Source organism: Nonomuraea rubra, assembly GCF_014207985.1.
Lineage (GTDB): Bacteria > Actinomycetota > Actinomycetes > Streptosporangiales > Streptosporangiaceae > Nonomuraea > Nonomuraea rubra.
Genome location: NZ_JACHMI010000001.1, coordinates 6,371,456 through 6,429,126, shown reverse-complemented (window position 1 = coordinate 6,429,126; position 57,671 = coordinate 6,371,456). Strand labels below are relative to the sequence as shown.

The 57,671-nt window shown below is 73.2% G+C and carries 45 protein-coding genes and 3 pseudogenes (2 of these 48 running past the window's edge); 19 read left to right on the top strand and 29 right to left on the bottom strand.

Features of this window, described 5'->3' with window-relative positions; genetic code table 11:
* The 4 genes in view from HD593_RS29285 to HD593_RS29270 are tightly spaced (at most 41 nt apart) and all read right to left on the bottom strand, a layout consistent with a single transcriptional unit that may run on beyond the window.
* Positions 1–963: the 5' portion of a glycine betaine ABC transporter substrate-binding protein gene (locus tag HD593_RS29285; protein WP_185105241.1), read on the bottom strand. 6 nt of this gene lie to the left of the window's left edge; 963 of the gene's 969 nt are visible here — the first part of the coding sequence; it begins with the start codon at positions 961–963; its stop codon lies beyond the left edge, outside the window.
* 41 nt (positions 964–1,004) lie between these two features.
* Entirely contained in the window at positions 1,005–1,775 is a 771-nt protein-coding gene (locus tag HD593_RS29280) for an ABC transporter permease (protein ID WP_185105240.1), read from the bottom strand.
* Positions 1,765–2,751 carry an ABC transporter ATP-binding protein gene (locus HD593_RS29275; protein ID WP_185105239.1) on the bottom strand — a complete coding sequence of 329 codons (987 nt, stop codon included), beginning with the start codon at positions 2,749–2,751 and terminating at the stop codon, positions 1,765–1,767. The genes HD593_RS29280 and HD593_RS29275 overlap by 11 nt, the downstream gene beginning before the upstream one ends.
* Complete coding sequence (locus HD593_RS29270; RefSeq protein ID WP_185105238.1) at positions 2,738–3,391, bottom strand: ABC transporter permease; 654 nt, start codon at positions 3,389–3,391, stop codon at positions 2,738–2,740. The genes HD593_RS29275 and HD593_RS29270 overlap by 14 nt, the downstream gene beginning before the upstream one ends.
* A 171-nt stretch (positions 3,392–3,562) precedes the next feature.
* Between HD593_RS29270 and HD593_RS29265 the strand changes: the two genes are divergently transcribed.
* The 5 genes from HD593_RS29265 (at position 3,563) to HD593_RS29245 (ending at position 10,151) form a co-directional block, all read left to right on the top strand.
* Positions 3,563–4,339, top strand: a complete 777-nt coding sequence (locus HD593_RS29265; RefSeq protein WP_185105237.1) for an IclR family transcriptional regulator — start codon at positions 3,563–3,565, stop codon at positions 4,337–4,339.
* A gap of 98 nt (positions 4,340–4,437) precedes the next feature.
* On the top strand, positions 4,438–5,916 hold the full coding sequence (gene boxB / locus HD593_RS29260) for a benzoyl-CoA 2,3-epoxidase subunit BoxB (protein ID WP_185105236.1): 1,479 nt from the start codon (positions 4,438–4,440) through the stop codon (positions 5,914–5,916).
* 72 nt (positions 5,917–5,988) lie between these two features.
* Positions 5,989–7,659 carry a 2,3-epoxybenzoyl-CoA dihydrolase gene (gene boxC, locus HD593_RS29255; RefSeq protein WP_221525036.1) on the top strand — a complete coding sequence of 557 codons (1,671 nt, stop codon included), beginning with the start codon at positions 5,989–5,991 and terminating at the stop codon, positions 7,657–7,659.
* Positions 7,660–7,661: 2 nt separating this feature from the next.
* Entirely contained in the window at positions 7,662–9,227 is a 1,566-nt protein-coding gene (locus tag HD593_RS29250; protein ID WP_185105235.1) for a benzoate-CoA ligase family protein, read from the top strand.
* 48 nt (positions 9,228–9,275) lie between these two features.
* Complete coding sequence (locus HD593_RS29245; protein ID WP_185105234.1) at positions 9,276–10,151, top strand: amidohydrolase family protein; 876 nt, start codon at positions 9,276–9,278, stop codon at positions 10,149–10,151.
* A gap of 54 nt (positions 10,152–10,205) precedes the next feature.
* Here the strand turns inward: HD593_RS29245 and HD593_RS29240 are convergent, their stop codons facing one another.
* The 5 genes from HD593_RS29240 to HD593_RS29220 all read right to left on the bottom strand — a co-directional run bounded on the left by HD593_RS29240 (position 10,206) and on the right by HD593_RS29220 (position 13,367).
* Positions 10,206–11,408, bottom strand: coding sequence for an RNA polymerase sigma factor (locus tag HD593_RS29240; RefSeq protein WP_185105233.1), 1,203 nt, complete (start codon positions 11,406–11,408; stop codon positions 10,206–10,208).
* Positions 11,405–11,743 (bottom strand): YciI family protein, encoded by a 339-nt coding sequence (locus tag HD593_RS29235; protein ID WP_185105232.1) that lies wholly within the window; start codon positions 11,741–11,743, stop codon positions 11,405–11,407. Before HD593_RS29235 ends, HD593_RS29240 begins: the two co-directional genes overlap by 4 nt.
* 20 nt (positions 11,744–11,763) lie before the next feature.
* Positions 11,764–12,162 carry a VOC family protein gene (locus tag HD593_RS29230; protein WP_185105231.1) on the bottom strand — a complete coding sequence of 133 codons (399 nt, stop codon included), beginning with the start codon at positions 12,160–12,162 and terminating at the stop codon, positions 11,764–11,766.
* A 144-nt stretch (positions 12,163–12,306) separates the two neighbouring features.
* Positions 12,307–12,987: a cation efflux transmembrane domain-containing protein gene (locus tag HD593_RS29225; RefSeq protein WP_185105230.1), complete on the bottom strand. Its 681-nt coding sequence runs from the start codon at positions 12,985–12,987 to the stop codon at positions 12,307–12,309.
* Positions 12,984–13,367 carry an ArsR/SmtB family transcription factor gene (locus HD593_RS29220; protein WP_185105229.1) on the bottom strand — a complete coding sequence of 128 codons (384 nt, stop codon included), beginning with the start codon at positions 13,365–13,367 and terminating at the stop codon, positions 12,984–12,986. The genes HD593_RS29225 and HD593_RS29220 overlap by 4 nt, the downstream gene beginning before the upstream one ends.
* Positions 13,368–13,590: 223 nt before the next feature.
* Between HD593_RS29220 and HD593_RS29215 the strand changes: the two genes are divergently transcribed.
* A complete protein-coding gene (locus HD593_RS29215) occupies positions 13,591–16,320 on the top strand; it encodes a helix-turn-helix transcriptional regulator (protein WP_221525035.1) in 2,730 nt (909 codons plus the stop codon).
* A gap of 57 nt (positions 16,321–16,377) precedes the next feature.
* Positions 16,378–17,292, top strand: a complete 915-nt coding sequence (locus HD593_RS29210) for a polysaccharide deacetylase family protein (RefSeq protein WP_185105227.1) — start codon at positions 16,378–16,380, stop codon at positions 17,290–17,292.
* Here HD593_RS29210 and HD593_RS29205 read toward each other — a convergent pair.
* The 4 genes and pseudogenes from HD593_RS29205 to HD593_RS65205 form a co-directional block, all read right to left on the bottom strand.
* On the bottom strand, positions 17,252–18,019 hold the full coding sequence (locus tag HD593_RS29205) for a class I SAM-dependent methyltransferase (RefSeq protein WP_185105226.1): 768 nt from the start codon (positions 18,017–18,019) through the stop codon (positions 17,252–17,254). The two genes, HD593_RS29210 and HD593_RS29205, sit on opposite strands and share 41 nt — an antisense overlap.
* Positions 18,020–18,061: 42 nt before the next feature.
* Complete coding sequence (locus HD593_RS29200) at positions 18,062–18,628, bottom strand: dihydrofolate reductase family protein (protein WP_185105225.1); 567 nt, start codon at positions 18,626–18,628, stop codon at positions 18,062–18,064.
* A gap of 134 nt (positions 18,629–18,762) precedes the next feature.
* The gene (locus HD593_RS29195; RefSeq protein ID WP_185105224.1) at positions 18,763–19,875 is read right to left on the bottom strand and encodes a serine hydrolase domain-containing protein; all 1,113 of its coding nucleotides are present in this window, start codon (positions 19,873–19,875) and stop codon (positions 18,763–18,765) included.
* A pseudogene (locus HD593_RS65205) lies at positions 19,872–20,099 on the bottom strand (hypothetical protein); the annotation flags it as partial. The pseudogene HD593_RS65205 and the gene HD593_RS29195, both read right to left, overlap by 4 nt.
* 159 nt (positions 20,100–20,258) lie before the next feature.
* Between HD593_RS65205 and HD593_RS29185 the strand changes: the two are divergent.
* Both HD593_RS29185 and HD593_RS29180 read left to right on the top strand, forming a co-directional pair.
* Positions 20,259–21,098: a DsbA family protein gene (locus tag HD593_RS29185; protein ID WP_185105223.1), complete on the top strand. Its 840-nt coding sequence runs from the start codon at positions 20,259–20,261 to the stop codon at positions 21,096–21,098.
* Positions 21,091–21,903, top strand: coding sequence for a cytochrome c biogenesis CcdA family protein (locus HD593_RS29180; protein WP_185105222.1), 813 nt, complete (start codon positions 21,091–21,093; stop codon positions 21,901–21,903). The genes HD593_RS29185 and HD593_RS29180 overlap by 8 nt, the downstream gene beginning before the upstream one ends.
* Before the next feature lie 68 nt (positions 21,904–21,971).
* On the opposite strand, the gene HD593_RS29175 is transcribed toward HD593_RS29180, so the two are convergent.
* Positions 21,972–22,421: a hypothetical protein gene (locus tag HD593_RS29175; RefSeq protein WP_185105221.1), complete on the bottom strand. Its 450-nt coding sequence runs from the start codon at positions 22,419–22,421 to the stop codon at positions 21,972–21,974.
* A gap of 223 nt (positions 22,422–22,644) precedes the next feature.
* Between HD593_RS29175 and HD593_RS29170 the strand changes: the two genes are divergently transcribed.
* On the top strand, positions 22,645–23,364 hold the full coding sequence (locus HD593_RS29170; RefSeq protein ID WP_221525034.1) for a transglutaminase-like domain-containing protein: 720 nt from the start codon (positions 22,645–22,647) through the stop codon (positions 23,362–23,364).
* 15 nt (positions 23,365–23,379) lie between these two features.
* Here HD593_RS29170 and HD593_RS29165 read toward each other — a convergent pair whose 3' ends face one another.
* The 7 genes and pseudogenes from HD593_RS29165 to HD593_RS29145 all read right to left on the bottom strand — a co-directional run bounded on the left by HD593_RS29165 (position 23,380) and on the right by HD593_RS29145 (position 39,354).
* A complete protein-coding gene (locus tag HD593_RS29165) occupies positions 23,380–23,682 on the bottom strand; it encodes an ArsR/SmtB family transcription factor (RefSeq protein WP_185105220.1) in 303 nt (100 codons plus the stop codon).
* Between the two features lie 35 nt (positions 23,683–23,717).
* The gene (locus HD593_RS29160; RefSeq protein ID WP_185105219.1) at positions 23,718–24,230 is read right to left on the bottom strand and encodes an SRPBCC domain-containing protein; all 513 of its coding nucleotides are present in this window, start codon (positions 24,228–24,230) and stop codon (positions 23,718–23,720) included.
* An 86-nt stretch (positions 24,231–24,316) separates the two neighbouring features.
* Positions 24,317–25,204 (bottom strand): annotated as a pseudogene (locus tag HD593_RS61945) (threonine ammonia-lyase); the annotation flags it as partial.
* A 155-nt stretch (positions 25,205–25,359) separates the two neighbouring features.
* A complete protein-coding gene (locus tag HD593_RS61940) occupies positions 25,360–27,768 on the bottom strand; it encodes an MFS transporter (protein WP_341850713.1) in 2,409 nt (802 codons plus the stop codon).
* A 139-nt stretch (positions 27,769–27,907) separates the two neighbouring features.
* Positions 27,908–33,376 (bottom strand): annotated as a pseudogene (locus HD593_RS61935) (amino acid adenylation domain-containing protein); the annotation flags it as partial.
* A gap of 113 nt (positions 33,377–33,489) precedes the next feature.
* Positions 33,490–38,223 (bottom strand): non-ribosomal peptide synthetase, encoded by a 4,734-nt coding sequence (locus HD593_RS29150; RefSeq protein ID WP_185105217.1) that lies wholly within the window; start codon positions 38,221–38,223, stop codon positions 33,490–33,492.
* A gap of 426 nt (positions 38,224–38,649) precedes the next feature.
* Positions 38,650–39,354, bottom strand: a complete 705-nt coding sequence (locus tag HD593_RS29145) for a DUF4097 family beta strand repeat-containing protein (protein ID WP_185105216.1) — start codon at positions 39,352–39,354, stop codon at positions 38,650–38,652.
* A gap of 172 nt (positions 39,355–39,526) precedes the next feature.
* On the opposite strand from HD593_RS29145, the gene HD593_RS29140 reads away from it, so the two are divergent.
* Positions 39,527–40,702 carry an acyl-CoA dehydrogenase family protein gene (locus tag HD593_RS29140; RefSeq protein WP_185105215.1) on the top strand — a complete coding sequence of 392 codons (1,176 nt, stop codon included), beginning with the start codon at positions 39,527–39,529 and terminating at the stop codon, positions 40,700–40,702.
* Between the two features lie 109 nt (positions 40,703–40,811).
* On the opposite strand, the gene HD593_RS29135 is transcribed toward HD593_RS29140, so the two are convergent.
* Positions 40,812–42,044: a serine hydrolase domain-containing protein gene (locus HD593_RS29135; RefSeq protein ID WP_246546774.1), complete on the bottom strand. Its 1,233-nt coding sequence runs from the start codon at positions 42,042–42,044 to the stop codon at positions 40,812–40,814.
* 233 nt (positions 42,045–42,277) lie between these two features.
* Between HD593_RS29135 and HD593_RS29130 the strand changes: the two genes are divergently transcribed.
* Positions 42,278–43,426: a hypothetical protein gene (locus tag HD593_RS29130; protein ID WP_185105214.1), complete on the top strand. Its 1,149-nt coding sequence runs from the start codon at positions 42,278–42,280 to the stop codon at positions 43,424–43,426.
* 1 nt (position 43,427) lies between these two features.
* Here the strand turns inward: HD593_RS29130 and HD593_RS29125 are convergent, their stop codons facing one another.
* Positions 43,428–44,462 (bottom strand): methyltransferase, encoded by a 1,035-nt coding sequence (locus HD593_RS29125; protein WP_185105213.1) that lies wholly within the window; start codon positions 44,460–44,462, stop codon positions 43,428–43,430.
* Positions 44,463–44,631: 169 nt separating this feature from the next.
* On the opposite strand from HD593_RS29125, the gene HD593_RS29120 reads away from it, so the two are divergent.
* A complete protein-coding gene (locus HD593_RS29120; protein ID WP_185105212.1) occupies positions 44,632–45,132 on the top strand; it encodes a hypothetical protein in 501 nt (166 codons plus the stop codon).
* 38 nt (positions 45,133–45,170) lie between these two features.
* Here the strand turns inward: HD593_RS29120 and HD593_RS29115 are convergent, their stop codons facing one another.
* The gene (locus HD593_RS29115; RefSeq protein ID WP_312903784.1) at positions 45,171–45,986 is read right to left on the bottom strand and encodes an SAM-dependent methyltransferase; all 816 of its coding nucleotides are present in this window, start codon (positions 45,984–45,986) and stop codon (positions 45,171–45,173) included.
* An 85-nt stretch (positions 45,987–46,071) separates the two neighbouring features.
* Complete coding sequence (locus HD593_RS29110) at positions 46,072–47,013, bottom strand: LysR family transcriptional regulator (RefSeq protein WP_221525033.1); 942 nt, start codon at positions 47,011–47,013, stop codon at positions 46,072–46,074.
* A gap of 111 nt (positions 47,014–47,124) precedes the next feature.
* On the opposite strand from HD593_RS29110, the gene dnaE reads away from it, so the two are divergent.
* From dnaE to HD593_RS29090, 4 genes are all read left to right on the top strand, one after another.
* Positions 47,125–50,667, top strand: coding sequence for a DNA polymerase III subunit alpha (gene dnaE, locus HD593_RS29105; protein WP_185105210.1), 3,543 nt, complete (start codon positions 47,125–47,127; stop codon positions 50,665–50,667).
* 61 nt (positions 50,668–50,728) lie between these two features.
* Positions 50,729–51,034 (top strand): DUF6300 family protein, encoded by a 306-nt coding sequence (locus HD593_RS29100; RefSeq protein ID WP_185105209.1) that lies wholly within the window; start codon positions 50,729–50,731, stop codon positions 51,032–51,034.
* A gap of 33 nt (positions 51,035–51,067) precedes the next feature.
* Complete coding sequence (locus tag HD593_RS29095) at positions 51,068–51,640, top strand: TetR/AcrR family transcriptional regulator (RefSeq protein ID WP_185105208.1); 573 nt, start codon at positions 51,068–51,070, stop codon at positions 51,638–51,640.
* Between the two features lies 1 nt (position 51,641).
* Positions 51,642–52,052: a tautomerase family protein gene (locus tag HD593_RS29090; protein WP_185105207.1), complete on the top strand. Its 411-nt coding sequence runs from the start codon at positions 51,642–51,644 to the stop codon at positions 52,050–52,052.
* Positions 52,053–52,113: 61 nt separating this feature from the next.
* On the opposite strand, the gene HD593_RS29085 is transcribed toward HD593_RS29090, so the two are convergent.
* The gene (locus tag HD593_RS29085; protein WP_185105206.1) at positions 52,114–52,623 is read right to left on the bottom strand and encodes a P-loop nucleotide/nucleoside kinase family protein; all 510 of its coding nucleotides are present in this window, start codon (positions 52,621–52,623) and stop codon (positions 52,114–52,116) included.
* A 160-nt stretch (positions 52,624–52,783) separates the two neighbouring features.
* Entirely contained in the window at positions 52,784–54,016 is a 1,233-nt protein-coding gene (locus tag HD593_RS29080) for an MFS transporter (RefSeq protein WP_185105205.1), read from the bottom strand.
* 418 nt (positions 54,017–54,434) lie between these two features.
* Here HD593_RS29080 and HD593_RS29075 point away from each other — a divergent pair, with 418 nt between their 5' ends.
* Positions 54,435–54,632: a hypothetical protein gene (locus HD593_RS29075; RefSeq protein ID WP_185105204.1), complete on the top strand. Its 198-nt coding sequence runs from the start codon at positions 54,435–54,437 to the stop codon at positions 54,630–54,632.
* A 20-nt stretch (positions 54,633–54,652) separates the two neighbouring features.
* Here HD593_RS29075 and HD593_RS29070 read toward each other — a convergent pair whose 3' ends face one another.
* Both HD593_RS29070 and HD593_RS29065 read right to left on the bottom strand, forming a co-directional pair.
* Entirely contained in the window at positions 54,653–55,090 is a 438-nt protein-coding gene (locus HD593_RS29070; RefSeq protein WP_185105203.1) for a DUF6010 family protein, read from the bottom strand.
* 198 nt (positions 55,091–55,288) lie between these two features.
* Positions 55,289–55,699, bottom strand: coding sequence for a hypothetical protein (locus HD593_RS29065; protein ID WP_185105202.1), 411 nt, complete (start codon positions 55,697–55,699; stop codon positions 55,289–55,291).
* A gap of 207 nt (positions 55,700–55,906) precedes the next feature.
* Between HD593_RS29065 and HD593_RS29060 the strand changes: the two genes are divergently transcribed.
* Positions 55,907–57,671: the 5' portion of a CBM35 domain-containing protein gene (locus HD593_RS29060; protein WP_185105201.1), read on the top strand. It continues 38 nt past the right edge of the window; the window shows 1,765 of its 1,803 coding nt (coding positions 1–1,765); its start codon is at positions 55,907–55,909; the stop codon falls past the right edge of the window.

The window sequence follows — 57,671 nt, the reverse complement described above, 5'->3', positions numbered from 1 at the left end:
GTCGCCGCCGAGGAAGCCCCGCTCGCCCAGCCAGTCGGCGCTGACCTTGCCCGGTTCCTCGCCCTCGACGTCCACGCGGGCGTTGAGCTGCTGCATGGTGGCGTCGTCCAGCTTGGCGATCACCGGCTGGAGCACCTTCTCCAGCGCGGGATACTTCTCGTACGTCTCCTGCCGCACGGTCACGGCCGCGTTGTAGATGGGGAAGAACTTCCTGTCGTCCTCCAGCACGGTCAGGCCGAGGGCGGCGATGCGGCCGTCCGTGGTGAAGACCTCGCCGAAGTTGCAGGTCTGGCCCTTGTCGGTCTCGGTGTAGACGACCCCGGTGTCGAGCAGGTTCACCTGGTTCTTGGGGATGGCCAGGTCGTAGGCCTTGGACAGCCCGGGCAGCCCGTCGTCGCGGGTGGAGAACTCGGTCTCGATGCAGAGCGTGACCTCCTGGGGCTTGGTCTTGAGAAGCTCCGCCACGTCGGAGACGGTCTTGACGCCCAGTTCCGCGGCCTTCTCGGAGCGGATGGCCAGGGCGTAGGTGTTGTTCAGCGGGGTCGGGCCGATCCAGTGGATCTTGTTCTTGGCCAGGTCGGCCTCCGCGGTGGCCTTGAACTGCTCGGCCGAGTCCTGGATCGGCTTGGTGTTCTTGAGGAACTCGATCCAGCCGGTGCCGGAGTAGTCCCAGTACAGGTCGATCTCGCGGGATTCCAGGGCCTTGCGGTTGGGGACGGTGCCGCCGAGGTTGGTCTTGTCGACGACGTCCGCGCCGTGCGCCTTGAGCACCTGTACGGCGATCTTGCCGAGCATGATGTTCTCGGTGAAGTCCTTGGAGCCGACGATGAACTTGGCTCCGGCCAGCTCGTTTCCGGCGCTGCCGGATTCGACGGCGTCGGCGGTGCCGCAGGCGCTGACGGTCGTCAGGGCCAGCGCCGCGGCGAGCAGGGTGAGGGTCGTCCGGTGGGGACGGTAACGCATGAGGAGAGACGCCTCTCGGTAGGGGACTACAGGGGAGGAGGTCACATGCCGCGCGGCTTGAGCAGGTGCTCGGCCAGGCCGCCCAGCCAGTCGATGAGGAAGGCGATGGCCGCGGTCAGCACGCCGCCGACGATGGTGACGGGCATGCGGTTCAGCTTGAGCCCGTTGATGATCAGCTCGCCGAAGCCGCCGGCGGCGACGAAGGCGCCGAGCGTGGCGACGCCCACGGTGAGCACGAGCGCCGTGCGCAGCCCGGCCAGGATGGCGGGCACGGCCAGCTTGAGCTCGACCCGGCGCAGGATCTGGCCCCTGGTCATGCCCATGCCGCGGGCGGCCTCGATGAGCGCAGGATCGACCTGCTGCACCCCGACCATGGTGTTGCGCAGCACGGGCAGCACGGCGTAGGCGACCAGGCCGACGAGCGCGGTCTGGAAGCCGACGCCCATCAGGAACGTGGCCAGCACCAGCAGGCCGATGCAGGGCACGGCCTGGCCGAGGTTGCCGATGGTGAGGATGACCGGGGCGATGAGCCGGTTGCGGGCGCGCGAGGCGACGACGCCCAGCGGGATGGCGATGGCCACGACGAGGATCGTGGCGGCGATCGTCATCTGGAGGTGCTCGACGGCCTTGGCGACGATGACGGCCCGGTTCAGGCTGCGCTGCTCGATGGAGTCGAGCTCCAGGGTGCCGACCCAGGCGTACAGGGCGATCAGCACGACGGCGACGGCGGCCGGGGTGAACAGGTGGCGCAGGATCGGGAGCCGGCGCCCGGGCGTGCGGGCCTGCCCGGCGTACAGGGTCTCAGCGCTCACCGGCGCTCACCGTCTCGGCCGGGGAACCCACGGCCGCGCACAGGGCGGCGTAGGTGAGCACGCCGGAGGGCGAGCTGCACCGGTCGGTGCCGTGGGCGAGCATGAGGTCCAGCGCCTCGCGGAGGCTGGCGTCGGCGGCCACCTGTGGCAGCCGGGGGTCGGGCGCCGGGTAGGCGACCGGCAGGTCGGCCACCTGCAGCAGCGCGAGCCGCTTGAGCGTGGCGTCCTGGCCGATGAAGCTCGCGACGTAGTCGTCGGCGGGGGCGGCGAGGATGGCGGAGGGGGTGTCGTACTGGGCGATGTGGGAGCGTTCGCGCAGGATCGCGATGCGGTCGCCCAGCTTGATGGCCTCCTCGAAGTCGTGGGTCACGAAGATGATGGTCTTGCGCAGCTGCTTCTGCAGGCGGGCGAACTCGTTCTGCAGGTGCTCGCGGGTGATGGGGTCGGTGGCGCCGAACGGCTCGTCCATGAGCATGACCGGCGGGTCGGCGGCCAGCGCCCGGGCGACGCCCACGCGCTGCTGCTGGCCGCCGGAGAGCTGGCGGGGGTAGCGGTCGCGGAAGAGCGACGGCTCCAGGCTGACCAGGGCCAGCAGCTCCTCCACCCGTTCGGCGATCTTCGCGGCCGGCCAGCCGAGCAGCTTCGGGACCAGGCCGATGTTCTGGGCGACCGTCTGGTGGGGGAACAGGCCGACCTGCTGGATGGCGTAGCCGACGTGGCGGCGCAGCTCGTCCGGATCGAGGCCGAGCACGTCCCGGCCGCCGATGCGGATCTCGCCGGAGGTGGGCTCGACCAGCCGGTTGATCATCTTCATGGTGGTGGTCTTGCCGCAGCCGGACGGGCCTACGAAGACGACGAGCTCGCCGGCCGGGATGTCGAGGGTGACGTTGTCGACCGCTGGGGCGGGCTGCCCCGGGTAGTGCTTGGTCAGCGAGCGCAGCTCGATGCGCACGCCTTCGGTGTCACGGTCGAACACGAAGCCCCCTCGGGGTGGTCAGTTGGCGGACGGCGTAGAAGAACAGGTCGAACAGGATGGCGATGACGACGATGCCGAGCGTCCCGGCGAGCGTGGCGTTGAGCGAGTTGACCGAGCCGAGCCGGGACAGGCCCTCGAAGATCTGGTTGCCGAGGCCGGGGCCGTCGACGAACGCGGCCGTGGCGGCGATCCCGATCAGCATCTGGGCCGAGATCCGCACTCCGGTGAGGATCAGCGGCCAGGCGAGGGGGAGCTGCACCTGCAGCAGCACCCGGGCGCGGCTCAGGCCCATGCCGCGCCCCGCCTCCACGGTGGCGGCGTCGAGGCCGTTGAGCCCGGTCACGGTGTTGCGGATGATCGGCAGGAACGCGTACACGGTGAGGGAGACCAGCGTCGAGCCCCAGCCCAGCCCGGTGATCGGGATGAGCAGGGTGAGCAGCGCCAGCGAGGGGATGGTCAGCACCGCGGCGGACACCGCGACGGAGCTGCCCCGCGCTCTCGGCGAGTCGTGGGACAGCAGCCCGACGGCCACGCCGACCGCGGTGGCGATGGCCAGCGCGACGGCCACGACCAGGGCGTGCTCGGCGGCGGCCAGCGAGAGGGTGTCCCAGCGTGAGACCACGTACTCGCCGAAACTCATGGAGCTACCCCGCCTTCGCCTACGCTTGCATGGATTCGCAAACGTATGCGATCTGTTGCGATGAGCGCAAAATCAGATGCAGCTAGCGCAACACGAGTGCAATGCTTTCGTTACGAACGGACAGGGATGAGCGAGAAGGCGTCGGTGTCCTCGGCAGGTCTACGCCGGGACATGGAAATCCTTGAAGTACTCGCAGGTCACGGCGATGAACGCGACGCCGACGGGTTCGGTGTGAGCTGGATCGCCGAGCGGCTCGGCAGGGAGAAGAGCCAGGTCTCGCGGGCACTGCGCGCGCTGGAGCTCGAAGGCATGGTCGAGCGGGATCCGCTCACCCGCCGCTACCGCCTGGGCTGGCGGCTGTTCGCGCTGGCCGCGCGCACCCAGCACGCGCGGCTGGTCCGGGTGGCCACACCCTACGTACGGCACCTGGCCGCCGCCTTCGACGAGGACGCCTACCTGTGCGTGCTGCGCGGCTCCATGGTGCTGACCCTGCTGTCCGTCCCCTCGTCGCGGGCCTACCACCGCGTCTGGGAGGGCGTCTCCATCCCGGTGATCATGGCCGCCGCCGGCAGGTCGCTGCTGGCCGAATGGGAGGAGGGCCGGGTCCGCGAGCTGCTGCGGGCGAGCCTGCCCTCCGGCCTGGACAGCGCGGTCGGCAGCGAGGACTCGTGGCTGGCCGACCTCGCCCACGTCCGCTCCGCCGGGTACGCGATCTCGGACGTCGAGCTGGAGGACAGCCAGGCCGGGGTCTCGGCGCCCGTACGCGACCACCGGGGGCTGATCGCGGCCGCGATCAGCGTGTCCATCACCCGGCGGACCTCGCAGGAACGCCTGCACGAGATGGGCGCCGTCGTGGCGGGGGAGGCGCGTGAGCTCTCCGCAGCGCTGGGCCTGCCCCCGGCCGGCGCGCCCGTCCCGCTCGCCCGGCAGGCCGGAAGGGCCCTCTGACCTGCCGGTTCCGATTATTTGCTACAAGCAGCTTCTACGTCGTTAGGAAAATGTGGCATTTTGAGGGAGGCGGACACTCTCATCGGCAAGGAGTAGCCATGGCCACCGATCCCCGTACGTGCGCGGCACCCGCGCCCACCGGCCCGCTCAGCCGCGTCGACTACAGCGAGCGCATCCCCAACAACGTCGACCTCGCCGGTGACCGCCGCCTGCAGCGCGCGCTGGAGAGCTGGCAGCCGAAGTTCCTGGACTGGTGGAAGACGCTCGGCCCTGCCCTGCCCACCAAGGACGTCTACCTGCGCACCGCCGTCGCCGTCGGCCGCGACGGCTGGGCGCACTTCGAGCACGTCCCGATGGAGGAGTACCGCTGGGGCATCTTCCTGGCCGAGCGCGACCCCGACCGGAAGGTGAACTTCGGCAAGCACAAGGGCGAGCCCGCCTGGCAGGAGGTGCCCGGCGAGCACCGCGCCGACCTGATGCGGCTGATCGTCGTCCAGGGCGACACCGAGCCCGCCAGCGTCGAGCAGCAGCGCGTCCTCGGCAACACCGCGCCCAGCATCTACGACCTGCGCAACCTCTTCCAGGTCAACGTCGAAGAGGGCCGCCACCTGTGGGCCATGGTCTACCTGCTGCACGCCTACTTCGGCAGGGAGGGGCGGGAGGAGGCCGAGCAGCTGCTCAAGCGCAACTCCGGCGACCTCGACGCGCCGCGCATCCTCGGCGCGTTCAACGAGCAGACCACCGACTGGCTGCAGTTCTTCATGTTCACCTACTTCACCGACCGCGACGGCAAGTACCAGCTCGGCACCCTGAAGGAGTCGGCGTTCGACCCCCTCGCGCGCACCTGCCAGTTCATGCTCAAGGAGGAGGCCCACCACATGTTCGTGGGCACCACCGGCGTGCAGCGCACCCTGGAGCGCACCGCCGCGCTCATGAGGGAGCACGGCACCGCCGACATCCTCCCGTACGGCGGCATCCCGCTGGACATCATCCAGAAGTACCTGAACTTCCAGTACTCCGTCTCCCTGGACCTGTTCGGCTCCGAGCAGTCCACCAACGCCGGCAACTACTACACCTCCGGCCTGAAGGGCCGCTGGATGGAGACCCGCCGCAAGGACGACCACGTCCTGCTGGAGGCCACCCGCGAGCTGCGCCACGTCGAGGACGGCCGGATCGCGACGAGGACCGTGCCCATGCTCAGCGCGCTCAACCTCGACCTGCGCGACGAGTACGCCGCCGACTGCGCCCACGGCGTGCGCCGCTGGAACCAGGCTCTGGAGGACGCCGGCCTGGACGAGCGGCTCCACCTGCCGCACGAGGGCTTCAACCGCAAGGTCGGCGTCTACGCCGGCCACCACGTCACCCCGTACGGCGAAGTCCTCGACGAGGCCGCCTGGCGGGCCCGCGCCGACGAATGGCTCCCCACGGACGAGGACCGCGAGAAGGTCGCCTCCCTGATGATCCCCGAGTACGAGTACGGCAAGTTCGCCGGCTGGATCGCCCCGCCGAAGACCGGCATCAACGACCAGCCGGTCGAGTTCGACTACGTGCACCTGGCCGACGAGGGGCTCCTCTAGCCGTTCTACAAACCCTTGACGCTACTTGTCCAGCGAGTCGAACATGAAGGTCCCGAACCCCCGGAGCCCGCATTGACTGTCACCGCCGGAACCCCGCCGATGGTCCGCTTCGCCACCTCACCCGACCGCTACCGTCACTGGACGCTCGAGGTGGACGGGCCGGTGGCCACCGTCACGCTGCGGGTCGACGAGCAGGGCGGCCTCCTCCCCGGATACGAGCTGAAGCTGAACTCCTACGACCTCGGCGTGGACATCGAGCTGTACGACCTCGTGCAGCGGCTGCGCTTCGAGCATCCCGGGGTCAAGGCGGTCGTGCTCACCGGCGGCCTGGACCGGATGTTCTGCGCCGGGGCCAACATCCGCATGCTCGCCCAGTCCTCGCACGCCTGGAAGGTGAACTTCTGCAAGTTCACCAACGAGACCCGCAACGGCATCGAGGACGCCACCGAGCACTCCGGCCAGACCTGGATCGCCGCGCTCAACGGCACCGCCGCCGGCGGCGGCTACGAGCTGGCGCTGGCCTGCGACCAGATCGTGCTCATCGACGACGGCTCCTCGGCCGTGTCGCTGCCCGAGGTGCCGCTGCTCGGCGTGCTGCCCGGCACCGGCGGGCTGACCCGCGTCGTGGACAAGCGGCACGTGCGCAAGGACCGCGCGGACCTGTTCGCCACCAGGCCCGAGGGCTTCCGCGGGAAGACCGCGCTCGCGTGGGGCCTGGTCGACGCCACCGTCGCGCGCAACGCCTTCGGCGCGGAGATCGCCAGGCGGGCCGGCGAGGCGGTGCGTACGTCCCGGCGCCCCCCGGCCGCGGAAGGCGTGGCGCTGACGCCGCTCGACCGCAAGGACGAGGGCGACAGCATCACCTACCCCTACGTGTCCGCCCTGCTCGACCGGGCGAAGCGCAGGGCCGAGATCACGGTGTCCGGCCCGCACGACGCCCCGCCAGGCGACCCCGTCGCCCAGGGCGCGAGCTACTGGCCGCTGGCGATGACCCGGGCGCTGGACGACCTCGTCCTCCACCTGCGGACCAACGAACCGGACCTCGGCATCTGGGTGCTGCGCACCGCCGGCGACCCCGGACGGGTGCTGGCCTACGACGCCCAGCTCCACACCACGCACGACTGGTTCGTCAACGAGGTGCGCCACTACTACAAGCGCACGCTCAAGCGGCTCGACGTCACCAGCCGCAGCCTCATCGCCGTCATCGAGCCGGGCACCGCCTTCGCCGGGCTGCTGGCCGAGCTGGCGCTGGCCGCCGACCGGCAGTACATGCTGGAGGGCGTCTACGAGGACCGCGACGACGACGCCACCCCGGCCGTCCTCGTGCTGACGGCCGCCAACGACGGCGACCACCCCATGGGCAACGGCCTGTCCCGGCTGCGGTCGCGCTTCTGGGGCGACGACGCCGGCCTGGCAGCCGTGCGGGGCCGGCTGGGCGAGCCGCTGGACGCCGCCGCCGCGCAGGAGCTCGGCCTGGTCACCGTGGCCCTGGACGACCTCGACTTCGAGGAGGAGCTGCGCATCGCGTTCGAGGAACGGGCCTCGCTCTCGCCCGACGCGCTGACCGGCATGGAGGCCAACCACCGCTTCGCCGGCCCCGAGACCCTGGAGACGAAGATCTTCGGCAGGCTCACCGCCTGGCAGAACTGGATCTTCGTCCGGCCGAACGCGTCCGGCCCCGACGGCGCGCTGCGCCGCTACGGCACCGGCCGCAAGGGCGACTTCGACCTCGGGCGGGTGTGATCATGGACGGGTTCAACGCCGGTAGCTGGCTCGTGCACCGCCACGTGGCCGAAGGCCGCGGCGACCGCGTCGCCGTCCGCGCCGGGACGACCACCCTCACCTACGCCGGGCTGTCGGACCAGGTCGCCGTGGCCACCGCGGGGCTGCGCGGGCTGGGCCTGCGGCGCGACGACCGGGTGCTCTTCGTCACCAACGACGACGTGCCCATGTTCACCGGCATCCTGGCGGCCTTCTGCGCCGGGTTCGTCGCCGTGCCGGTGTCCACGATGCTGGGTGCCCGGGAGCTCGGCGCGATCATCGCCGACTCCGGCGCCGTCGCGGTGGTGGCCGGCGCCGAGTACGACCTGCGGCTCCGGGAGGCGCTCGCCCTGGCGCCCGGCGTCCGCCACCTGGTGTGCGACGGCCCGCAACCGCTTCCCGCGCCTCCCGGCGTCACCTCGCTGACCTGGCAGGACCTCCTCGCGGCAGGGGAGAAGGCGCCGGCCGCGCTGCGCGAGCCCGCCGGCACGGTGGACGACTCCTGGGCGCTGTGGCTCTACACCTCCGGCACGACCGGCGCCCCCAAGGGCGCCATGCACCGCCACGCCAACCTCCGGCACGTCTGCGAGACGTACGGCGACCGGGTGCTCGGCATCCGGCCCGGCGACGTCTGCTTCTCCGTCGCCAAGCTCTTCTTCGCCTACGGCATCGGCAACTCGATGTTCTTCCCCCTCTCGGCCGGCGCGGCGACGCTGCTGGAACCGCGCCGCTCCAGCCCCGCCGTGGCCGCCGAGCGCCTGGCCGCCGACCGGCCGACGCTGTTCTTCGGCGTCCCCACCTTCTACGCCGCGCTGCTCGCCGCCGGCCTGCCCGAGGACACCTTCACCTCCGTACGGCTCGCCACCTCGGCGGGAGAGGCGCTGCCCGCGCCGCTGCAGGACCGGTTCACCCGGCGCTTCGGCGTGGAGATCATCGACGGCCTCGGCTCCACCGAGGCCCTGCACATCTTCCTGTCCAACCAGCCCGGCGACGTGCGTCCCGGCACCACCGGCAGGCCCGTCCCCGGCTACGACATCGAGCTGCGCGACGCGTCGGGCGCCCTCGTGCCCGACGGGCGGCCCGGCTCCCTGCACGTGCGCGGCGCGTCCCTCGCCCTGGGCTACTGGCAGCGGGCCGAAGCCAGCGGGGCCGTGTTCGCCGGCGGATGGCTCAGCACCGGCGACACCTACGTGCGCTCGCCCGACGGCTACTACACCTGCCTCGGCCGGAGCAACGACCTGCTCAAGGCGGGCGGCATCTGGGTCTCGCCCGTCGAGGTCGAGAGCCGCCTGCTGGAGCACCCGCAGGTCGAGGAGGCCGCGGTGGTCGGGCTGGCGGACGAGCACGGGCTCGACAAACCCGTCGCCTGCGTCGTCGCCAAGGGCGGGGTCACCGCCGAGGAGCTGATCCAGTGGTGCCGTGACGGACTGGCGGCATTCAAGCGACCCCGGCGGGTGATCTTCCTGGACGGGCTGCCCAAGACCGCGACCGGCAAGATCCAGCGCTTCAAGATCCGCGAGCTGCTCGCGAAGGAGGCGGCCGATGAGTGACCCCGGCGAGCCCGCCCGCCCCGGCACCGCGCCGATCGAGGACGGGCCATGATCGACGGCCTCCCGCTCGTCGACGCGCACGTCCACGTGCCCGTGCTCGGCACCCTCAAGCCCGCCTGGCTCCGATGGGCCCGCGACTTCGGCCCTGACGGTCTCCTGGAGGACATCTGGGACTCCGGCGGCAGGCCCCGCCCGGCCCGCCTGGACGAGCTCTTCGCCGCCCAGGGCGTGGACGTCGCGCTGCTGTTCTGCGAGTACAGCCCCAAGGCCACCGGCACGCAGGCGTTCGAGGACCTGCTGCCGATCGTCGAGCAGAACGCCTCCCGCTTCCGCCCCGTCGCCAACGTCAACCCCCACCTGCACTTCCCGATCGCCACCGAGGTGCGGCGGCAGCTCGACCTGGGCGCCGCCGCGCTCAAGCTGCACCCCGTGCACGGCGGCTTCCGCTGCGACTCCGCGGCCCTCTACCCCGCCTACCACGTGCTGGAGGAACGCGGCGTGCCGCTCGTCGTCCACTGCGGCACCAGCTCCTTCCCCGGCTCGTCCAACGAGAACGCCGACCCGGCCTTCCTCATCCCGGTCATCAGGGACTTCCCCGGGCTCGACGTCGTGCTCGCCCACGGCGGGCGCGGCTGGTGGTACGACGCCGCCGCCTTCCTGGCCCTGTCGAACGAGACCGTCTGGCTGGAACTGTCCGGCCTGCCGCCCAAGCGGCTGCCCGAGTACTACGCCCGCCACGACCTCACCCGCCTCGCCCGTAAGTGGATCTTCGGCACCGACTGGCCCGGCGTGCCCGGCATCGCCGCCAACGCGCGCGCCGTCGCCGGGCTGCTGCCGGACGAGGTGGCCGCCGCCGTTCTCGCCGGCAACGCCGCGAACGTCTACGCCGGCCTGCACGTGGCCGGCGAGCACCGCCGGGCCTGATCGCGCAGGATGGCGGTCTGGTGCGAGCGCGGCGGTGAACCGCGGGTCAGGTCGTCAGTCCCAGCCGAGCCGCTGCTCCAGCAGCGCCTGCTGGGCCGGATTGGCGGTCAGTTCCAGCGCCCGCTCGTCGGCCCGCCGCGCCTGTTCGCGCCGGCCCAGCTCGCGCAGCAACTCGGCCCGGGTGGCATGGAAGAGCGGGTACCGCTCCAGCACCTCGCCCAGATCAGCCAGCTCGGCCAGGGCCGCCTCCGGGCCCTTGACGTGCCGCAGGGCGACCGCCCTGTGCAACCGGGTGACGGGCGAGGGCGCCAGGTGCAGCAGCATGTCGTACAGCACCAGGATCTGCGCCCAGTCGGTCTCCGCGAAGGTCGCCGCCTCGGCGTGGCAGGCCACGATCGCCGCCTGCAGCTGGTACGGCCCCGGCCGGCGGTGGCCGCGGGCGGCCCGCGTGAGCAGCGCCGTGGCCTGTTCGATGGCCTGCCGGTCCCACAGCCCGCGATCCTGGTCGGCCAGCAGCACCAGATGTCCCTGCGCATCGAAGCGGGCCGCGCCCCTGGCCCGGTGCAGCCGGATCAGTGCCAGCAGCCCGGCCACCTCCGGCTCCCTCGGCACCAGGTTCGCCAGCAGCGCGGCCAGCCACTCGGCGTCGTCCACCAGATCCCGCGCCTGGGCCCGCTCCGCCGTGCTCGACAGGTAACCCTCGTTGAACAGCAGGTAGATGACCGCCAGCACCTCGCCGACGCGCCGCGGCAGCTCCTCCCCGGCGGGGATCCGGTACGGGATCCCGGCCTCGCCGATCTTCCGCTTGGCGCGCGTGATGCGCTGCGCCACCGTGGACTCGGGCACGAGGAACGCGGCGGCGATCTGCGCGGTGGACAGCCCGCACACCACGCGCAGCGTGAGCGCGATCTGCGCGGCCCGCGACAGCGCCGGGTGACAGCAGGTGAAGATCAGCCGCAGCCGGTCGTCGGGCGCGGCGGGCGCCGGCCAGGTGAGCCGGGCGAGCTTGGCCCGGTAGTTCGACTCCCGGCGCAGCACGTCCAGCCCGCGCCGCCGGGCCACGGTGAACAGCCACGCGTCCGGCCGCTCCGGCACCCCCTCCGCCGGCCAGCGGCGCAACGCGGTCTCCACCGCGTCCTGCACCAGGTCCTCGGCGGCGGAGAAATCGCCCAGCAACGACACCAGCGACGCGGCCAGCCGGCCCGCGTGCTCGCGCACCACGCGGGCCAGCACCTCCTGACTCACGCCCCCGGTCATGCGACGGGACGGATCTCCACGACGGGGCAGGCCGGCCAGGAGCGGGCGATCCTCAGCGCCTCGTCCAGGTCGGCCACCTCGACCTCGGCGAACCCGCTCACCACCTCCTTGCCCTCGACGAACGGCCCGTCGGTGACGACCGGCTCGCCCTGATCCAGGCGCACCGTGGTCGCGGTGTGCACCGGCGCCAGATGCGTGTGATGGGTGATCTGCCCGGCGTGGTCGGCGAACCACTGCCCGACCGCGGCGTAGGCGGCCTGCTGCTCCAGCTCGCCCATCGCCTCCAACTGCGCGGCGAACTCCTCGGTCTCGACGAACATCAGCACGTACTTCATGCCGGAATCCCTTCTTGCGGTCAGCGTGCCGGGAGCGTGGCGTACAGGTCGATGCCGTTCCCGTCCGGGTCGGCCACCGTCGCGTACCGCATACCCCAGAACGCGTCGAACGGCTCGGCGAGCCCCCGGTACCCGGCCTCCGCCAGCTCGGCGTACTTGGCGTCCACCCCGGCCGGGGACTCGAACTCGAAGCACAGCAGCGTGCGCGGCCCGCCGACCGGCGCGCTCCAGCCGGGCAGGAACGGTGTGCGGAAGCCCTCGGTGTCCAGCATGACGTGCAGCCCGTTCGGCAGGTCGCAGCCGGCGTGCTCCGGGGAGTGCTCGTCGAGCTTGAACGCAAGTCCCAGGCGGGCGTAGAAGGCGATCGAGGCGTCCAGGTCGGACACCACGATGTCGATGGTGTTCAGGATGGGATTCATGCCGTGCTCCTTCGGATTCTGTCGCTGAGGCTTCCCGGGCCGCCCGCGGGTCACGCGAGCTCCCTGCCCGGGCCCTCACCTCACAGACGATCCACCGAGCCCCCGATACGACAGCCGCGCCGGATTGTTTCGGCGCGTGCCACCTCAGTCCCCGGAAGGCGCGCAGCAGGAGCAGCCGGGAGCGCAGGTGGCGCACTCCTGGGCGGCCGGCGGGGTGGCGCAGCAGGCGTCACCCCGCCACGCCTCGCGGCCTTCCTTCACGGCGACGGCCGCGATCACCAGCGCGGCGATCGGGTCGGCCCAGGACCAGCCGAAGGCGCTGTTGAGCGCCAGCCCCACCAGCAGCACGCCGGACAGGTAGGTGCACAGCAGGGTCTGCTTGGAGTCGGCCACCGCGCTGGCCGAGCCCAGCTCGCGGCCGGCGCGGCGCTGGGCGCGGGACAGGAACGGCATGACGACCAGCGACAGCGCGGCCAGGATGAGGCCGGGGGTGGAGTGCTCGGCCTCGCCGGTGCCGAGCAGGGCCCGTACGGCGTCGAAGGTGACGTAGGCGGCGAGCGCGAAGAACGAGATCGCGATGACGCGCAGCGCTGCCCTCTCCCGCCGCTCGTGATCGGCGGCGGAGAACTGCCAGGCCACCGCGGCGGCGGAGGCGACCTCCACCAGGGAGTCGAGCCCGAACCCGATCAGCGCGGCCGAGGAGGCCATGGCGCCGGCGGTGAGGGCCACGGCGGCCTCGATCACGTTGTAGGTGATGGTCGCCGCGACCAGCAGCCGGATCCGGCGCTGCAAGGATGCCCGCCTGTCCGGGTTCAGCGTGATCACGACGCTGCCTCCCCGGCGAGGTCGCCGACGTGCGCCGGGCACAGCGTCACGGCGTGGCCGGTGGCGGCCAGGAGCTGCTCGGCCGAGGCCAGCAGGTCCATCAGCTCGGGCCGGGTCAGGGAGTAGAACGACTGCCTGCCCTCGGCCCGGTAGTCGATCAGCCCGCAGTCGCGCAGGCAGGCCAGGTGCTTGGAGACCGTGGACTGGGCCAGGCCGAGCTGGGTGGTCAGGTCCACCACCCGGGCCTCGCCGCGGGCGAGCCGCTGCACGATGCGCAGCCTGGTCTCGTCGGCCAGGGAGTGGAACAGCGCGGCCGCCGGGGAGAAACCGGCCGCGATGTCCGCGCTGACACAGCTGCCGCCATCAGAATTAATCGCCATATGGGGATGATAGCCCGAATTTGTTATGTTCGGCACGTCAAAGTCGTCGAAAGAGCCATGTGGAAGGGTGCGGATCGCGCCTCCGCCGGCTCTTGATCGAAGCCAGGCGGAAGTGGCATTCTGACGAGCGCGCCCGATGGTTGCTGACGTGGCCGCGCCGGCGGGTGAGCACTGAACGGGGGCGTGAACGGGCATGGGGACGCCACCTGACCTCACGCCGCTGTTGGACCGGCAGCGAGAGCGTGACGAGCTGGACGGCCTGCTGGGCGATGTGCGATCCGGACGCGGGCGCGCCCTGATGCTGCGGGGCGAGGCGGGCGTGGGCAAGTCGGCCCTGCTGCGGCACGCGGTCGAGGCGGCGGCCGACATGCGGGTGGCGCGCGCGGCGGGTATCGAGTCGGAGATGGAGCTGGCGTTCGCCGGCCTGCACCTGCTGGTGGCACCGCTGCTGGACCGGATCGAGGGCTTGCCGGGTCCGCAGCGCGACGCGCTGGCGGTCGCGTTCGGGCTGCGGCAGGGGCCCGCGCCGGACCGGTTCCTGGTCGGGCTGGCGGTGCTGACCCTGCTGGCCGAGGCGGCGGAGGAACGCGCGCTCCTGTGCGTCGTCGATGACGTGCAGTGGCTGGACCAGTCGTCGGCGCAGGTGCTGGCGTTCGTGGCGCGGCGGCTGCTGGCCGAGCCGGTGGGGCTGATCTTCGCGGCGCGCGAGCCGGGCAAGCAGTTCCACGGGCTGGCGGATCTGGAGGTGCGTGGCCTGCCGAAGCCGGAGTCCCTGGCGCTGTTGCGCTCGGTGGTGCCGTTCCGGCTCGACCAGCGCGTCCGAGACCGGATCCTGGCCGAGACGAACGGCAACCCCCTCGCCCTGCTGGAGTTGCCACGCGGGCTGAGCCCCGCTCAGCTGGCGGGCGAGTTCGGGCTGGTGGAGGCGCAGGCGGTGCCGACGCGGATCGAGGACGGCTTCCGGCGCCGGCTGGGAGCGCTCCCGGCGGAGACCCGGACGCTGATGCTGGTCGCGGCGGCCGAGCCGACCGGCGACCCCCTGCTGGTCCTGCGGGCGGCCGGGCGGCTGGGAGTTCCCTCGTCCGCGGCGGAGCCCGCGCGGGCCGAGGGACTGCTGGAGCTCGGGGTACGGGCGCGGTTCCGGCATCCGCTGGTGCGGTCGGCGGTGTACTCGGCGGCCTCGCTGCCGGAGCGGCGGGCGGCGCACGAGGCGCTGGCCGGGGCGACCGATCCCGCATCCGACCCCGATCGCCGGGCCTGGCACCGTGCGCACGCGGCGCTGGAGCCCGACGAGGCCGTGGCCGGCGAGCTGGAGCAGGTGGCCGGCCGGGCCCAGGCCCGCGGCGGCATCGCGGCGGCGGCGGCGTTCCTGAGGCGCGCGGCCGAGCTGACGCCAGATCCGGCCCCGCGCGCAGCCAGGGCGCTGGCCGCGGGACGGGCCGCCTTCGAGGCCGGGGCCCCGGAAGCGGCGCTGGAGCTGCTCGTCTCGGCGGAGATGGGCCCGTTGACCGAACTCCAGAGCGCACAGCTGTCCAGGCTTCGCGCCCAGATCGTCTTCGCGCGAAGGCGCGGCGGTGAGGCCCTGCCGCTGCTGCTCGACGCGGCCGGCCGGCTGGCATCCTTCGACGCGGGACAGGCGCGTGAAGCGTACATCGAGGCCATCGGATCAGCGGTCTTCGCCGGCAGGCTGGGCGAGCCCGGCGTCCTGCGGAAGGTCGCGGAGGCCGCCCGCACCGCGCCCGCGGGACCACGGCCGCCGCGGCCGGTCGACGGCCTGCTCGACGGCCTGGCGACGCGGTTCGCCGAGGGGTACGTCGAGGGCGCGCCGCAGTTGCAGCGTGCGTTGCGGGCGTTCCGGCGGGAGGCGGAACGCGACGAGGACGACAACATGCGCTGGCTGTGGCTGACGTACCTGGTCGCCGCGGACCTGTGGGACGACCGGACGTTGCATGAGCTGACCACGCACGCGGTCCGCACGGCCCGCGAGACCGGTGCGCTCAACTTCCTCCCCCTGGCCCTCACCTACCGCGCCGCCGTGCACATCTTCGCCGGCGAGTTCGACGCGGCGGCCGCGTTGATCGAGGAGTCCGACGCGATCTTGAAGGTGACCGGCAACTCCTACCTCGGTTACGCCTCGGGGCTGCTCCTCAGCTGGCGTGGCCAGGCCGAGGTGCCGGCGCTGCTCGGCGCCCGTGCCGAGTGGGCGAGCACCTGGAACGAGGGGCGATCGATCGGTGGGCGCCACTACGCGAGCGCGGTGGTGTACAACGGTTCTGGCCGGTATCGAGAGGCCCTGACCGAGGCGGAACGGGCGTGCGAGTACGACGATCTGGGATTCGCCGGGTTCTCCCTCCTCGAACTGGTCGAGGCGGCCGCCTGCGGCGACGCCCCCGAGGCGGCCGCGGCCGCGCTGCCGCAGATCGAGGAACGGGCCACCGCCAGCGGCACCGACTGGGCCCTCGGCATGCTGGCCCGGTCCAGGGCGCTGCTGTCCGGCGGACAGGCCGCCGGACCGCTGTACCGCGAGGCCATCCAGCACCTCCAGCGCAGCCGGGCCGCCGCCTATCTCGCCCGCACCCACCTGGTGTACGGCGAGTGGCTGCGCCGCGAGAACCGCCGCGCCGACGCGGGCGAGCAGCTGCGCACCGCCTACGACATGCTGCGGCGCTTCGGCGCCGAGGCCTTCGCCGAACGTGCCCGCCGCGAACTCCTGGCCCTCGGCGAGACCGTTCACCCGAGCACCGGCAGCACGCCCGACCGGCTGACCCCGCGGGAGCTCCAGATCGCCCGCCTGGCGCGGACGGGCCTGTCGAACCCGGAGATCGCCGCCCGGCTGTTCCTCAGCCCGCGAACCGTCGAGTACCACCTGGGCAAGGTGTTCACCAAGCTCGCCCTCACCTCCCGCCACCAGCTCTCGCAGGCGCTGCCAGACGAAGGCCACGACGGTGCGTGAGCCCAGGACCCTCACTCGCACACCGCCCCATGTCCCCCCGCGAAGGGAGCCTCTCGCATGACCGGACAACAGCCCTGGCACTGGGACGAGCAGACGTGGCGCGGCCACGTGAACCGGGTACGCGCCGGCCGCTCCCTGCGCCCCGCCTCCTGGCCGGGCGGCGCCCGCGTCGCGGTCGCGCTGTCCTTCGACTCCGACCACGAGACGATCCCGCTGCGCGGCGGCGAGACCCGCCCGGGCGCGCTCGCCCAGGGCGAGTACGGTTCCCGCGCCGGCGCGCCCCGGGTGCTGCGCCTGCTGGACCGCTTCGGCATCCCGGCCTCGTTCTTCATGCCGGCGGTCTCGGCCCTGCTGCACCCCGAGGAGGTACGCGACTACGCCGCCGCCGGCCACGAGGTCGCCATGCACGGCTGGATCCACGAGAGCAACACGCTGCTCGGCCCGGCCGAGGAGCGCGAGCTGGCCCTGCGCGCCGCCGACACCCTGGAGAAGCTCTCGGGCACCCGCCCGGTCGGCATCCGCACCCCGGCCTGGGACTTCTCCGACCACACCCTGGCCATCACACGCGAGCTGGGGCTGCGCTACGACTCCTCGCTCATGGCCGACGACGATCCGTACGAGCTGCTGGCCGACGGCGAGCCGACCGGCGTCGTGGAGATCCCGGTCGAGTGGATCAGGGACGACGTGCCCTACCTGGCGTTCGACCTGGGGCACGTGCTGCGGCCGTACACGCCGCCCCGGCAGGTGGCCGCGATCTGGCGCGACGAGTTCGACGCGGCCGTGGAGGAGGGCGGGCTGTTCCAGCTCACCATGCACCCCCACGTCATCGGCCACCGCTCCCGCATGGCCGCGCTGCGCGAACTCGTCGAGCACATCGACGCGCACGACGGCGTCTGGTACGCCACGCACGCCCAGGTCGCCGAGTACGTCCTCAGCGACCAGAGGCCGGCACCTCGACGACGAAGCACATGAAGCTGATGCCGGAGAACGGCTCGGGGGCCTCCGGGGCGGTCTTCGGCTCGCTGATGACGGCCAGGCGGAAGCCCGCGGCGGTGAAGGCGTCGGTCATCGCGTGCAACGGCCGGCGCCAGAAGGTCAGCGGGTAGGACTGCCCGTTGAACGTCCACAGGTCGGTGTAGCTGGTGGTATCGCGGTAGACGGGCCGGGGCTCCTCGGTCAGCCAGTCGACGAACGGGTGGTTCACCGACGCGATCAGCCGCCCGCCGGGCCTGAGCACCCGCCGCATCTCGGCCAGCGTCGGCCCCCAGTCCTCCAGGTAGTGCAGGACCAGCGACGCGACCACGTCGTCGAACGTGCCGTCGGCGAACGGCAGCGGATCACGCACGTCGGCCACCTGGAGGTCCGCGTCGTCACCGAGCCGCCGCCTGGCCGCCGCCAGCATCCCGGCGCTGGAGTCGATGCCGGTGACGACGGCGCCACGCTCGCGTAACGCGGCCATCAGGGCGCCCGCGCCGCAGCCGGCGTCCAGGATCCGGTGGCCGGTCACGTCTCCGGACAGGGCGATCATGGCAGGCCGCTCGATGTAGGCGTTGAGGAGGCTGTTCTCGGTCTCCGCCACGTACCCTTCGGCGAAGCTGTCGTAGTCGTTCACCCGGACCGCCGGATCGAGAGGCTCGGTTGCGGTCGAGATCCAGGTGGGGCGCTGTCCGGCGGCGGGACGCTCGGGCGTGTGATCCATCGTCGCATCCTAACGATCGTCCAGCAGGGGCGGACGCGTTACCTATTTATTGATCGCGTAGCGCAGGAGCACCACGCCGTTCTCGAACCCGGCGGCCTCGACCAGCCTCAGGTCCCGCCGATCCTCGAAGACCCGCGTTCCCCTGCCGCGTGACACCGGGCAGACCAGCAGCTGCACCACGTCCACGACACCGGCGTCCAGCAGGGAGCGCATGAGCGTCAAGCTCCCCCACAGCCAGATGTCCTTGCCGCCCTGCTCCTTGAGCTCCCGGATGGTGGCGACCGGGTCGCGCGTCACGGTCGCGGCGGGGAAGCCGCCCCAGGGGGCGTCGTCCAGCTTCGACGAGGCGACGAACTTGGTGAGGTTGTTGAGCTTCTCGCCGTACTCGCCCTGCTCGTCGGCGTACGGCCAGTAGTCCTTGGACTGGGCGTAGGTGTTCGCGCCGAGGATCAGCGTGTCGACCGCGTCGATGAGTCCCATCACCCTGGCCTGGAACGCCTGGTTGGTGGTCTCGGAGAAGGGCTCCCCCGACACGAAGCCGAGCCCGCCGTCCTCCTCGGCGGCGATGTTGTCGACGGTGACCCACTGCTGGACGATGAGGTTTCGCATGACGACCGTGTTCTCCTCCGTGTGGCACGCCCGGTGGTGGGCGCGTTCACGACGGGGACGGAGCCGCTCGCGGGTTCTCGACATCCCTTCACGGCATTTTCCCGCGAATTTCGGCGTGCCGGCGAAGCCGGCGGTCAGCCCCCGGGGCAGAGAACCGCCTCGGCCGCCTTCTTCACCAGCGGATCGACGGCGGGGTCCTGGTTTCTCGTGCCCAGCGTGACGGAGACGATGAACTGCAGGCTGCCGTCCCGGTTCTTGTAGGACAGGGCGGTGAAGCCCGGCGAGCCGCCCTTCATCGGCGCGTACTCGCCGCACGCGCGAGGATCGGTCCCCGGGGGCGGCCCGGTGTCGGGGCGGCCGGCGTTCAGCGCGTCCTGCTCCTCCTTCGTCAGCAGGTCGGTGGCCAGCGCCCGGTGGAAGGCGCTCAGATCGTCGGTGGTGGAGATGACGCCTCCGGCGGCGTAGCCGTAGCTCATGTTGAGGCGGTCGACGTCGCGCAGCTCGCCGTTCTCGTCAGGGAAGTAGCCGTGACCGTGCGGCCCCTTGATCGAGTCGGGGAACTCGGCCGGAAGGTAGGTGTCTTTCATGCGCAGCCGGTCGAAGATGCGCTCCTTGAACTCGGCGGACACGGAGTGGTGCGGGGAGAGCTTCTCGATGATCAGCCCGAGCAGGAAGTAGTTGGTGTTGGAGTAGGAGTAGCCCTCGCCGGGCGGGAACGGGCGCGGGAGGTCCCTGGTCCTGGCGATCAGCTCGATCGGCGGGTGGTAGGTGTCGAAGTCGAAGTAGTCGACCAGGTCCGGGGTGTACCAGTTGGGGATTCCGGAGGTGTGGTGGATGAGCTGCCCGACGGTGATCTGGTCGGCGAGCCGCACCAGACCCTGCTCCGCCACCTCGGGCAGCAGGTCGCCGAGCCTGTCGTCCAGGCTGAGGCGGCCCTCGGTGACCAGCTTCATGATGACGACCTGGGTCATGGACTTGGTCTGCGAGCCGATCCTGAAGCGGGCGCCGGGCGGGATCCTGCCGCCCCCGTCCAGCAGCCTCGTGCCCGCCGAACCCCTGTCGGCCCTTCTGCCGTGGACGTAGACCGCGCCGATCGCGCCGACCACCTCGGAGCTGCTCGCCAGCTCGGCGAGCGCCTGCTGCACGTCTCCGAGCTCGGGGCGGCTCGCGGTGGCGGCGGGCATGACGCTCAACGTGAGCATCGCGCAGCCCAGGCCGGCCAGGCTCACTTTCACCGCTCGATTCATGATCGCTCCTGAGTTCCCATGGGGTTCCCCTCGGTGGATGCCGTGCCTCCATCGAACCGAGCGCGGTGTTTCCCCGGCGTTTCCCCGGCGTTTCGGCAGACCACGGCTCCACCCCGGCGCGTGCCCGGGTGGTCCAGGACGTCCGCGAGGCGCCGGTAGGCGCGGAACAGCCGGGACTTCACGGTGCCGAGCGGCAGCCGCAGGTGGGCGGCGGCGTCCTGCTGGCTGCGGCCCGCGAAAGGTCGGCACCAACGAGGTGTGCTGCGGCACGGGTGTCACCACGCTCAGCGCCGACCTGGGCGGCGGCAATGACCGCTTCAAGCCGCTGCTGGAGCTCGACGGGCTGGGGGGAACCTGCTGGAACATGAGGAAAGATGGGGCTCGTGGGGAACGAGCCTGACAAGCACACCCGCCTCCGCTCGCGCGCCCGCGTGCTCGCGGCTGCGGCAGCGGCGGCGGTGGCGCTGGGAGTACTGGCGGTTGCCGCGCTGGACCGGCCGGGCTCCGGTTCCGGCGCCGGCCCGGTAGCGGTCACCGAGCCGGCGGGCGCGACACAGCCGGACGTCACCGAGCCGGCGGAAGCGACACAGCCGGACATCACCGAGCCGGCGGGCGCCACACAGGCGGCCGAGCCGCCGGAGGAGACCGTGCAGGAGACCTCGGGGGAGACCGCGCGGCCGATTCCGACCTGGGAAGGCCCGACGGTCCCGCCGATCGACACCGCCCTGTCCCGCGGGGCGAGCTCGGCGCCCGTCACGATCGTCGAGTTCGGCGACTTCAAGTGCGTGAACTGCGGACGGTTCGCCCGCGAGATCGAGCCCGAGCTGCGCCGCCGCTACATCGACACCGGCGTGGTCCGGCTGTTCTGGCGCGACTTCCCCGCCCAGGGCCGGGACTCCATGCGGGCCGCGATCGCCGGCCGCGCCGCGGCCAGGCAGGGCAGGTTCTGGGCCTTCCACGACGCGGTGTACGCCGACCAGTCCGGCGGCCTCGGCGAGCAGAGGCTGCGCTCGCTGGCCGCCCGGCTGGGCCTCGACCTGGCCGCCTTCGACGCCGACCGCCGCGACCCGGCGCTGCGCGAGGCCGTGGAGCGGGACTTCGCCTTCGGCGCGCAGCTCGGCATGGCCGGCACCCCGGCGTTCCTGATCAACGGCTCGTACTTCTTCGGCGCCCAGCCGCTGTCCGCGTTCGTCAAGCAGATCGAGCAGGCCCGCCATGGGTGAGGTGGGATACGCCGCCGCCTTCCTGGGCGGCCTGTTCGCCCTCCTCAGCCCGTGCAGCGCGCTGCTGCTGCCCGCCTTCTTCGCCTACGCCTTCCCCGGGCACGCCGCCCTGATCGGCCGCACGGCCCTGTTCTACCTGGGCCTGTGCGCGGTGCTGGTCCCGCTGGGGATGGGCTCCGCGCTGGCCACCGGCTTCTTCTACGGCCACCAGGACCTGCTGATCACCGCGGCGGGAGTGATGCTGATCCTGCTCGGCCTGCTGCAGCTCACCGGGCAGGGCTGGGCGATCGGCCCGCTGGAACGGCTGCGCGGCCACGTCCGCGGCGACTCGCCCGGCTCCGTGCTGGCGCTGGGCGCCGTCTCGGGCCTGGCCGGGTTCTGCGCCGGGCCGGTGCTCGGCGCGGTGCTCACCATCGCCGCCGCGTCCGGCAGCACGCTGCGCGGCGCCGTGCTGCTGGCCCTGTACGCGGCGGGCATGGCCGCGCCCCTGCTGGCCCTGGCCCTGGTGTGGCAGCGCTTCGACCTCGGCCGCCGGCGGTGGCTGCGCGGCCATGGCCTCCGGATCGGCCGGTTGCGCCTGCACACCACCACCCTGGCCTCCGGGCTCACCTTCATCGGCCTCGGCGTGCTGTTCCTAGCCTTCGACGGCACCCGCGCCCTGTCCCTGCCGATCCCCGAGGCGTGGGAGAGCGGCCTGCAGCAGGCGGCGGCGGCCGTACGGGTGCCGGATCTGCTGGTGGTCGCCGGGGCGGCGATCGTGCTGAGCGCGCTCGTCGCGTGGCGGCTGCTCAAGACCGGCAAGTGATCACCAGGTGACCCCTCAGCCCCAGCTGACCGGCCGCGCGCCGGGCCATCAGTAGGTCCAGCTCGACTTCAGCCCGGCCTGTTATTCGTCGTTCGGAAAGTAGTTGTGAATGATGAACGCTGGCCCCAGCCCCTTGGCGAAGATGTTGTCGCGCTGATGCCGCAGCTCCAGGGCCAGGCCCCGCCGACGTCACCGTTGCCCCGGTTGTCGTCCTTCCAGATCTCGAACTGCTTGACGCAGGTCCGGCCTTGGAAACAGGTGTTGGCGCAGTTGGGCGCGGACGGCGGGCACCGCACCTGTTTGTGATGGAAATCCCACGTCGGTGCCGCCGGGAATGAGGATCTTCCCCATGCCTCCAGGCAGTGGGCCTCCGACGGGACGTTCCACTTCACGTGGTGCTGCTTGCCGGGCGGCGACAGCAGCGGCTTCATGTTGGTGCAGTTCACGTCGCCGATCTGCTCCTTGGTGACGCGCCGCCTGAGCATGCCGTCGGCGTTGCCGTAGCCGTCGAGCGGCACCCAGTCGCCGCTGCGCCCGAACTTCTCGTAAGTGGCCGGCGGCCGCGTGGCCGGGTCGCCCCGGTGAATGTGGGAGACGTTGCCGCCCTGCGGCTCCCACGCTCATGGATTACGCCACGACCCATTTCCTGTTTCCCGAGAACATTCGGTCGAGGCCAGCGAGCCGGCCTGACCATGGACGACTCTTCAAGAAGCCGGCAAGAGCCTCAAGTATGATCATCGCGTGAATCCGGCGCGCATGCCATCAAGGTCCGCGGGCGAGCCCGCGCCCCGGCGGACAGCGGGCGCGGGAGGTTCGGCGGCCACGCCGATCCTCGACTGGCGGCATCCTCGGGTGCAGGCGTTGCTGACCGAGCTCCGGAACCTCGCTCCAGGCACGGAGCGAGCGTTCCTGATCGCTGCCCACCGGCTCATCGCGGCCCGGGTGCGCCCCGTGTACGCGATGAACGACCAGCAGCCGGTCTCCACCACCCTGCGGCTGGGCCGCGGTTCGTGCAGCCAGCGACTGGCGCTGCTGGAGGCCGTGGCACGCGGCCGCGGGATCAGCACGCGGGTCAGAGGGCTGCTCCTCGACGGGCGTTTCTGGCGTCCGCGCTTCCCGCGGCTGCGGGTGCTGATCCCCCGGCAGGTGGTGCTGGCGTGGCCGGAATTCCTCCTCGATGGTCGATGGGTGGCCGTGTCCGAGCTCTACGGCGAGCTGAACGCGCTGCGAGCGGGTGGCCGGTTCACCAACACGGGCAGGGAGACGCTCTTCGACGCGATCGCGCGCACCGCCGTGGACTGGGACGGTGCCACCTGCTCGTCGTGTGACCTGTCAGGGCAGGTCCGGGCCGATCTGGGCTATTTCGACTCCCGTGACGACCTGTTCGAGCAGCACGGTCAGACCTTGTGCCTGCCGGTACGGCTCCCCGCGGATCTCATCATGAGCCGCCGGGCGGCTTGAGCGACTGCCCGGTGGTCAGGGGTTCTCTTCCAGGTGCCGTTCGAGGGTGTCGAGGGTCCTCGACCAGAACACGCGGTAGGGCTCCAGCCACTGGTCGACGTCCGCGAGGGGGCCCGGCCGCAGCGCGTACAGCCGCCGCTTGCCGTCCTCCCGCACCGTGACGAGCCCGGCCTCGCGCAGCACCTTGAGGTGCTTGGACACGCCGGGCTGGCTGAGGTCGAGCCGCTCCACCAGCTCTCCGGCGGGCCGCTCGCCATCGCGCAGCAGGTCGAGAATCTGCCTGCGGTGCGGCTCGGCCAGGGCGGCGAAGATGCTCATCCGATCATATTACCAGGCGGCGATATGATCTGGCCTCACTGCCGGCCGGCGCGCAGGCTCTCGGCGAAGCGCCGGCCCGGCGCCGGGTCCACGCCGAAACGCTCGGCGTAACGCTCGTGCGTCTCCGCCCAGCCCTGGTGCGCCTCCTCCTCGGAGAGGTATCCGCCGGCGAGGTGGCGGTCGAGCCGCGAGAGGTAGGCGTGCCACCCGGTGGCCGTCTGCGCCGAGCTCGCACGGTCGTCGAGGACGTGGGTGAAGACCAGCCGGCAGCCGCCTTCCTGGGCGGTCAGTTCGAAGCCGTGGGGCTGGCCGGCGTAGGTCCAGGCCAGGCGGTGAGGTGCGGCGGCCTCCGTCACCTCGAGGGTCGCGCCGTAGGACTCGAAGGTCTCGCCCTTGGCCGGCGTCCAGCCGACCGTCGCGGGCATCCAGCGCTCCAGCTCCGCCGGTACGCTGACCGCCCGCCACACGCGCTCGACCGGGTGGGGAAGCGTGCGTTCGAAGCGCAGTGCCGGGCGGCCATCGATCGTTTCCAGGGTCGCGTCGGTCATGGGTTCTCCTCCAGCTGTCGACCAGAACGCAGTTCATATTTCCCTATGGAAATATGAACTGCAACCGGAGGCCATGGCCGGCGGGGTTACGTGCTGCGCACCAGCTCCTCCCTGGTCTGCGTGCCGGTCGCGACGTTGCCGCCGGAGATGATCGCGACCACGGGCCCCGGCGGCAGCTCCGCGCGGTGCGTGAGGTAGGCGGCCGTGGCCACCGCGCCGCTGGGCTCGGCGCGTTCCCCGAGCTCCCGCCCCAGCAGGCCGGCCGCCGCGCCGATGGCCTCCTCGGTCACGGTCAGCATGTCGTCCACGTACCGGTGGATGTGCTCCCACGCCAGCGCGCCGAGCACCGGCGCCCGGAGGCCGTCGGCCCGCGTGCGGTAGGTCAGCCACACCGGCCACGCCGTGCGCGTGCCCGACCGGAAGCTGGCCGCCCCGTCGGCGGCCAGCTCGGGCTCGACGCCGATCACCCGGATCGCCGGGTCGGCCGCCTTGACGGCGACCGCGATCCCGGCCAGCAGGCCGCCGTTGCAGACGGGCACCAGTACGGCACCCGCGTCCGGCAGGTCCAGGCAGATCTCGGACCCGGCGCTGCCGTGCCCGGCGATGACGTCGAAGGCATCCGAGCCGACCACCGTCGCCCCGAACCTGTCGGCCAGCGCCAGGCAAGCCTCCTCCCGCAGCGCGGGCGGCACGATCACCACCTCGGCGCCGAGCCGGCGCGCGGCGCGAACCTTCAGCTCCGGCGCCGTGTCCGGCAGCACGACCGTCGCCCGCAACCCCAGCTCGGCGGCGGCGTAGGCGATGGCCTGCGCGTGGTTGCCCGACGACTGGGCGATCACGTGCCGTACCCCGCGCCCGGCCAGCCGGCCCACGGCGTGCACCGCGCCGCGCACCTTGAACGAGCGGGTGGGCTGCCGGTTCTCCGGCTTGACCCAGAGCCGCTCGCCGGGCAGCCGCACCAGCGGCGTGCGCCGCACGTACGGCGCGATGCGGGCACCGGCCGCCCGCACGTCGTCCGCGGTCACGAGCGTCACGCGCTCGGCATCCGTGTCCTGGACGGCGTCGGCACTCACGCGCCCGGCACTCATGGGCTCGGCACTCATGGGCTCAGCACTCATGGGCTCGGCACTCATGCGCTCAGCACCCTCTCCTGGACGGCGTCGAGGTCGGCCGCGGCCTCCGACGGCGGCGCGGCGTCGGGGACGAGGTCCTCCAGGTGGTGCAGCGGCCGGTACCACAGCCCCAGCAGCCCCCACGCCACCAGGAACACGCCGCTGGCGAGCAGCACCGCCGCGGCGCCCCCGCCCGGCCCGCCGGCGAACCGCCCGGCCCATTCCGCCAGCGGGTCCGCGGAGAGGAAGCCGAGCGGCTGCATGGCCGTGGCGATCATGATGTTCACCGCCAGCACCCGCCCCTGCAGCTCCGGCCCCACCTTGACCTGGATGATCGACAACCAGTGCGCGTTGCCGATGCTCATGCACGCCAGCCGGACGAACAACCCCGCCGCGACCAGCCACACGACCGGCCACACGCCCATGAGCACCACGCCGAGCCCGGACCCGATCACGAAGCCGACCATCCCGGTGGCCCGCCGCCGCGTGCCGCCCCACACCAGCACCACGGCGGTGCCCAGGGCCGCGCCGACACCGCCGATCGCGGTCACCGCGCCCAGGTCCGCCGAGGTGCCGATGGCCAGCACGACCGGGGTGACGAGCACCCACATCAGCGCGGTGCAGAAGTTGACCACCGCGAAGTACAGCGCCATCACCAGCAGCGGCCGCCGCCTGCGGAGGAAGCGCCAGCCGCCGCTGAGCGCCGCCGCGAACGTCTCCTCGCGCCGGTGGAACAGCCGGTCGGGGAAGCGCACCAGCAGCAGCGTCAGCACGCCGATCGCGAACGTGGCCACGTCCACGGCCACCACCGCCGACAACCCGAACAGGCCGATCAGCGCGCCGCCCGCGAGCGGCGCGATCACGTTGCCCGCGCCGAAGCCCACGTTCGCCAGGGCGTTGGCCTGCGGCAGGTACGGTTTCGGCACGAGCTGCGCGATCGCCGCCAGCCACGCGGGCTGCTGGAACGCCGACACGACCGAGGTCACGCCCACGATGGCGCAGACGTTCCAGAACGCCAGCCGGTCGGTGACCAGCAGCAGCACCAGTGCCACCATGGCCAGGCCGGACAGCGCGTCGCAGGCCAGCATGATCTTGCGCCGGTCCACCCGGTCGGCCAGCGCGCCGCCCAGCGGGGTGAGCAGCACGGCCGGGATCTGCGCCAGCATCGTGACCAGCGCCAGGTCCAGGATCTCGCCGCTGCGCTGGTAGGCCCACACGCCGAGTGCGAACGAGCTGAGCGCCGTGCCCAGCGCCGAGACGATCTGCCCGCCCGCGACCGTGTAGAAGGGCCGCAGCCCGGTCCGTTCGGGCGGGCCCACCGGGCCGGGCAGCCGTCCGGCCGACCAGCGGGTCAGGTGCTCCAGCAGCAGCGTGGCCAGCGGCTCGGCCTGGTGGCGCAGGAAGTAGTGACCGGCCCGGGGCAGCACGGCCCGCTCCACCCGCGGGCCGAACGCCGCCCACTCGGCGTAACGCTCCTCGTGGAGCTGGGTGGCGCGGTCGCGCTCGCCGACCAGGCTCAGGATCGGGGCACGCAGCGGCTCCCCGTCCCCGGCCAGCTCGCGGCCGAACCACTCCTGCGCCTGGTCCGCGTCGTGCCGCATGGCCCGTACGGCGGTCCGCTTGGCGGCCTCGTCCATGTCGTCGAGCAGCCCGCCCGAGGCCCGCAGCGCGTCGCGGAACATCCGGTCGGACACCCAGCGGTCGCCGCCGAACAGCCGCCTGACGAGCCCGGGCAGCCGGGCCGCGGGGAAGCTCGCGGCGGCGATCACGCCCAGCACCGGCACGCCGTCCGCCTCCAGCCGGCGCGCCAGCGCGACCGCGGGCGCGGTGCCCACGCAGTGGCCGTAGATCGCGACAGGGCCGGACGCGGTCGCGGCCACCTCGGCGGCCAGAACGCCCACCAGCTCGTCCAGCGGCAGCGGCGGCTCGTCCGGCCGGGCCGGGTCGTGGCCCGGCAGCTCCACGGACAGCACCTCGACGCGGTCGCCCAGCGCCCTGGCCAGCGGCTGGTACACGGCGGCCGACCCGCCGCCGTACGGCACGGTCACCAGCGTGAACTCGCTGGCCCGGCCGCCGCCCAGGCGGTGCAGCAGCCCGCCGCCGTCCTCGCGGCCCAGGAACGCGGCGAGCTCGGCCACGGTGGGCCGGGTGAACAGGTCGATCACCCGCAGCCCGCGGCCGATCTCCTTGACCGCCCGCACCGCGGCGAACGAGTCGCCGCCGAGGGCGAAGAAGTCGTCGCCCGACCCCACCCGCGCCACGCCCAGCACCCCGGCGAAGGCCCGGGCGACGAGCTCCTCCTCCGGCGTCGCGGGCGCCGCGTACGCGGCCTGCTCGGCCACCGGCTCGGGCAGGGCGGCCCGGTCGATCTTCCCGTTCGGGTTGAGCGGGAGCCGGTCGAGGGCCACGACGTGCGCGGGCACCATGTAGTCGGGTAACCGCTCGCGCAGCGCCGCGCGCGTGGCCGCGGCCTCCACCGTGGCGGGCGTCACCCAGGCGGCGAGCTGCCTGCGGCAGCGCCCGCAGCGCGGTGGTGACCTCGCCCAGCTCCACCCGGTAGCCGCGTACCTTGACCTGGTCGTCCACCCGGCCGCGGAACTCGATCTGCCCGTCGGCGGTGACCCGCAGCAGGTCGCCGCTGCGGTAGCAGCGCCCCTGCCCGGTCAGCGGGTCGGGGACGAACCGCTCGGCGGTCAGCTCGGGCCGGCCGATGTAGCCCCGGGTGACCCCCGGGCCGCCCACCACCAGCTCTCCCGGCACGCCGGGCGGCACCGGGCGCAGGGCGGCGTCCACCAGGTGCCCGTACACGCCGGGCAGCGGGCGGCCCAGCGGCACGATGCCGGTCCGCCGCGCGGCGGGGATCTCCTCGGTGTCGCACACCAGGCAGATCATGGTGGACTCGGTGTGGCCGTAGTGGCTCTGGATCCTGAGCCCTGGCCGTGCCGCCCGGGCCCGCTCCACCAGATCCCACGGGCACGCCTCGCCGGCCAGGATGAGCAGCTCGCCCGGCAGCACGGCGGCCAGGTCGCCGCCGGAGGCCAGCAGCTCCAGGTGGCTCGGCACGCACTTGACGACGTCCACCCGGTGCTCGGCCAGGTAGCCGGCGAACGCCGCCGGGTCCATCGCGGTCTCGCGGGGCACCAGGTGCACCGTCCCGCCGGTGGTCAGCGCGCCGAACACGCAGGTCAGGCCGAAGTCGGCGGCGGGGGTCGAGACCACCGCGAACGACCCGCCGGGCACGCCGATGCGCGGCAGCATCCCGCCCAGGTAGTTCAGCACGCCGCCGTGCTCGGCGGCCACCGCCTTCGGCGTGCCGGTGGAGCCCGACGTGAAGATCACGTGGTGCAGGTGCTCCGGCCGTACCTCGACGTCGGGGCGGGTCTCCGGCAGGGACGGTGCCCGGTCGAGCGCGAGCACCCGCCGCCCGTCCCCGATCAGGCCCGCGAACTCGCTCACCGTCACCACGGCCCGCACCCCGGCGGCCTCCAGCATGGCGGCGATCCGCGCGGCCGGGTACGCCGGGTCCATCGGCAGGTAGCCGCCGCCCGACTTCTGGATGCCGAACAGCGCGCACGCCAGGTCCGCGCCCGGCTCCAGCAGCACGCCGACCGGCTCGTCGGCGGCCACCCCGGCCTCCAGCAGCCAGTGCGCGATCCGGTTCGCGGCCGCCTCCAGCTCCGCGTAGGTCAGGGCGCGGTCGGCGCCCACCACGGCCGGCGCGCCGGGAGTCTCGTCCACCCAGCGCTCGATCAGGTGGTGCACCGCCCCGGCGGGCGGCTCGGGCGGCGGCCCGCCGGCCACGGCGGGGCCGGTCACCGGCTCCAGCGGCACCGCGCCCACCGGCGTGTCCAGGTCGGCGAGCAGCCCGTCGAGCAGGGCCGCGTACCAGCGGGTCAGCTTGGCCGCGGTGCCCGGCTCGAACAGGTCGGTCCGATAGGCGAGCCCGCCGCGCAGCGGCGCGCCCGGCCCCTCGTCCACGACGTGCCAGCTCAGGTCGAACTTGGTGGTCAGCTCCGGCAGGTGGATCTCCGACGCCTCCAGGCCGGGCAGCTCCGGTGCCGCCACGCCCGGGACGTAGTTGAGCATCACCTGGAACAGCGGCGTGGCCGCCAGGTTCCGCTCCGGCCGCAGCCGGTCCACCACCCGGTCGAACGGCGTGCCCGCGTGCGCGAGCGCGCCCAGCGCGGACTCCCGCGCGCGGGCCAGCAGGTCGCGCCCGGTCGGGTCGCCGCCCACGTCCGTCCGTACGACCACGGTGTTGAGGAAGCAGCCCACCACGCCTTCGGTGTCCGGGTGGTCGCGGCCCGAGACCGGCACGCCGACCGCGATGTCCGCGCTCGCCGACAGCCGGGCCAGCAGCGCCTGCAGCCCGGCCAGCAGCACGATGAACGGCGTGGACCGGTAGGCGGCGGCCACCGCCCTGACCCGCTCGCTCAGCCCGGCCGGCAGCTCCAGCTCGATCGCGGCGCCGGCCGGGTCCGGCACGGCGGGGCGCGGCCGGTCGGTGGGCAGGTCGAGCACCGGCGGCAGGCCGTCCAGGTGCCCGGCCCACCAGTCCAGGTCGGCCGGGTCGGGCTCCGGCGACACCTGCGCGTACTGCGCTGGCGGCGGATCGAGCGGCGGGTGCAGGCCGAGGCGGGCGGCGTACAGGCCGGACAGCTCCGACAGCAGCAGCCCCCGCGTCCACGCGTCGGTGGCGATGTGGTGGAAGGTGAGCGAGAGCACGTGCTCGCCGTCGTCCACGGCGAGCAGCACCGCCCGCATCGGCGGCTCGCGGTCCAGCGCGAACGGCGTCGCCAGGTGCGCGGCCAGCACGTCCTCGACCTCCGACCGGTCCACGCGCGCGGTGGACACCGGCACCGCGCCGGCGTCGCGCACCACCATGACCGGCTCGGGGCCGGAGTCGTCGATCACGCCGCGCAGCACGTGGTGCCGCTCGGCCAGGTCGCGCACCGCCCCCAGCAGCGCCTCCTGCTGGAGCGGTCCGGTCAGCCGCAGCGCGAGTGGCACGTTGTAGGCGCTGCTGTCCGGTTCGAGCTGGGCCAGGAACCACAGCCTGGCCTGCACCCCGGACAGCGGCACCGGCCCGTCCGCGAGCTCGCGCCGCACGCGCGCGGCGGCGGCCGGGCGGGGGAGGGCGGCGGCCAGGTCGGCCAGCACCGGGTGCTCGAACAGCAGCCGCACCGGCACCGCCACGCCCAGCCGCTCCCGCAGCCGCCCGGCCACCCGGGTCGCCGCGAACGAGTGCCCGCCGAGGGCGAAGAAGTCGTCGTCCGCCCACACCTCCGCGAGCCCGAGCACGTCGGCCCAGACCTCGCCCACCAGGTGCTCACCGGGAGTTCCCAGCGGCACCCGCACCGCGGGCCCCGCCTCGGGCACGGGCAGCGCCGCCCGGTCCACCTTGCCGTTCGGGGTGAGCGGCAACGCCTCCAGCACACCGATCGCGGCCGGCACCATGTAGTCGGGCAGCCGCTCGCGCAGCGCCGCCCGCAGCTCTGCCACGTCCGCCGTCTCCGGCGTCACCCAGGCGGCCAGGCGCCGGTCGAGGCCGTCGCCGACCGGCTGCACGTACGCCTCCCCGACCTGCGGCAGAGCCCGCAACGCCGCGGCCACCTCGCCCGGCTCGACGCGGAAGCCGCGCACCTTCACCTGGTCGTCGATCCGCCCCAGGAACTCGATCAGCCCGTCCCCGGTCACCCGGGCCCGGTCGCCGGTGCGGTACCAGCCGCCGGTGAAACGTTCCGCGGTGAGGTCGGGACGGCCCAGGTAGCCGCGGGCCACGCTGGGCCCGCCGATCCACAGCTCCCCGGGCACGCCGGGCGGCAGCGCCCGCCCGGACGGGTCGGCCACCCGGCACACCACGCCGGCCAGCGGCCGGCCCAGCGGTGTCCGGCCCGGGCCCAGCCCGGCCAGCGCCTGGCCCGCGTCGCAGGCCAGCACCGACACCGTGGTCTCGGTGGGGCCGTAGTGGATCTGCACCTCCAGGTCCGGCCGTGCCTGCCCGACCTGCGCCACCAGGTCCGCGGGCACCGCCTCACCGGCCAGGATCAGCAGCTTGCCGGGTAACGCCGCGGTGCCGAGGAGTTCGAGCTGGCTGGGCACCATCTTGATCGCGTCCACGGGGTGCGCCGCCAGGCGGGCGGCGAACGCGGCCGGGTCGGTGGCCGTCTCGTGGTCGATCAGGTGGAGGGTGGCGCCCGTGGTCAGCGCGCCCCACACGTTCGTCATGCCCAGGTCGGCGGCGGCGGTGGAGACCAGCGCGTACGAGGTCATGCCCGCGGGAATGACCCCGGCCACCGCGCCGAGATAGTGCGTGATGTGCCGGTGCTCGACCGCGACGCCCTTCGGCCGCCCGGTCGAACCGGACGTGTAGATCACGTACGCCAGGTGCTCCGGCCGCACGGCCACGCCGGGACGTTCGTCCGGCGACCCCGCCGCGGCGGCGAGCTCGGCGTCCGTGAGCACGATCCGCGCCCCGGCGTCGGCCACCACCGCGCTGTTGCGCCGCTCCGGGTAGACCGGGTCGAGCGGCAGGTAGGCCGCGCCCGCCTTGAGCACGCCGAGCATGGCGACCACCAGCTCGGGCCGCCGCTCCAGCAGCACGCCGACGGGCTCCTCCGGGCGTACCCCGCTCGCCAGCAGCCAGTGGGCCACCTGGTTGGCGCGGCGGTCCAGCTCCGCGTAGGTGAGCGAACCGACCGCGACCGCGTCGGGGCAGGTGTCGGCCACCCGCTCGACCAGCGTGTGCAGCGGCACGTCCACGGGCACGGCCGGGCCCTCGCCGCGCAGGTCGGCGCCGGCCGGCAGCCGCACGGGCGCGTCCGGGTCGGTGAGCAGGCCGTCCAGCAGCTCCAGGTACCAGCCGGCCAGCCGCCGCACGGTGGCCTCGTCGAACAGGTCCTTGCGGTAACGCAACTCGCCCGAGAAGCGGGTGCCGTCGTCGCCGAGCTCCAGGTTCAGGTCGAACTTGGCGGTCGGGGCGGGCGGCGACCCGGCCACGACCTCCAGCCCGGGCAGCGTCACCGGGGCGCCGGTGTCGTACACGTTGAGCATCACCTGGAACAGCGGCGTGACCGCGAGGTTCCGCTCCGGCTGCAGGCGCTCCACGACCCGCTCGAACGGCGTGCCGGCGTGCGCGAACGCGTCCAGCGCCGCCGCGCGCGCCCGGGCCAGCAGCTCCGCACCCGTCGGGTCGCCCGAGGTGTCGCCGCGCACCACCAGCGTGTTGATGAAGCAGCCGACGACCCGCTCGGCGTCGGGGTGGTGCCGGCCCGCGTGCGGCACCCCGACCGCGACGTCGTCGACGCCGGACAGGCGGCTCAGCAGCGCCTGCAGCCCGGCCAGGAACACCATGAACGGCGACGTCCCCGCCACCGCGCGCACCTTCGCCGACAGCGCCGGCGGCACCTCCACCGCGATCGCGGCCCCCTCCCAGGTGGGCACGGGCGGGCGCGGCCGGGCCAGCGGCAGGTCGAGCACCGGCGGCAGGCCCGCCAGCCGCTCCGCCCACCAGTCGAGGCCGGTGTCCGGCCGCCCGGCCTCCCACGCGGCCACGTCCGCGTACTGCAGGGCCGGGGGAGCGGGGGGCGGCTCCAGGCCGAGGCGGGCGGCGTACAGGCGGGACAGGTCGTCCAGCAGCACGCGTTCCGACCAGGCGTCGGTGGCGATGTGGTGCAGGGTGAGCGCGAGCACGCACGCGTCGTCGCCGAGCCGGAACACCGTGGCCCGCAGGGGCGGCTCGGCGTCCAGGCGGAACGGCCGCCAGGCGTGCCCGGCCAGCTCCCGCTCCAGCTCCGCCGGATCCGCCACGTCCACCACGGGCACCTGTACGGCGGCGACGGGCCGCACGCGGCCGTCCTCGACGACGCCGCGCAGGATCCAGTGCCGCTCCGCCAGGTCCGCCACCGCGCCGGTGAGGGCGGCGACGTCCACCGGGCCGTTCAGCCGCAGCGTCAGCGGCACGTTGTAGGCGCTGCTGTCCGGTTCGAGCTGGGCCAGGAACCACAGCCGCTCCTGGGCGGGCGACAGCGGCATGTCCGTGGCCGACGTCGCCGGGATGCCCGGGGCCGGGGCCGTCTCGGTCCGCTTCAGGGCGGCGGCCAGCCTGGACCGGACCAGTTCGGCGATCCGGTCCTCGTGTACCTCGGTCATCCCTCGTTCCCCCCCATCAGATCGGCGGCCAGCAGCTCCTCCAGCGCGCTGGCGAAGTCGGCCAGCACCGGCCGGTCGAACAGCAGCCGCACGGGCACCGCGACCTGCAACATCTCGCGCAGTCGGGCGGCCACCCTGGTCGCCGCGAACGAGGCCCCGCCGAGGGCGAAGAAGTCGTCGCCGGCCCAGACCTCGGGCCGTTCGAGCACCTCGGACCAGACGGCGGCCACGAGCCGCTCGGCGTCGGTGGCCGGTGCCACCTTCGGGGCGCCCGGCCCGTCGTCCGGGGCCGGCAGCGCGTCGCGGTCGACCTTGCCGCTGGTCAGCGTGGGCAGGGCCGGCAGCGTGACCCAGCGGCGCGGCACCATGTGGCCGGGCAGCCGGGAACGGGCGTGCCGCTCGATCGCGGCCAGGTCCGCCGTCTCCGGCGCGACGTAGCCGACCAGGTGGGCGTTCGCGCCCGAACCGGCCACGGTCACCGCGGCGGCGGTGACCTCGCGCAGCACGGCCTCGATCTCGCCCAGCTCGATCCGGTAGCCGCGGACCTTCACCTGGTGGTCGCGGCGGCCGTGGAACTCCAGCGTCCCGTCCGGCCGCCACCGCGCCAGGTCCCCCGTGCGGTAGCAGCGGCCGTCAGGCGCGAACGGGTCGGCCACGAACGCGGCCGCGGTCAGCTCGGGGCGGCCCCGGTACCCGCGGGCCACCCCGGCGCCGCCCAGCAGCAGCTCGCCGACCGCGCCCGGCGGCACCAGCCGCAGCCGCGAGTCGACCACGTACGCCCGCTCGCCCGGCATCGGCGACCCGATCGGCACCCGGTCCGCCCCGTGCCCGCGCACCCGGTGCAGCGTCGAGGTGACGGTGGCCTCGGCCGGCCCGTAGGCGTTCCACAGCTCGCCGGCCCTGGCCAGGATCTGCTCGGCCAGCCCCGGGTCCAGCGCCTCGCCGCCGGCGACCGCGCGCAGCGCGGGGCCGCCCGCCCAGCCGGCCGCGATCAGCATCCGGTACGAGGTCGGCACCAGGTCGATCACCGTGGCCGCGCTCGTGGCGATCAGCTCCGCCAGCGCGTGCCCGTCGGTGGCCGTGCCCCGGTCCACCACCACCGACGTGCCGCCGGCGGCCAGGACGCTCCACAGCTCGGAGGCGGAGGTGTCGAAGCTCAGCGGCGCGACGGCGGGCTGCACGTCGGCCGGGCCGAGGCGGAGCGTCGAGACCGTCCCTGCCACCAGGGCGGCCAGGCTGCCGTGGGTGACCTCCACGCCCTTGGGGGCGCCGGTGGAGCCGGAGGTGTAGGCGACGTACGCCAGATCGTCGGGGCCGACCTCGGGCAGGTCCGCGCGCGGCCCGGCCGCGAGCCGGTCCGCGTCGAGAACCGCCGTTCCGCCAGGGGACATCACAAGGCCCGCTTCGCCGCGCGTGAGCACCACGCGCGCCCCCGCGTCGGCGGCCAGCAGGCGCAGTCGCTCAGCCGGGTACTCCGGGTCCAGCGGCAGGTACGCCGCCCCCGCCCGCCACACGCCCAGCAGCACCGCCGGCAACATGCGGTCGCGCGGCAGGTGCACGCCGACCACGTCGCCCCGCGACAGCCCGCGCTCCAGCAGCCCGGCCGCGATCCGGTCGGCGCGGTCGTTCAGCTCGGCGTAGCTCAGGGAGGCGCCGTCCGGCCCGGCCACCGCGGTGCCCGTCGTGTGCGCCGCCAGCATCAGCGGCACCGGTACCAGATCGTCCGGCAGCCGGGGGCCGGCCGCGCGGGCCAGCAGCGCGGCACGTTCCTCCGGGGTGACCGGCTCGAACGCCGCCACCTCCAGGTCCGGCTCGGCCACCGCGCGCCGCAGCAGCCACAGCAGCCGGTCCAGGTACGCCTCGGCCTCCTCCCGGCCCAGCAGCGCGACCGCGTACTCCAGGTGCAGCTCGGAACCGGCGGCGGTGCGGTTGACGAGCACGCTCAGCTCGTGCACCGCCGCGCCCGAGCCCACCTCCGTCAGCAGCTCCAGGCACCCGGCGCGCACCGGCACCCCGGCGTGCTGCATGGCCAGCAGGACCGGGGCCCGTGGCAGGCCGGCAGGCGGGACCTCCTGATGGACCAGCGCCCGCGTGGCGGCGTCCGCGGCCTGCCTGACCAGGTCGCGGAAGGTCGGCGCCGCGTCCGGCCGCAGCCGCACCGGCACGGTGTCGACCAGCGGCCCGACGACCCGCGCCAGCTCCGGCCTGGCGCGCCGCGCCGCGACCATGCCGACCAGCGTGTCCGGCTCCCCGGAGGCCAAGGCGAGCGCGGCCAGGTACACCGCGAACGGCGTCGCGCCGCACGCGCGGGCCAGCGCGGCCACGCCGGCCGTGAACTCCCCGGTCAGCGGGCGGATCACCCGGCGCGTCGTCAGGTCGCCGGGCGGCGGCCCGGCGACCGGCGCCCCGTCCAGCTCGCCGCGCCAGAACTCCCGCAGCCGCGCGAGGTCCGGCTGCTCCTCCTGCTCGCGTGCCGCCACGTCGCCGAGCTGCACCGCCGGCTCCGGAACGGGCTCGCCCGCCAGCCCGGCGGCCAGCTCCTCCATCAGCACGCCGACCGAGCCGCCGTCGAAGGCCAGGTGGTCCGTCACGAGCACCAGCTCGGCCACGCCGTCGCCGGCCGGGCACAGACTGGCCCGGAGCAGCGGCACCTCGCTCGTCACGTCGAACACGTGCTCCGCCGCGGCCCTGGCCGCCTTCGCCGGGTCCGCGCCCGCCGGGTGCTCGACCAGCGGGACGGGAACCGGCGGGTGTACGACCGCGTACGGGACGCCGTCCTCGCCGACGGAGACCGTGCTGCGCAGGGCCTCGTGCCGGCGCAGGACCGCGTCCAGGGCCGGGCGCAGCGCCGCGCCGCCGGCGCTCGGGCCGCTGACGCGCAGCCGGACCGACACCGTGGTGACAGGGCTGTGCGGATGGAGCTGCCGCAACGTCCAGAACTCGCGTTGGGTGGCGGTGAGCGGATGTCTCGTCAGGCCGTACCGGCGCACCGGCGCGGAGCCGGGCTCGCGCAGGCGCGCCGCCAGCCCGGCCGCCGTCGGCTCGGTCAGGAACGTCGCCAGCGGCACGGTGTGCCCGACCCGCTGCGACAGCTCGGTCACCACCCGGGCCGCGGCCAGCGAGTGACCGCCCAGGTCGGCGAACCGGTCGTGCACGCCCACCTCCGGCAGGCCGAGCACGTCCGCGATCACCCCGGCCACCAGGCGCTCGTCAGCCGTGCGGGGCGCGATCGGCGCCGCGCCGCCCGTGCGGGCGGCGCCCAGCCTGGGCAGGGCCGCGCGGTCCACCTTGCCGGTGGGGCCGATCGGCAGGTCGCCCGTCACGCCGATCCTGGCGGGCACCAGGTGGTCGGGCAGGCGGGCGCGCAGCCAGTCGCGCAGCTCGGGCTCGGTCACGCCGGAGGCCGCCACGTGCGCGGCGAGGTAGGCGATGCCGTCGTCGTCGGTGTGGGCGAGCACGACGGCGCGGCGCACCGCCGGGTGGCGGTCCAGTGTGGACTCGACCTCGCCCAGCTCGACCCGGTAGCCGCGGATTTTGACCTGGTCGTCGGCGCGGCCCACGTAGCGCAGCTCGCCGTCCGCCCACCGCACCAGGTCGCCGCTGCGGTAGACGCGGCTGCCGTCCGGCTCGGTGCGGAACGCCGGCGACTCGTGGCCCAGGTACCCGCGCGTCACGCCGGGCCCCCCGATCCACAACTCGCCCACCTCGCCGTCCGGCACCGGCCTGCCGGAGGCGTCGCGCACGCTGAGCACCGCGCCCGCCATCGGCCCGCCCAGCGGCGGCTCGCCCCGGTGGTCGCGGGTCACCTCGAACATCGTGGAGCCGGTCGTGCACTCGGTGGGGCCGTACATGTTGAGCACGCGGCGCACGCCCGGGTTGGCGAACATCCGGCCGACCAGGGCCTCGGTCAGCCGCTCGCCGCCGGACAGCACCATGCGCACGCCGTCCGGCAGCGGCTCGCGCAGCAGCACGGACAGCGCCGACGGGACCCCGAAGACCGTGCGCACCTCGTCGCGGGCGGGCAGCGCCGGCAGCGCCAGCACGGTGTCCGCCACGATCACGGTGCCGCCGGCGTACAGCGGCGTGAAGATCTGCGTGATGGAGGCGTCGAAGCAGATGGAGGAGCCGGCCAGCATGCCGCTCAGCTCCTCGGCGGTGTAGGCGGACGCCTCCCAGCGCACCAGGTTCAGCGTGTTGCGGTGCTCCACGACCACGCCCTTGGGGCGGCCGGTGGAACCCGAGGTGTAGATGACGTACGCGGCGTCGCCCGGCTCGCCCGGCGCCTCGGGGCCGCGCTCCGCGGGCGCCACGTCGTCCACGAGCACCGGCTCGGCGCCGGTCAGCAGCGCGGTCTCGCGCCGCGCCGCCGACGTGACGACCGCGCTCACGGTGGAATCCTCGGCCATGAAGCGTAAGCGTTCCGCCGGGTAGGCCGGATCCAGCGGGACGTACGCCGCTCCCGCCTTGAGCACCCCCATCAGCGCGGGCACCAGCCACTCGTCGCGGTCCAGGCAGATGCCCGCGAGCTTGCCGCGCCCGACGCCCCGGGCGGCCAGGGCGTGCGCGATTCCGTTGGCCCTGCGGTCGAGCTCGGCGTAGGTCAGCCGAACCGTGCCCGCGACGACGGCGACGCGATCGGGCGTCCGCCGGCACTGCGCCTCCAGAGCCTCGTGGAGGCGGGCGGGCGAGTCTGTGAGAAGGCGGTTCGCGCCCTTCACATCCGTGTTCATGTGGTCCTTCTCTCTAGCAAGATCGAACGTGCCCGGGTGGGCGGTCATGCGCGCCGGAGCAGGCAGGTGCGGCCCGGTTGTCGGCCCCCTCCGCCGGAGATCGTGATGGTCCGCACAGCAGGATCGGTGACCCGGCTTGCCGCCGGCTTGTAACCTGCCGTGATCGTGCTTGCGCGTCATCGGCCGATCGGTTCGGGACGGCCCGGGAGGCGGGCAGGGACGTCCCTGCGCGCAGCATCGTCCAACACGCGCAAACCTCCTGGAGCGGCGACGGGAGAGTTCTCGGCTCCGGACCGGGGCAAGACATGAGCCCTCCTCGCCACTGCTCCGGGGCGCCGGCTCACCATGATCCTCTTCACCCGGGCGATCCCGCAATCAGGCGCTCACCCCGCCGAGGGGGGCGATCCGGCCGCACGGGGGGGCAGGTCAAGGGGTGCGGACTTCGAGGTCGCCCGAGTCGCTGGTCAGCTCGATCCGGCGCGGGGCGGAGGGGTCGGTGTCCACCTTGACGTCCTTGGCCCCCGAGTCGGTGGTGGCGACCACGTTGTACGCCCCCTGCGGCACCCCGACCGTCACCCTGCCCGAGTCGGAGGAGACGGTGACCCGGTCGGGCGCACCGGTGAAGACGAGCTCGACGTCGCCCGAGTCGGTCTTGGCCACCGCCTGCTTCACCGCCAACCCCTCGGCCTCGATCGCGCCCGAGTCCGACAGGGCGTCCAGCGCGCCGGACAGGCCCTTCAGCGTCAACGTCCCGGAGTCGGAGCTGACCTTGACGCTCAGTCCCCTGGGCACCTCGACCCGGTAGTTCACGTCGCAGGACGTGGCGACGGCGCCGAACCCGAACGCGGCCGGGCACTCGTAGCTCAGGACCAGCGTGCCGCCCTGCACCTGGTGGCCGGTCTCCGGCTTGTTCTTGCGCCAGACGAGCTGCTCCGTCACCCGCACGCCCCGCCGCTGCGACTCCACCACCTCGATGGTGCCCGAGTCGGCCTCGACCCGCAGGGCCCGTACGTCGTCGCCGACCTCGTACGACACGGTGTCCGTCTCCTCGGTGAACCCCGCGCCGCAGCCGGTCAGCGCCGCCGAGACCCCCAGCAGACCGGCGATCACGGCCGCACGCTTCATCCTCATGACGCAAGATTCTCGCCCATCCGGGCGGAGGGGACGTCGGTGAGATCCCTGAGAACACCCCTGAGACACCCGGTGGCGGCGGCTCCCGCGCGCGGGTCTGGACAAGCCGCCGCTCACGTGATCTGACGGAGGGAGAGAGCGCCGCGATCAATCACGAACAGGAGCACCTGGTATGAGCGATACGCCGCGACTGCACCATGGTGGCGCCACCCTGCTGGAGCGCGCCCGCGACCTGCGCACCATGATCGATCGCGAGTCGGCCGCGGCCGAGGCGCAGGGCAGGCTGACCGGCCCCGTCGTGGACGCGCTGCACGAGGCGGGCGTCTTCGGCATGTGGGTCCCCGAACCGCTCGGCGGGGCCGAGCTGTCGCCCAAGGAACTGCTCGGCGTGTTCGAGGAGCTCACCTACGCCGACCCCTCGACGGGCTGGGCCGTCATGGCCACCACGCTCGCGAACGGCACGGGCGGCGCCTACCTGGGCGACGAGGCCGTCGAGCGGATCTTCAAGGGGCCCAGGATGCCGCTGATCGCGGGCCAGGGCACGCGTCCCGGCGTGGCCGTGCGCGAGGACGGCGGCTTCCGGCTCAGCGGCCGGTGGAGCTTCGCCTCGGGGATGCTGCACTCCCAGTACGCCCACAGCGCCGCCGCCATCGAGGGCACCGGCGAGATCCGGATCTTCGTCAACCCGATCGAGGACGTCCGGATCCTCGGCAACTGGGACGTACTCGGCCTGCGCGCCACCGGCAGCGTCGACTACGCCATCGACGATCTCTTCGTGCCGGAGTCGCAGACCCACGACTTCACCACCGACAGGCCGCTGCGCGGCGGCGCGATCTACCGCCTCGGCCTTCTCGACCAGGCACTCATCTGCCACTCCGGCTGGGCGCTCGGCATCGGCCGCCGGCTCCTCGACGAGCTGGCCCGGCACGCCTCGTCCCGAGCCGGCCGCCCGGGGCAGATCGCCGGCAGCGACGCCTTCCACACGGACTTCGCCCGCGCGGAGGCGGCGTTCCGCGCCGCCGCCGCGCTGATCCACCAGACGTGGGACGACGTGGAGAGCACCCTGGAGTCGGGCGGGACCCTCAGCGTGCGGCAGGAGACGATGGTACGGCTCGCGCTCAACCACATCACCTCGACGGTGGCGGAGACGGGCAGGTTCGTCTACGCGTCGGGCGGCACGTCGGCGCTGCGCGACGGGCTCGTGCAGCGGCTCTTCAGGGACGTCTGCGCGGGAGCCGCGCACATCACGTCGGGGCCGCAGGTGCTCGCGGAGTGCGGCCGCGAGCTGGCCGGGCTGGCCCCGGGCCGGACGTGGACGGTCTTCACCCTGGAGGACACCCGGCCCTGAACCGCCCCAGAGTCCGCCGCCACGCGGCACCATGCTCAGGCGCGACCTCGGAGGCTGCGCTGGTTCCCGCTGCCCAAGATCTGCCTGGACCGGGCGTGGCCGATTCGGGTCACCGCTCGATCGGGATCCGGTCCAGCGGGAACGGCGTGGCGGGCGGCGCCGTGTCCGTCGCGGCCGCGGCGCCCGGGCCGCAGGTCGCGGCCAGGACGTGGTCCCAGACCGCCGCGTCGATGGGATGCGGCACGGGGTTGCCGTTCTCGTCGAAGCGCACGTAGCCCGTGAGGTTGAAGCCCATGGAGACGCGGCGGTCGCCGTCCGGGCTGGAGAACGACATCGTGGTCATGCCGATGACCCCGCCCTGGTGCCCCCAGAACCGGCCGCACGGCAGGTCCAGCGGGTAGATGCCCAGCCCGTACTCCGACACGGTCGCGCCCTCCCTGAGCGGCACCGTCTCCAGCATCTCGGCGAGCAGGCCGGCGTCGAGCAGGTCGCCTCGCAGCAGCTGCCGGTAGAAGCGGCTCAGGTCCTCCATGGTGGCGACGACGGCGCCGGCCGTCCAGGCGAGCGACATGTCGTAGACGCTGTAGTCCCTGGGCGGGTCGATGAGCCCGGACAGGCCCTCGTACGCCCTGGAGTGCGGCCCCGGGATGTGCGGGCTGCGCGGGAACGACGTATGGCGCAGCCCGGCCTTCCTGATGACGTGGTCGGTGATGTACCGCTCCGCCTTGACGCCCGTCACCTTCTCCAGCAGCAGGCCGGCGATGACGTAGTTCGTGTTGGAGTACTCGCCGGGCGCCACTCCGGGCTGCCCGGTCGCGGAGGCCGCCAGGGCCAGGTCGATCAGCTCCTGCGGCTGCCAGGTGCGGAAGCGGTTGGCGTCCAGGTCCTCGACCGTCTGGAAGATCAGGTGGTCGTAGTCGGAGATGTGGCTGGTGTGGTTGAGCAGCATGCGTACGGTGATCCGCTGCCCGCGCTCGCCCGGGATCAGGCCGGGCAGGTAGCGCGCGACGGGCGCGTCGAGCTCGATCGTGCCCCGGCCGACCTGCTGCAGCACGGCCACGGCGGTGAACGTCTTGGTGATGCTGCCGACCCGGTGCACCATGTCGGGGCGTACGGGGCGGCGCGTGTCCACGTCGGCGAACCCGGCGGCGCCCTTCCAGCTCTCGCGGCCGTCGGCCACGTGGGAGTAGGTGCCGTACATGCCGGCCTTGTGAACGGCGTTCAAGGTCTGGCGCAGCCTCTGCCGGTCCAGCTCGGAGTCCTGGGCCGTGGCGGCGGTTCCGGACAGCGTCGTGGCTCCCACCGATAACGCGGCGAGGCACGCGATCATGGCTCGTTTCAAGTCTCCTCCTCAGCGATGTGAGTACCTCGATCCTCGACCGGCGCGGTCGGGGTGGGCCATCCGGCTGGAGGAGGAATGCCCCGTCCTTCTCAGGTACCGGCCGGGCTTGTCCACGGTGGGCTGGTCAACGCTGGTCATCATGGTGAGCAGGCCAATCATCGTGCCCGGTCGTATTCAGGAGCGGAGAGCCGCCCCGAGGGAGGGTGGCAGCAGCCGGTATCCAGGGGGCCACGATGACGAGCAAGAGAGCGGCGGGTGGGCGGCACAGGCAGGGACGGCCGGTGCCCGCGCCACCGCCGGACCCGCGCCACCGCCCCACCCGGGGCGACCGGCCCGACCGGGACTGGGCGGACCGGCCTGACCGGGACCGGGCCGAGCGGGCCGAGCGGGATGTCCGGCCCGAGCGGGGGGAGCGGGCAGGCGGGCGTGATCGGCCCAACGAGGCGGCGGTGGCGACGGTGCAGTTCCGGCAGGTCCGCCCGGCCACCCCGCCGCCGGCTCGCCCGGTGGAACGGGCGGCGTCTCCGGCTCGCCCGGCAGGGCCGGCGGCATCGCCGGTCCGCCCGGCCCGCGTGGCGGCGGCGCCCGCGCCTCCCGCGCCCCCAGCGCAGGTCGCTTCCGCGGCGCGGGCGCGGCGGTCGCGTCGCTCCATCAAGCTGTGGGTGATCGCCGGCGTGCTCGCCCAGGCCGGTTTGTTCGCCGTCACCCTGCTCAACCAGGACGCGGACCCAACCACCGCACTGGCAGCACCGGCCGGAACCACCGGCCCCACCCCGGCCAACACCACCACCGGCCAGCCCGGCCAGCCCGGCCAGCCCGGCCAGTCCGCGGACCAGGACACCAAGCCCAGGCAGCAGGAGCGCAAGGCCGGAAGCAGCCTCGCGTTCTCGGCGGTCGCCGGCCCGAGCTGCCCCCGCGACACCGGCCGCAGCGTGAACATCATCGGCGCCCCCGGCCGCAACGGCTGGAAGGACGCCAGGGCAGGCGGCTGGACGGGCGCGGGCTGCGGGGAGGGCTTCCTGTTCTCGGACCTGACGTACGACCCCGCCACCACCGGCCAGCCCGTCAACACGTTCCAGTGGCGATTCACCACCGGCCTGCGCGGCAAGCACCAGTGCGCGGTCGGCGTGTACATCCCCAGATCGGGCCTGGCCGGCCAGCGCGTCTGGTACACGGTCAGCGACGGCTTCGACAAGGACGCCCGCACGGTCGCCGAGTTCACCCTCGACCAGCACATGCGCCAGGGCACCTGGGTCGCGGCGCCCTCGCTCGTCACGGTCACCGGCGGCCTGGTCATGGTCGAGATCAGGGACACCGGCAAGGGCAACATGACAGGCGACCAGTCGATGGTGGCAGGCCCCGTCCGGCTGTCCTGCGTCTGAGCTACGGCTCGACCGCCTCCACGATGGAGACCACCGTCCCGGTGGGCACGACCCGCGACATCCGCAGCCCCGCCGCGGCGAGCAGCCCGGCGAACTCCGCCTCCGTACGCTCCCGCCCGGGGACCGCGGTCATCAGTATCATGTCCACGGCCTTGGCCTGGTGGGGCTCGTTGCCGGGCGGGACGACCGCGTCGATGACCAGGACGCGCCCGCCGGGCACCATCGCGCGCCGGCAGTTGCGCAGGATGGTCACGCAGCTCTCGTCGTCCCAGTCGTGCAGCACCCGCTTGATCACGTAGACGTCCGCCCCGGCGGGCACCTCGCGGAAGAAGTCGCCGGGCACCGCCCGCCAGCGGCCCTTGACGTCCTCGGCGCCGAGCCGGTGCCCGGCGACCACGTGCTCCTCGTCCATCAGCACGCCGTCCAGGCCGGGACGCCGGCGCAGCACCTCCAGCAGGAACCCGCCGTGCCCGCCGCCGACGTCGGCCACGACGCCGGACGCGGGGAAGTCGTACGCGGCGGCGACGAGCTCGTTCTCCTGGTCGGAGAAGGCCGCCATGCCGGTGTGGAAGGTGGCGGCGGTCTGCGGGTTCCCGGCGACGTAGTCGAAGAACGACATGCCGAAGAGGTCCTCGAACACCGAGCCGCCCCGCCTCAGCGACAGCTCCACCTCGCCGGCGGGCCGCCACAGGGTGGTGTCGGTGAGCATGAGGACGGCCGGCCGCGCCGAGACGGGCGCGTCGGAGCGCAGCGCCTGCCCGACCGGCGTGAGGGCGAAGCGCCCGTCGGCCAGCTCCTCGAAGACGCCGCGCGTGGCCAGTACCCGCAGGACCCGGCGCAGCCCCGCCTCGTGCACGCCGGCCCTCCCGGCCAGCTCCGCGACGGTGAGCGGCCCGCCGGCCAGCAGATCCGCCACGCCGAGCGAGGCCGCGGCGCGCAACGCGCCCGGGTAGACGTACCCGAGCGCCTCGTCGATGAGGTACCGCGTCGCTTCCCGCCCGTCCGCGGGCAGCTCACCGCTGATCTCTGTCGGCATGGCGAAGCCTCCGATCGGCTGGGGTCCAGGTGACACGGTAAACGCGATCTACAGGGGAGACAACCGCCGGCACCTTACGGTCCTCTGCATAACTCCCAGAAAGCCCAGGGCCTGGACGACGGCGGTTACACATGTTGACATCCTGCGACGTCGTCACGAGGATCTCCACGTGAAGCATGTGATCTTGAACCGCATCGCCGTGCTGGCGCTCGCTCTGACGGCGGTGTCCTGCGGTTACGGCAATCCGGTGCCAGGCGGTCTGACCGGGCTTGCGGTGAATGCCGATGGACAGGTCACCATGGTGGCGGCCTGGTGCGGGCGCGCGCCCGACGGGGTGGTGGTCTACCGTCGCGCCGCCGGCGAACTGGTGGTGCAGGCCGATATCAGGGCGCCGTCACTGACCGGCGGCATCGCGTCCATGAACCTGGAGGAGAAACCCTCCGAATGGTCCCTCCAGGAAGGAAGCCTGAGTTTTGACCACGGGCAGGTGTACAAGGTACACGCCTATTCCTCCGAGACCCATGTGAAATTCCTCGGAGCCGAATTCACCACCGATTCCACGAAAAAGATGTCACCTGGACAGATATTGATCCAAAATCATACGGGTGGGGCCAAGGATGTGCTGCTGACAGAGGAAGAATTCAAAGCGCAGGCGAAACACCTTTGCTGAACAAGACGGAATCCTCCGGTCGGTGTCGGCCCGGAGGGTCAGGCGCGGCGGCCGACGCCGGCCAGGACGCCGCCCTTGGCCAGGCCCGGCGGCACGTACGGATCGTCGTTGCGCCACTCCTGGGCCGGCACGATCCCCGGCTCCAGCAGCTCCAGCCCGTCGAAGTAGCCGCGTACGGTCTCGCGGTCGCGCCAGGCCACCGCGCCCGAGGCCGAGCGACGGTACACGCCGCGCGCCTCGTCCAGCCTGGCCGGGTCGCCCTCGCCCGGCTCGACGTAGCCGTGCGACAGCACCAGGTACCCGCCCGGCACCAGCGCGTCCCGCAGGGTGGCGGCGATCGCGGCGACCTCGCCGTCGTCGTGGAAGAAGTGCAGGACGGCGGCCACGACGATCGCCACGGGCCGCCCGAAGTCGAGGTGGGCGGCGGCGGACTTGAGGATGTCCGCGGGCCGGTGCAGGTCCCCCTGGACGGCGAAGGTGTCGGGGTTGTCGGCGAGCAGGGCCTGGGCGTGGGTCAGCACGATCGGATCGTTGTCGACGTAGACGACCCTCGAGCCCGGCGTGATCCGCTGCACCACCTGGTGCACGTTGTCCTGCGTGGGCAGCCCGGCGCCGATGTCGAGGAACTGCCGTACCCCCGCCTCGGCCAGGTGCCGTACGGCGCGGATGAGGAATCCGCGGTTGGCCAGGGCGACCTCGCGCACGTCGGTGCCGGATGCGCGGGCGAGCTGGATGATCTGCTCGGCCGCCGCCCGGTCGGCCGCGAAGTTGTCCTTGCCGCCCAGGTAGTAGTCGTACATCCGCGCGACGCTGGGCACCGTCGGGTCGATGCCCTGGGGAACGTTCTCGTCCACGACCGCCTGCCTTCCTCGCCTGGACGGGATCATACGGGTAAATCCGGCGTTCCGTGATCTTCCGGATCTGCGAGAAACCCCAAGTTCAGCTGAACGCGGCCCGGTCGGGCTCGGGCAGCCACTGGCGCGCGGGATCGAACGCCGGCCGGTTGCCCGTCACGAAGCGTACGAGCGACTCCAGCACCGGATGGTGGTTGCGCCGGTGGAACAGCAGCGAGGCCGGATAGACCGGCGCGGGCTCCACGAGCGGGACCTGCACGGTGTCCGGATGCCAGGGCAGGCGGATCAGCCCGCCGACCAGGCTCACACCCCGGCCGGCGCCGACGTCCGCCACGAAGTGCTCCCACCCGAAGTCGGGCCCCGAGGCGTCGATCCCGAAACCGAACGCCGCGCCGAGCAGCCGGTAGAACTCCTCCCACTCGCTGCCGGGCACGTTGCCGGGCATCCACACCACCGAGCCCGCCAGCTCCGCCGTCCGCACCGAGGTCCGCCCGGCGAGCGGATGGCCGCGGCTGACCAGCAGGTGGATCGGCTCCAGTACGGCGGGCACGCTGCCGAGGTCCTCCAGCGGCCCGGTCGCGCGGCAGAAGGCGGCGTCCACGGAACCGCGTTCGAGCGCGACGCGGGCGGATCTGAGCCCGTTGGAGGTGACGATCTCCACCCCCGCCTCGCCGCCCGTGCGGTGGAAGGTCCGCAGGAGGTCGGTGGCGGGCAGCCGCGTGTCCAGAACGTCCACCCGCAGCGCGCGCCGCCGCCCGCGCAGCACCTCCCGCGTCTGGTCGGCGATCCCGATCAGGGCGCGGGCATGGGGCAGGAACGCCCGCCCGTCCTCGGTCAGCTCGGCCCCGTTGCGGGTCCGGGAGAACAGCCTCAGGCCCAGGTCCGACTCCAGCTTCGCGATCCGCTTCGAGACGGCCTGCTGGCTGATCCGCAGCCGGGTCGCGGCCTCGCTGAAGTACCGCTCCTCGGTGACGGCGACGAACGCGCGGACCGTGCCGAGATCCAGATCCGCCTCACCTTCCTCCACAACCGGTGGTTGTGCCGGATCGGCGTGTCGATTGTTGGACAACCCCACCTGCTCTCGGGTCGAATTGCGCGGGCCGTTCCAGAGCCTACAACCAGCAGGAGTGATCAGCCGGTGGGATCCTTCGTCCATCTGCACGTGCACACCGAGTACAGCATGCTCGACGGCGCCGCGAAGGTCGGCCTGCTGATGGAGGAGGTGTCCCGGCAGGGCATGCCCGCCGTGGCGATGAGCGACCACGGCAACGTGCACGGGGCGTACGAGTTCTACCAGGCCGCGCGCAAGGCCGGCGTCAAGCCGATCATCGGCATCGAGGCGTACCTGGCGCCCGCCTCCCGGCACCACCGCGGGCCCGTCTACTACAGCGACAACCTCGCCCTGCGCCGCTCGAACGACGACACCGGCGAGGGCGGCGACGTCTCCGGCCGCGGCCTCTACACGCACCTGACGATGTGGGCGGAAGGCGCGCAGGGCCTGCGGAACCTGTTCCGCCTCCAGTCCCGCGCCTGGCTCGAAGGACACGTCCAGAAATATCCGCGCATGGACGACGAGCTGCTCGCCGAGCACGGCGCGGGGCTCATCGCCACGACCGGCTGCCCCTCCGGCGAGGTCCAGACCCGGCTCCGCCTCGGCCAGTACGAGCAGGCCGTCGAGGCCGCCGCCCGCTACCGCGACCTCTTCGGCGCCGGCAACTACTACCTGGAGCTGATGGACCACGGCCTGCCCATCGAGCGCCGCGTCCGCGACGACCTGCTGCGCCTGGGCAGGCAGCTCGCGCTGCCGCCTCTGGCCACCAACGACTCCCACTACGTCACCGAGAACCAGGCGCGGGCGCACGACGCGCTGCTGTGCGTCGGCACCGGCAAGCGGCTCGCGGACGCCGACCGCTTCCGCTTCAGCGGCAGCGGCTACTTCGTCAAGCCCGCCGCGCGGATGCGCGAGCTGTGGGACGCCGAGGTGCCAGGCGCGTGCGACAACACGCTGCTGATCGCCGAGCGGGTCGGCGACTACGGCGACGTCTTCGCCCACCGCGACCTCACGCCGCGCTTCCCCGTGCCGGAAGGCGAGACCGAGTCGTCCTGGCTGCGCAGGGAAACCCTCGCCGGCGCCCGCCGCCGCTACGGCGGCGACCCGCCGGCCGGCGTGCTCGACCGCATCGACTACGAGCTGTCCGTCATCGACGCGATGGGCTTCCCCGGCTACTTCCTCGTGGTGGCCGACATCTGCCGGTACGCCCGCGAGCACGGCATCGGCCTGGGCCCGGGGCGCGGCTCGGCCACCGGGTCGATGGTCGCGTACTGCACGGGCATCACCCAGCTCGACCCCATCGAGCACAAGCTCATCTTCGAACGTTTCCTCAACCCCGAACGCATCACCATGCCGGACGTCGACCTCGACTTCGACGACCGGCGCCGGGACGAGATGATCGACTACGTCACCCGCAAGTACGGCGACGACCGCGTCTGCCAGATCGTCACCTTCAGCACCATCAAGGCCAAGGCCGCCGTCAAGGACTCCTGCCGCGTGCTGGGCCTGCCGTACGCCGTCGGCGACCGCATCACCAAGGCCTTCCCCGCCGCGGTCGGCGGCAAGGAGATCCCCCTGGCCGCCATCCACGACAGGAACCACCCCCGCCACGGCGAGGCCGCCGAGCTGCGCGCCATGTACGAGCAGGACCCCGACGTCAAACGCGTGATCGACACCGCGACCGGCATCGAGGGCCTCACGCGCGGCACCGGCGTGCACGCCGCCGGCGTCATCCTGTCCAGCGAACCGCTCATCGACGTGATCCCGCTGGTCAAACCCAAGGCCGGCGGGCCTGTCATCACCGGGTTCCCGTTCACGCAGGCCGAGGACATGGGCCTGCTGAAGATGGACTTCCTCGGGCTGCGCAACCTGACCGTCATCGGCGACGCCATCGCGAACGTCCGCGCCAACAAGGGCGTCGAGATCGACATCTTCGAGGTCCCGACCGACGACGCCACCACGTACGAGCTGCTGGCCCGCGGCGACACCCTGGGGGTCTTCCAGCTCGACAGCGGCGGCATGCGGGTCCTGCTGCGGCTCATGCAGCCGACCACGTTCACCGACATCGCGGCCGTGAACGCGCTCTACCGGCCGGGACCGATGGAGATGAACGCCCACACCAACTACGCGCTGCGCAAGACCGGCAAGCAGCAGGTCGAGCCGATCCACCCCGAACTGGAGGAGGCCCTCGAACCCATCCTCGGCGACACCTACCACCTGGTCGTCTTCCAGGAGCAGGTCATGGCCATCGCCCAGCAGCTCGCCGGCTACTCGCTCGGCGCCGCCGACCTGCTGCGCCGCGCCATGGGCAAGAAGAAGAAGGAGGTGCTGGACGCCGAGTGGGACAGGTTCTCGGCGGGCATGCGCGGCCGCGGCTTCTCCGACGAGGCGATCAAGGCCGTCTGGGACGTGCTCGTGCCCTTCAGCGGCTACGGCTTCAACAAGTCCCACACCGCCGGCTACGGCCTGGTCTCCTACTGGACGGCCTACCTCAAGGCCAACCACCCCTGCGAGTACCTGGCCGCGCTGCTCACCTCCGTCGGCGACGACAAGGACAAGATGGCCGTCTACCTGTCCGACTGCCGCCGCCTCGGCATCAAGGTGCTGCCGCCGGACGTCAACGCCAGCAAGCTCGACTTCACCGCCGTCGGCTCCGACATCCGCTTCGGCCTCGGCGCCGTACGCAACGTCGGCGCCAACGTCGTGGACGCCATCGTCACCACCCGCGAGGCCAAGGGCCCCTACGCCGGCTTCGACGACTTCCTCGCCAAGGTGCCGTCCGTCGTCTGCAACAAGCGCGTCATCGAGTCGCTGGCCAAGGCGGGCGCGTTCGACTCGCTGGGGCACGTGCGCAAGGGCCTGGTGGCGGTGCACGAGCAGGCCGTCGACGCGATCATCGACGTCAAGCGCAACGAGGCCCACGGCCAGGACACCCTGTTCGGCGAGGCCGGCCAGAGCGGCGCCTTCTCCATCGCCGTCCCCGGCGGCGAGTGGGACCGGGCCACCCTGCTGGCCTTCGAACGCGAGATGCTCGGCCTGTACGTCTCCAGCCATCCCCTCGACGGCGCCGAACGCGTCCTGGACGCCGGCCGCGACACCACCATCGCCGAACTGCTCGCCTCGGGACGCCAGGACGGGACCGTCCGGATCAGCGGCATCGTCTCCGGCCTGCAGCGCAAGGTCACCAAGCAGGGCAGCCCGTGGGCGATCGTCACCCTGGAGGACCACGACGCCTCCGTGGAGTGCCTGATCTTCCCCAAGACGTACACGCTGTACGGGGAGACGCTGGCCGAGGACCGGGTCATCTCGCTGCGCGGCCGGATCAACGTGCGCGACGAGACGGTCAGCGTGTACGGCGAGGAGGTCGCCGTCCTCGACGTCTCGGCGGCCGGAGCCGAGCAGCCCGTGGTGATCTCGATCCAGGAGGGCCATCTGACGGCGCGGGTCGTGCAGGAGTTCAAGCACATCCTCACCGCCCATCCCGGCCGCGCGCCCGTCCACGTGCACCTGCACCGCCGGCATGCCGGCAACCTCCTGCTCGACCTGGTCCCGTTCCAGGTCACCCCGGGCCCCGCCCTCTACGGCGACCTCAAGGCGCTTCTCGGAGCCGGCGCGATCGGCGGCGCATGAGCGGCGATCCCGACGGCTCGGAGCGCGGCGGCGGTTCCGGTGGCTCGGGGATCGGCGGCGCATGAGTGGCGATCCCGCGTGCCCTCGCTGCACCGGTGAGGTGCTGGCCGTCCTGCGCCTGCCGCACACCTGGACGAACGCCTCGGGCCGCCCGGTGCGCGGGCACGGCGAGGTGCTGCTGTGCGCCCGCTGCGACGCCGGCGACCCGCTCGCCACGTACTTCGCCGTCCACGGGACGGCCCGCCCCGAACACGCGGCGCTCCTGGCCCGGCTCCTGCGCCAGTGGCTCGACCGCGTCCGGCCCCGGGCGCCGGACGAGGACGCGCTCCGCGCCGAGGCGGAGGCCTGGCGCAGGGGCGAGCTGTGAGCAGCAGTTCTGTACCTACTAGTATGTCTGTTCGTGGACACGAGGGAACGACTCATCGAGAGCACCCGCGAGCTGCTGTGGGAGCGCGGCTACGTGGGCACCAGCCCCAAGGCGATCCAGCAGCGCTCCGGCGCCGGCCAGGGCAGCATGTACCACCACTTCCACGGCAAACCCGACCTCGCCCTCGCCGCGATCACCCGCAGCGCCGGCGAGCTGCGGGAGCGGGCCCGCACCGCGTTCGAAGGCCCCGGCACCGTGGCCGAACGCGTCGCCGCCTACCTGCGGCGCGAACGCGACGCGCTCAAGGGCTGCCCGGTCGGCCGGCTCACCCAGGACCCGGACGTCATGGCCGATCCCGAGCTGCGCAGGCCCATCGAGGAGACGTTCGCCTGGCTCACCGGCACCCTGGCCGGCCTGATCGCGCAGGGCCGCGCGGACGGCGAGCTGCACCCCGCCCTCGACCCCGCCGCCACGGCCGCCGCGCTCGTCGCGGCCGTCCAGGGCGGCTACGTGCTGGCCCGCGCCGCCGGCTCCCCGGACGTGTACGCCCAGGCCGTCGAGGGCGCACTCGCCCTCGTCCTGCTCCAGCCGAAGGAGAACCACTGACATGCCCTTCGTCCGCATCGACGCGCTCCGGGCCGACGCCGCCCGGCTCGACGCGCTCGGCCGCGCCGTACACGATGCCCTGGTCGAGACGATCGGCATCCCGCCCGGCGACCTGTTCCAGGTCCTCACCGCGCACGACGGCGCGCGCGGCACGCTGCGGTACGGCGACTTCCCCGGCATCCGCCGCGACGACGACCTCGTGTACGTCTCGATCACCCTGCGCTCCGGCCGTACCCCCGCGCAGAAGCAGGCCCTGTACCGGCGGATCGCCGAGCTCGCCCGCTCCTACGCGGGCACCGACCCGCGCAACGTGCTCGTCTACCTGACCGAGAACGAGTCGATCGACTGGTCGTTCGGGGAGGGTATCGCCCAGTACGCCGTCACCCAGGGCACGGACGGGCCTGCCGGCTGAGGACCGGTGGGTGTTCCGGCGGGCCCGGCGCGCTCACCAGGCGAACGGCCGGTGCGCGCCCTCAGCGGCGCGCCCACGACAGCACCCGCGCCGCCAGCCCGTCGTGAACTCCACCGGTCGCCTGGAACACGGTGGGGATGAGCGCACGTCCCAGCACCGCGTCCGCCACCGCATCGTCGATCCACTCCTGAGGCGCGCCGCGCTCGCGCAACCTGCGCACCCGCTCGTCGTCGGGGCAGTCCAGCAGCGCCCACCGCACCTGCCGCTCCCAGCGCGCTCCCGGAGCGAGCTCGGCGGCGTCGGGAATCGGGCACATCAGCAGCACCGGGTGCCCCGCGCGGCGCACCATGGACACGACCCGCCCCCACAACCGGTCATAGGCGGGCCACACGGGCGCGGCCTCCGGCTCCGCGATCGGCACCCCGAGCAGCGTGCCGTCCTCCAGCAACTCGTCCATGTCCATCACGACCAGCCCGTCCGCCGCGCGGAGGAGGTGCGGGAGCAGGGTGGTCTTGCCCGAACCTGGCGCGCCGGCGAGCAGGAACAGAGGGCCACACGGACGATCATCCATCCGCCCGATGCTAGCCGCCCCGCCCCGCCCTGCCCTCCGCCGCCCGCCCTCCGCCGCCTGGTGTCCGGCAGGCCTGGCGTCCAGCAGGCCCGGCATCCTGCACGCTCCGCGCCCTGCACGCTCCGCGCCCTGCACGCCCTGCCCTCGGGCGCCTGGCCCGTCAGCGGGGCAGGAGGGCGGTGGTGCCGATGAGCAGGACGCCCGCGACGGCGATCGCCGCCCGTCCGCCGACGACGCCGGCCAGCACGCCCCACAGGGCGGTGGCGGCGGCGATGGCCGCGCGGCTGGAGATCGTCCAGGCCGTGAGGACGCGGGCCAGCGCCTCCTTCGGCGGCCTGCGCAGCCGGTACGTCACCAGCACCGGGTTGAACACCCCGACACACGTGATCATGGCCATCTCGACCGCCATGACGACGAGCAGCCCACCTGTACCAGGCCCGACGAAGACCAACCCGACCAGCCAGACAGCACGGGCGGCGCCGAAGCCGAGCAGGATCCGCCGCTCCCCGAAGCGCCGCACCAGCGGCCGGGACAGCCGCGCCCCCACGATGCCCCCGAGGCAGGGGACGCCGAAGCCGAGCCCGTACTCCAGCGGGGTGAAACCCAGGTCGTTCAGCATCAGGTGGAGCAGCAGGGGAGCGGTGGCCATGATGAGCGCGTTCACCAGCACGCTGTTGGCGAACAGCAGCCGCAGGTCCCGGTCGGCGGCGATCGCGCGCCAGCCCGCGGCCACCTCCGCCAGGCGGGAGCCGCCGGCTGCCCCGGCAGGCCGGGCAGGCCGGGCAGGCCGGGCGGGTCGGGCGGGCGGAGCGGGCTCGGGCGTGGCGATCGCGCGGATGCCCAGCGCGGACAGCGCATAGCTGACGGCGTTCAGGACGACCGTGACGACCGGCCCGAGCACGCCGATGAGCGCGCCACCCGCCGGCGGGCCGATGGCCGTGGACACCCAGGTGACGGTCTCGAACCGGCTGTTGGCCCGCGTCAGGTGCCCGTCGGGGACGAGGGACTTCAGATGCGCGCCGCTCGCCCCGACGAAGACGATGTCCGACACCGCGACCACCATGGCCACCGCCAGGAGTTGCACGTAGCTCAGCAGACCCAGCACGTGGGCGGCCGGCACGCTCATGAGCACGAGGAACCGCACCAGATCGGCCCGGATCATCAGCGGCCGCTTGCGCTGGAACTCGACCCACGGGCCGAGCGGCACCGCCAGCAACGCGCCGGCCGCCCCAGAGGCCGCCGCCATCCAGGAGAGCTGCGCGGCACTCGCGTCCAGCGCGAGGACGGCGATCAGCGGCAGCGAGTCCAGCGCCAGCCACGTGCCCAGGGAACTGGTGGCGTAGGCCCCCCACAACCGGCCGAAGTCACGCCCCAGACCATCGTCGCCCGCCATCCCTCTCCCTCCGACCGGACCGGGTGCCGATCCAACACGGGAGAGGGCCGCCCGCTCAAACAACGGGCGCGCACGCACGGACAACCAGCGGTTGTCCGCCGAGCTCCCGGCGTCCGCGAGGGAAACCGGGCAGCTCTCCGGTTTCCCCGCGGGGGCCAGGAAGCCGGGCAGCTCTCCGGTTTCCCTCGCGGGCGGCCGGGAAACGGGGCCGCTGTCCGGAACGTCAGCGATTGCTCTCTTCCTCTTCACGCCCGCCACAACTCGGGTATGGTCCTTGCCGAGGCGTCATGCCGCCAGATTGCCCCATGGACTCACCACGAGGGGAGGTTGGGTCCAGAGGGAGGCGGTGGCTGGGATGGAGCCTTTGGCGCGCGCTGCCTGGGTACGGGCGGCAGGCGTCGGAGCGGTGGGCCTTGGCGTGCCCGCGTTGGCGTGGTCGGTGCATGCCGCGCTCGGAGTGACGCTGGTCGTGTTCGAGGCGCTGGTCGCGGTCGTGGTCGTCGGCGCCGCGTTGTTCGGCTCCGAGGTGATCAGCGAGCGTGCCTTCCGCCTGCTGCGCTGGTTGTCGAACCGGCCGGAGCCGGAAGCGCCGCGCCGCTCCCGGACGGGACGCTGATGGAGACCCCGGACGGTGGGTTATCCGGGCTGCCCTGGGCCGGTGGCGAGCGGGGTGGCCGGTTCGCGGGTGAATCGGGCGCGGATCAGGCCTGGGATGGACGGGCCGCCCGCGAAGCACCACAGCGCGATCACCGGGTCGCAGATGGCGCAGCCGAAGGAGGAGTCGTGCGCGAAGGGCAGGATGGGGCTGCCCTTGAGGTGGTGGAAGACGTCCCACACGGTGTGCAGCAGCCAGCCGACGCCGATCCAGGTCCAGCTCTTGAGCCCCCGGTAGGCGACGTACGCCATGACGACGGGCAGCACGAACTCCCAGTACCCGAGCCCGAACCCGCTCAGGTAGGCCGCGCCCGCGCCGCCGACCAGGATGGCGTTGAGCGGGCGGCGGTGCGGCTCGGGGATGAGAGAGACGATGGTGACGGCGATCAGCCCGATCACGATCGGCATGATGATGGACATTCCGGTCCGTTCTGCGAAACGTGGAAGGAAGGGACAAGGACCCCGGCCGAGGGCGCCGCCAGCTTAGAGCGGCCGTCCAGCGGCGCCCCACGGGGTGAATGGACAACTTCCAACGGATTCCCGCCACGTTCCCGGCGAACGGGCCAGGCCGGGCCTCAGGGGGAAGGCCCGGCCTGACCGGCTAGTGGACGGCGCCGGTTACGGCTCGAGCAGGATGGAGTTGACCGGCGACAGGTTCGCTATGTACTCACCGGGTCCCAGGCGGTTGCCGCAGTTCTGCCCGCCGTAGGCCGCGCAGAGGCGGAAGCCCGCCCCGCCGGTCTGGTTGTTGATGATCAGGCGGTTGCCGAAGACGTTCTCCAGGTTGTGGGCGCCGTACCTGTAGTAGGTGTCCGGGTCGCCGGAGGAGGTCTCGTCCGGGTAGATGCACACGTGCCCGGACGGGCATGCCGCTCTGGCACGCTGCAGCTCCGTGGCCGAAGGATGCAGCGGCGCCGCGGCGGCCGGAGCGGACAGGCAGGACACGACCGCCAGAGCGGTGACGCCGCAGGAGACGAGCGTGCCGCGCAGGCTGAACGTGCGGGTGGCCCGGTGGAGGTTCTTACGCATGATGGTTGCTGCTTTCTCGTGTCGGATGGCCGTGGTCCGGGGGCTCCCGGCCGGCGCTGTGCCAGCTAAACGGGGTCGCCGGGGTGTCCAACAGAGGGGCAGACGGACGCGTACGAACTCGTCCGGACCTGTCCGCCCGCGCGCCGGTCCCGGACACTTTGCCGCCAGACTCGGACGCGGTGAGTAATGATTCGTATACTTTCCGATGTGAGCGGGGTCAGGAGCGGGCCGGGGCCCGAGGGGTCGGCAGGCGGGGATCCGGCCGCGGGTCTGGGTGCGGATCCGGGCCGGGATCCGGGCGGGGATCCGGGCGGGGATCCGGGCGGGGATCCGGGCGGCGGGGGCCTCCCCGCTGTGGCGGAGGAGGGCGGCGGGCCCGCGCCGGAGTCGGTGAACAGCCATGAGGAGCTGGTGGCGCTGCTGGCCGAGCAGTTCGCGCGGGCCGACGTGTCGCTGCGGGAGCTGCAGGCGCGGGCCGACCGGGCGGGCGGCACCCGGCTGCCCCGCGCCACCTGCGCCGACATGCTGGCGGGGCGGCGCTTTCCGCGCAAGGCGGTGATGCTGGCGTTCCTGCGGGCCTGCCAGGTGCCCGAGCGCCGGCTGCCCGCGTGGGAGCGGGCTTGGGAGCGGGTACGGCTCGCCCGCATGCCGACCGTCCCCGCCCAGTACCGGCCCTCAGCACCGCCCGGCCAGCACGTGCCCGGCCAGCACCTGCCCGGCCAGCACCTGCCGGGTGAGCAGCCACCCGGCCAGGCTCCGCCCGGTTGGTACCCGCCGGGCCAGCAGCCGCCCGGTCAATACTCGCCTGGTCAGCACCGGCCGGATGAGCCGGAGGCGCCGCGATCGGCCACGCCCGCCGCCGCCCAGGCCTCGCCTTCCCCGGGTGCGCCTGCTACCGCGCCGCTTCCGCCGCCCCCGGGCGCGCCTGCTACCGCGCCGCTTCCGCCCTCCCCGAACGTGCCCGTGGCCGCGCCCCTTCCTGCCTCGGCGGTTGCGTCGGACGGGCGGGCGGCGGGAGAGCCGGTGCCCGCCGCAGGGCGGAGGCGGGGACGCAGGGCGCTACTGCCGGCCACAGGGCGAGAGCGGCGACGCGGGGTGGCGCTGATCGCCGCGCTGGCCACCGCCGTGACCGTGGCCGTGGCCGCCGGGGCAGTGGTGTGGCTGGGCCCGGACACGGTGACCGACGACGGGCGGGCGTTCGGCCCCGGCGGGTCGAGCCGCTTCACGATACGGATCGACCCGGCGGGCGGCCCCGTCCGGCTGATCCGCCGCCTGGACGCCCGCGTCTCCCGCCAGCGCGCCACCATCACCCTGAACGGCGCCCCGGCCGGGCGGTGGGAGCCACTCCCCGACGGCCTCGGCGGCTGGGCGGAGCAGCACGTCGACCTCCCGCCGTCCCTGACCGCGGGCCAGGGCACGCTGGCCGTCGTCAACACGTTCGTCTCCTCGGAGTGGGACTTCAACGAGTTCGCGTACGCCGTCGAGCAGCAGATCGACGGCGCCTGGACCACCACCGACACCCTCGACGTCGGCCCCGGCCACACCGGCGGCGAGGCCGCGCACGGCTACCGGGTCGCGGGCGAGACCTTCCGCGGGACCCGCACCCTCGACGCCCCGCCCGAGCGGGACGGCCGCACCGCCCCGCGCGTCCGCTACGAGGCGGAGGCCGGGCAGATCAGCCGGGCGCGCGCCCGCCCCGGCGCCGCCGGAGCGTCGCAGGGGACGGTCGTGGCGGGCCTCGACCACGAGGACAGCCGGGTCGACCTGCGGGTGTACGCGCCGAGAACCGGACGGTACACGGCGTTCGTGACCTACGCCGCCGGGTACGGCGACGCCCAGCACACGGTGACGGTGAACGGTTCGACCCGGTTCACCCTCGACTACCCCCACCACGGCTGGGACGTCTGGCGCCAGGTGACGGCCTCGCTGCCGCTGACCCGCGGCTGGAACACGCTGCGTTTCCAGCACCACA

Excerpts from the sequence above, each read along its gene's own strand:
- HD593_RS29270 (WP_185105238.1), bottom strand. The coding sequence starts at position 3,391 with ATGAGTTTCGGCGAGTACGTGGTCTCACGCTGGGACACCCTCTCGCTG.
- HD593_RS29265 (WP_185105237.1), top strand. The coding sequence starts at position 3,563 with ATGGAAATCCTTGAAGTACTCGCAGGTCACGGCGATGAACGCGACGCC.
- boxB (WP_185105236.1), top strand. The coding sequence starts at position 4,438 with ATGGCCACCGATCCCCGTACGTGCGCGGCACCCGCGCCCACCGGCCCG.
- HD593_RS29250 (WP_185105235.1), top strand. The coding sequence starts at position 7,662 with ATGGACGGGTTCAACGCCGGTAGCTGGCTCGTGCACCGCCACGTGGCC.
- HD593_RS29245 (WP_185105234.1), top strand. The coding sequence starts at position 9,276 with ATGATCGACGGCCTCCCGCTCGTCGACGCGCACGTCCACGTGCCCGTG.
- HD593_RS29240 (WP_185105233.1), bottom strand. The coding sequence starts at position 11,408 with ATGACCGGGGGCGTGAGTCAGGAGGTGCTGGCCCGCGTGGTGCGCGAG.
- HD593_RS29235 (WP_185105232.1), bottom strand. The coding sequence starts at position 11,743 with ATGAAGTACGTGCTGATGTTCGTCGAGACCGAGGAGTTCGCCGCGCAG.
- HD593_RS29230 (WP_185105231.1), bottom strand. The coding sequence starts at position 12,162 with ATGAATCCCATCCTGAACACCATCGACATCGTGGTGTCCGACCTGGAC.
- HD593_RS29220 (WP_185105229.1), bottom strand. The coding sequence starts at position 13,367 with ATGGCGATTAATTCTGATGGCGGCAGCTGTGTCAGCGCGGACATCGCG.
- HD593_RS29210 (WP_185105227.1), top strand. The coding sequence starts at position 16,378 with ATGACCGGACAACAGCCCTGGCACTGGGACGAGCAGACGTGGCGCGGC.
- HD593_RS29205 (WP_185105226.1), bottom strand. The coding sequence starts at position 18,019 with ATGGATCACACGCCCGAGCGTCCCGCCGCCGGACAGCGCCCCACCTGG.
- HD593_RS29200 (WP_185105225.1), bottom strand. The coding sequence starts at position 18,628 with ATGCGAAACCTCATCGTCCAGCAGTGGGTCACCGTCGACAACATCGCC.
- HD593_RS29195 (WP_185105224.1), bottom strand. The coding sequence starts at position 19,875 with ATGAATCGAGCGGTGAAAGTGAGCCTGGCCGGCCTGGGCTGCGCGATG.
- HD593_RS29180 (WP_185105222.1), top strand. The coding sequence starts at position 21,091 with ATGGGTGAGGTGGGATACGCCGCCGCCTTCCTGGGCGGCCTGTTCGCC.
- HD593_RS29165 (WP_185105220.1), bottom strand. The coding sequence starts at position 23,682 with ATGAGCATCTTCGCCGCCCTGGCCGAGCCGCACCGCAGGCAGATTCTC.
- HD593_RS29160 (WP_185105219.1), bottom strand. The coding sequence starts at position 24,230 with ATGACCGACGCGACCCTGGAAACGATCGATGGCCGCCCGGCACTGCGC.
- HD593_RS61940 (WP_341850713.1), bottom strand. The coding sequence starts at position 27,768 with ATGGTGCCCGCGCACGTCGTGGCCCTCGACCGGCTCCCGCTCAACCCG.
- HD593_RS29150 (WP_185105217.1), bottom strand. The coding sequence starts at position 38,223 with ATGAACACGGATGTGAAGGGCGCGAACCGCCTTCTCACAGACTCGCCC.
- HD593_RS29145 (WP_185105216.1), bottom strand. The coding sequence starts at position 39,354 with ATGAGGATGAAGCGTGCGGCCGTGATCGCCGGTCTGCTGGGGGTCTCG.
- HD593_RS29140 (WP_185105215.1), top strand. The coding sequence starts at position 39,527 with ATGAGCGATACGCCGCGACTGCACCATGGTGGCGCCACCCTGCTGGAG.
- HD593_RS29130 (WP_185105214.1), top strand. The coding sequence starts at position 42,278 with ATGACGAGCAAGAGAGCGGCGGGTGGGCGGCACAGGCAGGGACGGCCG.
- HD593_RS29125 (WP_185105213.1), bottom strand. The coding sequence starts at position 44,462 with ATGCCGACAGAGATCAGCGGTGAGCTGCCCGCGGACGGGCGGGAAGCG.
- HD593_RS29100 (WP_185105209.1), top strand. The coding sequence starts at position 50,729 with ATGAGTGGCGATCCCGCGTGCCCTCGCTGCACCGGTGAGGTGCTGGCC.
- HD593_RS29090 (WP_185105207.1), top strand. The coding sequence starts at position 51,642 with ATGCCCTTCGTCCGCATCGACGCGCTCCGGGCCGACGCCGCCCGGCTC.
- HD593_RS29085 (WP_185105206.1), bottom strand. The coding sequence starts at position 52,623 with ATGGATGATCGTCCGTGTGGCCCTCTGTTCCTGCTCGCCGGCGCGCCA.
- HD593_RS29080 (WP_185105205.1), bottom strand. The coding sequence starts at position 54,016 with ATGGCGGGCGACGATGGTCTGGGGCGTGACTTCGGCCGGTTGTGGGGG.
- HD593_RS29070 (WP_185105203.1), bottom strand. The coding sequence starts at position 55,090 with ATGTCCATCATCATGCCGATCGTGATCGGGCTGATCGCCGTCACCATC.
- HD593_RS29065 (WP_185105202.1), bottom strand. The coding sequence starts at position 55,699 with ATGCGTAAGAACCTCCACCGGGCCACCCGCACGTTCAGCCTGCGCGGC.